This is a genomic window from Streptomyces sp. CC224B, assembly GCF_030010595.1.
Classification (GTDB): domain Bacteria; phylum Actinomycetota; class Actinomycetes; order Streptomycetales; family Streptomycetaceae; genus Streptomyces; species Streptomyces longispororuber.
The window spans coordinates 1-48,176 of record NZ_JASCXL010000072.1 but is presented as its reverse complement, the minus strand read 5'-3'; the positions used below and the strand labels follow the sequence as shown (position 1 = coordinate 48,176).

Genomic DNA, 48,176 nt, shown 5'->3' with positions numbered 1-48,176 from the left:
GGGGGGGGGGTGGGGGCCCGGGGGGGGGGGGCGGGGGGGGGGCCCCCCGCCCCCCGGGGCCCCCCCCCGGGGGCGCCCCCCCCCCCCGGGGGGGGGCCCCCCGGCCGCGGCACGTCAGCGCACGGGGTGCGGGCCAGCGCTCACGGAGTGCGGACCAGCGGCGGGGTGTGCACCAGCGGCGAACCGGTCAGCTCCCAGGTGAGGTCGCCCTTGCCGTCGCCTTCGATGTCGTAGGTCACCGTGGCGTCGGTCGACCACCAGAAGTTGGCGTCGTACCACACCACCGCGGTCGGGTAGCACATCTCCGGATAGCGCGGCTGCGCGGCCGAGTTGAGGGCCTGGGTGAAGTCACACGTGACGGAGTCGACCACGGTGTCCCGGCCGTCCTCGGACGCCCGCTTCTCCACCCGGGTCTGCACCTTGAACTTCGAGAAGGTGATGTCCGGGTCCTCTATGAGCCAGTCGGTCGAGGCGAACCCCTGCACGGTGTCCTCGTCCACGGTGCGCCCGCCGCACAGCTTCACGTCGATCCGGTTCGTACCGGCCCCGGTGAGCGTCTTGGTGTTCTGGTCCTTGCCGGTACAGGGAACCGCCGCCGCCTGCGCGGGAGTGGTACCTGACAGCAGCACACAGCCGGCTGCGACGGCTCCGGCCGCGATGAGCGACCCCAAACGATGCCTCATGGATCCGGCGTCCTTCCAGACGTGGCCGGGCGCCGCGGCGCCCGGTGCGTGACGATGAACTTGACTGGTGCTGCTGGGTCGTGGCCGCCGCGGACGTCGCCGAGGGCCGGTCGTGCGTGTGCCTACGCGGCCGAACGCTGCCTGCGCTCCAAGGACTTGGCCGCACTGCGCCGCTTCCTGCTCCGTACGTCCACCGGGGCGCCGGCGCCCTCCCCGGGGGCCGCCTGCCAGGCGCGTACGCGGGCGGCGACCCGGGCCAGGTGCTTGTCGCCGGGCGGCACCGCGAGGTAGAAGAGCGACTCGTCCGCCTTGCGGTCGTCGCCGCCCCAGCGGACCACCCCGTCCAGTTCGGCGAGGATGTCCCGCACGACGACGAGCTGCTCGGGGAAGAAGCCGTTGCGCGCGCCGGACGGGTACCACAGGGGCCTGATCTGCACCGCGGTCCCGGAGGCCTGGTTCGACTCCGCGAGTCCCTTGCGCACCGTGTGCGGGTGCCGCCAGCCGACCACGTCCCCCCTGCGGAGTTCGTCGATCTCGTAGTGGAAGCGGCGGACGACGTGGACGAGGATCGTCTCGGCGTCACCCATGCGCACCTGGATGCCGTCCAAGGGGGTCCCGGGGACGGGGCGGGTGTGGATGTGCCCGCGGTCGTCCGCGACCTTCTCCATGTCCCATCCGTTCTTCGACGGGACGCCGGTGGAGATGCGCGCCGTGCGCTCCCGCGCCTCCTGCTGGGCCTGCCGCACGGCCCTGCGCAGGGCCTCGGGGTCCGTGGCCCGCCCCGCGCCGTGGGCGGTGGGGGAGACGAGCTGGGTGCCGATGGCCGTCCCCGCGGTGATCAGTACGGCGCGACGCAGCACAGTGCGCCGGTTCACATGTCTGGACACGGATGTCTCTCCCTGCTGTGGGCGATCGCGAACCCGGTGAGGACGACGGCGCACACCGTCAGGAACAGCGCCGAGGGGTTGACGTAGGCCGGAATGACCGCCTCGACCGTCCGTCCGTCGCGGGTGCGGCACCCGAAGTGAAGTGGAATGTATGAAGGTTCGTAGCCGGTGAAGCGCGCTGTCCCCGTCGCCTTCGCGCACGCCCTGGACTGCGCCGCGTCGTCGAGGAGGAAGAGGTGGAGTACGCCCCAGGTGTACACGCCGGCCGCGGCGGCCCAGGCCCACCCGGCGGCGGACCTCACGTACGCGGACTTCATGTACGCGGACTGCGTCTGCGACTGCGACTGCGACCGCGGTGGCGACTGCGTCCGCGCCCGGACGAGCTGCCGGATCGCGTACACGACCAGGGCGGGGACGATGACGAGACCGCTGCCGACGAGGAGCAGCACCGCGGCTCCGTCGTGGCCCGCGTACGGCTCTGCTCCTGGCATGGCGCAGTCCTTCGGCGCTAGAAGTTGCGGGAGATGGAGTTGTATTTCTCCATGATGTAGTAGAGGCCCATCCGCTTCTTCGCCTCGGTGAACGCGGGCTCGGAGGGGCCCTGGTAGCGGCGCAGCACTTCGTAGATCTCGCCGTCCTTGTAGTCCAGGGCGGGCCGGCGCAGGGCCTTGGAGTCGTCGTCGCCGCCCGGTTTCCCGTCGATGTCCCAGTTGTGGATCATGGCGACGCTGCGGAGGGCGAAGGTCTCGCTGTCGTGCGAGTGCTTCCAGATGTCGTACTTGTCCTGGTCGCTGGAGACGTCGCGGACCTTCTCGCCCGTCACGTACCCCTTCTTCAGGCAGTGGTTCCAGGCGCCGATGAGGGTGACGGCCCGCTGCTTGGCGATGCCGGTGGAGGTGTCCTTGATGTATTTGCCCGTCGTGTTGAAGGCGGCGATGACGGACGTCCAGGCCGCCTCGTCCACCGGGTCGATGTGCCGCATCTCCCAGTAGGTGGTGGTCTGGATGAGCGCCTTGCGCATGTTGTAGCGGTTCGACAGCTCCGTGATCACGTCGTCGTGGTCGACCACGCTGGACTGGAAGCACTTCCAGTGCTGGTAGCTCCTGGTGCCGCCGTTCAGCGGGAATCCGAGGGATTCCATGTACTTCCCGACGTCCTTCTCCATCGCCGTGATGACGCCGGAGTTGAGGCGGGTGTCGTCCTTCGTGCCGCGCGGGGTGTCGAAGGAGCCCTGTCCGGTGTCGCGTCCCGAGGCGATGTTGTGGTCGATGTTGATCGAGCCGTCGCCGGAGCCGATGGTGCGGGTGACGATCTGGTCGTAGGCCCAGTTCTCGGGGAGCGGGTAGCCGAAGTTCCCGGAGAAGCCGGACGACATGTCGGACACGAACGACGCGGTGGCGTGGCCGGCCTCCGACACGCGGGTGCAGACGTTCCGGGGGCCGTACACACCGATCCCGAACCGGTTCCCGTCGTCCTGGACCGCGTCGACGATGCCCTTGAAGTGGGGCAGGACGTTGCTGGTGACCTCGTGGTCGAGGGCGTCGAAGTCCACGGCGAAGAAGATGCGGGTGCCGGTCTTGAAGCCGTGGTCCAGGGCGGCGTTGATCGCCGCCTGGGCCGCGGCACGGCCGAGCGGATAGTTGAACCCGTCGGCATCGCGGCCGAACGTCTGGTAGATCGGGAAGCAGCGCAGCCCGTGGTCGGCGATCGTCTTCAGCTCGCCGGGCTGGATGGCCTTGTGCTTCAGGTCTCCACTGGGGGTGGGGTCCACGTTGGTCAGATAGCGGCCCAGGTACTTGATGCCCGCGTCCTTCAGCGTCTTGGCGCGGGCCGGGGTGATCAGCGTGACGCCGTCGCACGCTTCGCCCCGGCGGTCCTGGTCGCCGTAGGAGACGAGGAGGGAGGCCCAGGTCGAGTAGTCGCCCTTGCCGGTGACGGGAAGCTTGACGAACGACTGGAACGACCGCACCGCGTCGGAGATGGCGGAGGTGAAGGTGCTGCTGAACGGGGCCGGGCGCTGGTTGAGGACCATGCCGGCGGTGAAGAGCTGCACCCAGGTGCCGGTGTCGCCCACGGACAGGGTGTGCTGTCTCAGCCCGGCCTGCGTGCCGGGGCCGAACACCCCGTTGGCCTGCCCGTCCGTCATGCCGGAGGTGAACTGGACGGCGTAGATCATGGACTTGGCGACGTCGCGGGAGTGGTTCCCGTCGCACGGGATGATGAAGAAGTCGGTGCGGTTGGCGAACTTCCCGTTCAGCCACTGCTGCACCGCGCGGACCTTGTCCGAGCCGTTGTTCACGGTGACATAGGCGTCCATGTTCAGCAGGGCCTTGAACACCTTCGGCGTCAGATAGGAGCCGGGGAAGGCCGAGGCCACGCCCATGTCCTTCTTCACCTGGACGATCGAGTCCTGCACGCGGTCGTTGTACTTGCCGTCGAGGCCGCCGCCGTCGTACCCCTTGCAGTACAACGCGGCCTGGATGATGCGCGCGAAGTTGGCGTTCGGGACCGTGCCGTCGTTGAGGCTCGGGTATTTGGAGGTGAGGGTGGACAGGGTGCCCGGGCCGAAGTTGTTGGAGAGGGGCGTGATGCCCAGCTCGTACTGGAGCGCCCGGGTGAGGGCGAACATGGTCGGCCAGCCCGTCACACCGTTCACCGGTACCCGGTCGATGCCCAGCTTGCCTTCGTAGGCGGTGTTCACGAACGTCTGGGCCTGCCGGACCATTTCGTCGGCCATGAGGTTACGTGTCTCCTTCAGAGATCGTGTACGTCGACAGGGCAGGCCGGAGGCCGCCGGTCAGGGTGGGGCCACGGGCAACGGGCGGGCGCTCCAACGGCCTTCGGCGGAAGCGGGCCCGGCTCGCGCGCGGCCGCGCACGTGGCGGTGTGCGCGGCGCGCGCGGACATCGGTCTCCTTCGGGGGAGACCGGCGGTCTACCCGCAGGGGTAGACGTACTCGGACTTGTAGTTGATGTACGGGGTGCTGCTGGAGGTGCTCGCCATCTTGGCCGTGACCGGGGCGCACGAGAAGCTCGATACGCGCACCGGGCCGGCGTAGTCGGTGAAGTTGCCGGAGTCGGTGTCACAGCTTCCGCCGCCGACCTTGCACACCTTCAGATACATGTACTGCTTGCTTCCGACGTTGTTGTCGAGGATCAGGCAGCCGTTGCTGCCCTTCTCATAGGCGAACAACGTCCCCAGGCGCTCGTCGGGGTGGTCCCCCACCGGCAGAGGGACGGCCTTGCGCAGCGTGTAACCGGCCCCGCACACGGTCGCGGCGGCCTCGACCGCCTGGCGGTCGGCCTGGGCGACGGCCGCCGTCGTCCGGTCGGCGTACCGGGAAACGCGCACCTCGGGCGCGTCCGACGCGATCGCGTACGGCGCGGCCGCTACGGCCGACACCATGGTCGTGGCCATGACAGCCACTCGTGTGAAGCGTGACGATAGAGGCATGCAGAACTACCACTTTCTTCTCGAAAGGTCCCCACAGTCGTTCCTCGCCGCAGCTCGCGGCGGCCATGCTTCGCTCTTGCTAAGTGCCGGATCACCGTAGGCAGGGTCTGGACCTTTCGCTGCCGTAAATTACGGCGGCTGGGCGGCTGTTGGCTTGAAGAGCACGGCAAACGGAACGGCGTCGCCATGGAGATGAATCCGTGGAGGTCTGCGTAAAGATTGTGTGTACGTGCGGAAACAGAAGAGTGAATGGTGGCGTCCGCTTACGCCGCGAATGGCTGGTTCACGCACCGGTGCCGGGCCCGGTTTGCTCCTTCGGGGCCCGGCCGGTGCGGTGGGCCGATGCGACAGACCGACGCGGCAAGCCGACGCGGCGGCGGCCCCGCCGGGGGGCCGCCGCCGCGTGGAGGTCCGTCAGTAGGGCAGCCGGTCCATGATCCAGGTGCAGAGTTCCTCGGTGATGCGGGTGTGGCCCTCGTTGCGGGAGGCGCACCGGAAGTCGTCGAGCTCGGACTCCTCGGGGGAGAGGGAGTCGATGCCGACGTACAGGTTGTCGTCGGAGTCGAGGTCGCGGACGGCGACCGCGCTCACGGCGGGCACGAAGCTGTGGGACGGGATGGGCGCCGCGGACCGGAAGCCGAGGAGCGGGGGCAGCGCGTTGAAGCGGTTCGCGAGGATCTCGAAGCTGTTCAGGGTGCCGCCGGGGGCGCCGTCGATACCGGGCAGGCCGGAGGTGTGGACCTCCTTGGCGGGCGGCGGGGTCACCACGCGCAGGTTGGCGACGAGCTGCCGGTCGCCGGGTGACTGCGTGAACAGCTTGCTGCCGAGTACGGACAGGCCCTTGCCCTCGAAGGCGAGCTCGCCCGGCCGCACACCGTTGCCGGTGCCGTCGGCGACGCCGTTGGCGACGCCGATGAGGCGGGGGATGCGCGGCCAGTCGCCGACCTGCTGGAGCGCGCTGAGGAACTCGGTGCGCAGCTTGCTCGTCGCGGGCTGGTCCTGCCACTCGGCGATGTGCTGCCACAGGAGCTGCTGCGCCGCCGGGCTGTTCATCTGGTCGGAGAAGGCGCTGTTGAGCTTGCGGATGTAGTGCGCGAAGGACTGCAGCGCGATGGGGATCCAGGCGCCGCGGTGCGGGCTGTCGTACGAGACGTACAGGGCGGTCTGGTGGTCGATGCGCCGGCTCTCCATGCGGGCGAGCGCGTAGCGGGTGACGAGCCCGCCCATGCTGAAGCCGCCGACGGTCAGGCGCGCGTCGCCCAGGCGTGAGGCGACGGCCCGCATGACGGCGGCCTCCACCGCGTCCGCGTTGTCCAGGATCGAGGCGCTGCGCTCGTTGAAGCCCACCAGGATCACGTCCCGGCCGCGCTGCCGCAGGGCGGTGAGGAACGCGTAGTCGCGGCGGTCGAGGTAGTCCCAGGAGTCGTTCAGGCTGCTGGGGCCGGAGTTGAAGCCGTCCGCCAGGATCACGGGATGGGTCAGGCAGCTGCTTCCCTCGCTGTAGTACACCCAGGCCGTGCCCAGGGGCAGCGGCCACACCTCGCTGGGCTCGGGCGCGGCGGTGGTGACGGGCTCCACGGGGCCCGAGCCGAGCGTGAGCGGGGGCGCCGCCCGCAGCGCTTCCCGGACCTGCTCCTCGCTCGGCGGCTTCTCTTCGGACATGGGGTCCCCTCCCTGGACGATTCCGTACGCACGCCATGGCCATGACGTGCAGTGACATCATCGATACGGGGAGTGAGGGTGGGAAGTCGTGATTCGCGCCAATCACGTCACGTCCGAAGAAATTCGCACATGACCGGAAAGGTGCTCTTGCGTCAAGCGCCCTGGTTCGCCGCCGTGAGGGCCGCGCGCAGATGGCCGTTCGACTCGGCGAGCAGCCGGGCCGCGGTGGGGCCGTCGACCTGGCCGAGAATCGTGAGGATCGCGTGCTTCACCTCGCCGTCCGTGGTAGCGAGGGCGCGCTCGATCTCGTCGTCGGGGGCGCCCGTCGCCAGGGCGACGATGTGGCGGGAGCGGGCCCGCAGCTTCTCGTTGGAGGCGCGGACGTCGACCATGAGGTTCCCGTACGTCTTGCCCAGGCGGATCATCGTGATCGTCGAGATCATGTTGAGGACGAGCTTCTGCGCCGTGCCCGCCTTCAGGCGGGTGGAGCCGGTGAGGAGTTCGGGGCCGACGACGACCTCGATGCCGTGCTCGGCGGCCGCCGCCAGCGCGCTGTCCGCGTTGCAGGACAGGCCGATCGTCAGGGCCAGGCGGGCGCGGGCGTACTCGACCGCGCCGATCGCGTACGGGGTGCGGCCCGACGCCGAGACGCCCACCACCGTGTCGTCGGGGGTGAGGGCCAGCGCCTCCAGGTCCTCGGCGGCCAGCGCCGCGCTGTCCTCGGCGCCCTCGACGGCCGTGACCAGGGCCGGGGGGCCGCCCGCGATCAGGCCGATCACGTCGCCGGGGCCGGTGTTGAACGTCGGCGGGCACTCGGACGCGTCGAGCACGCCGAGGCGCCCGGCCGTGCCCGCGCCCGCGTAGACCAGGCGGCCGCCCCGGGCCATGCGCTCGGCGGTGGCGTCGATGGCGGCGGCGATGCGGGGGAGCTGCGCGGCGACGGCGGTCGGCACGGAGGCGTCCTCGCCGTTCATGATCCGCGCGATCTCCAGGGTGGGCAGCCGGTCGATCTCGGCGAGCTCGGGCCGGAAGGCCTCGGTGGTGAGGGCGGCGAGCTGCGCCCGCAGGTCGTGGTGGCCGTCGGAGGTGGAGGTCATGGGAACAGCGGCTCTCTCGGGATGGAAGGGGTGGACGGGGGCTCGGCCCCGCCCGCGTCCGGCGTTCGCGGGCGGGCGGGCGTGAAGCGGGGCGCGGGCGGGGCTCAGCCGTTGCGGTGCCGGTGCGCCAGGGCCTCGTACGACGCGGCGAGGGCGGGCGCCGCCGTCTCATACGTCCGCTGCGCCACCCCCACGAACAGGCAGTCCACGACGAGCAGTTGGCTCGTCCGGGACGACATCGCGGCGGGCCGCAGCTCGCTCTCGCGGGCCGTGGACGTGGTCAGTATGTGGTCGGCGTAGGCGGAGACCAGGCCGTCGGGGCGCCCGGTCACGGCGATCGTCGTGGCGCCGTGCTCGAAGGCCACCCGCAGCGGCTCGATCACGTCGCCGGTCGAACCGGAGTGGGTGATCGCGATCGCCACGTCCTTGGCCCGGAGCGTCACGGCGTTCGTGACCGCCAGGTGCGGGTCGGAGTGCGCGTGCGCCACGTGGCCGATGCGCAGCAGCTTCTGCGCCAGGTCCTGGGCGACCAGGCCGGAGGCGGCCACGCCGTAGATCTCCGTACGGCGCGCGGCGGCCAGCGCGGCGACGGCCGCCCCGAGCTGCACGGTGTCGAGCCCGGCGGCCGTGTCGGCGAGGGTCTGCTGCTCGTCGTACGCCAGCTTGGCGACGACGTCCGCGATCGGGTCGTCCACGGCGATGTCCGCCGTCACGGCGGGCGCCCGGCCCGACTGCTGCTGGGCGGCCAGGCCCGCGAGGGCGAGCCGCAGGTCGCGGTAGCCCGGGTAGCCGAGCAGACGGGCCGTGCGCACGACCGTCGCCTCGCTGGTGCCGGTGAGCTCGGCGAGGCCGGTGACCGTGAGGGCGGCGCAGCCCGCCGGGTCGCCCGCGACCGCCTCGGCGACGCGCTGCATGGACCGCGTCATCGACGGCGCCAGCGTGCGCACCTTGGCCGCGAGGGCGGCGGGGGCGGGCGGGGCGCCTCCCGCGAAAATTTCCTTCACGTCAGAGGTCACCTCTGGAAGGTATTTTCAGCCGGGCGGCGGGGTCAAGGGTGGTGCGGGGCCTTCGCCCCGCCGCCACGGGCGCTCTCCGGCGGCCGGTCCGTGACGTACGGGGCGACAATGGCTGCATGGACACGATTGACCCTCTGGAGCAGGCGTTGCACGCGGCCCGGGCCCTGGTCCTCGCCGACCTCGCCGCGCGCGAGGTCGCGCGGGCCGACGTCGTCTCCTTCGTCGAGGAGGCCGTGGCGCACCGCCGCTGGTGGGTCGAGCAGTGGCCCGAGGGCGCCGCGTACGTCGCCGGGCTCGTCGCGCAGGACGTACAGGACAAGATCCTGGAGCGGTACGGGCGGTGGCCGCTGTGCCCGGTGTGCGGGTCGGGCGAGCCGCACGCCCTGGACGTCGAGCCCGAGCTGGGGCCCGACCCGCACTGGGTGTGCGGCAAGGCCGGCGTCGTCGTGGCGCCGGTGGGCGGCCTGACGTGACGCTCTACATCGACCCGCCCACCTGGCCGGGGCACGGGCGGCTCTGGTCCCACCTGGTCAGCGACGTCTCGTACGAGGAGCTGCACGCCTTCGCCGCGTGCATCGGGGCGCCCGCGCGGGCCTTCGACCGCGACCACTACGACGTGCCGGCGGAGCGGTACGCGGACGCGGTGGGGGCGGGGGCTGTGGAGGTGGGGTCGCGGGAGTTGGTGCGGAGGCTTACGGCGGCGGGGTTGCGGCGGCGGAAGGGGCGCGGGGCTTAGCCTCGCGGGTGCGCCCCAGGCCCGCCCCTTCCCGAAACCAGGGGCTGCCGCCCCTGGACCCCGCTGATCGGCCTTCGGCCTCGTCCTCAAACGCCGGACGGGCTGGAAACCTTCGCCTGCCTCTCGTATGACCGCTGAGGGCCGCGGTCCGCGGCCCGAGTGAAGCCGGACCTGGTGAGGACCGCCTCCGAGGCCGTGTTGCCCTCGTCGACCACCGCGCGCAGGCCCGTGACGCCGGGGAGGGTGAGGGCCCAGGACGACAGGGTGCGCAGGGCCTCGGTGGCGTAGCCCTCGCCGCGGGCCGCCGGGACCAGGTCGTAGCCGACCTCCGCCCAGCCCTCCTCGTCGGGGGCGCCATGGAAGCCCATGGCGCCGATCGCCCGCTGGTCGGCGGAGCGCACCACCGCGTACGAACCCCACTCGGGGCGGTGCGTGCCCGCCTCGTACGCCTTCGCGACGTGGCCGGCGCCCACCCGCGTACCGTCGCAGGGGCCGCCCTCGATCCAGTCGAAGCCGCCGGTGCCGCCCGCCGCCAGGTCCGCCGCCGCGGGCGGCGCGATCTCCAGCAGCTCGACGCGCTCCGCGGCCAGATGGACCTGGTTGTGCCAGCGCCAGCGCTCCAGGCGGGCCCGGCCCGGCAGCGTGCCCCGGCCGGTCGCCCACAGCAGGGTCTCCCAGTGCGAGGCGCCGTCCCGCGCGGGCGGCACGTGCGGGAACTGCCAGGCCAGCAGCGCCTCGCACAGGTGCCGCGGCGGCTCGTACGCCACGTCGAAGGCCCGCAGCACGTCGTACGTGTGCAGCAGCAGCTCCACGATGCCCATGGCCGCGAAGCCGCGCGCGTCCGCGCTGCCGTGCGGGAACGGGTGGTAGCCCCGCGCCCCGCGCGGCACGGTCCGCACCACCGCCGCCAGCAGGCCGCCCGACGCCTCGACGGCGTGCACCGCCGCCAGCGGACCCGTCCCCGCCTCCAGGCGGATGTCGATCGGGACGTACGTGTCCTTCGCCCGGCCCGTGAGCTGCGCCGCGTACGCGGTGAAGTCGCTGACCACGTGCTCCGCCGTCGTCAGGCAGCTCCACTCCAGGCCGCCCGCCGGGACCGTCCAGTCGTACTCCTCCGTCGCCACCGCGCGCAGCGCCCGTCCCGCGTGCGCCACCGCCTCGTCGATCTCGTCGCCACCCATGCTCAGCATGGGCCGAGGCTACGTCAGCAGGGTCAGCTCGGCCGACAGGTTTTCCCGGGCCGGGGCCTCCCAGAGCGCGGTGCCGTGCGGCGTGCGGAACAGGCGGGGCAGGGCGAGGAGTTGGCGCAGCACGTCGGCGCGGCCGGGGCGGAAGACGTCGTCGGGGACGAAGGCGTACTCCTCGCGGACCGCCGCGGCGTAGGCCGCGTACGCGTCCGGGGGCGCGGCGAGGATCGCCAGGTCGGCGTCGCACAAAACCTCGCCGTTGCGGTCGCCGTCGGCGGGGTCGTGGGTGACGGTCAGGCGCACCAGGCGGGCCACCTCCGCCGTGGCCTCGGCGGTCAGGCCCGCCTCGGGGAGGGCGCGCTCGGCGAGGCGGGCGCTGCGCTCCTCGTTCTCGGAGCGGTCCGGGGCGTAGACGGCGTCGTGGAACCAGGCCGCCAGCCGTACCAAGTGCGGGGTGTCCGCGTGCTGTTCGAGGGTGTCGATGTGGTCGAGGACGGTGGTGAGGTGGGTGAGGGTGTGGTAGCGGCGGTGGGGTTCTGACCAGCGGGTGAGGAGGTTGTCGGCGTAGGGGGTGGGGTCGGGGGCGGCGGTTGTGTGCGCGGTTGCGCCCTCGGTCGTGCCTTCGCCTTCGCGGCGGGCGGCTTCGCCTTCGCGGCGGGTGCCCTCGCCTTCGCGGCGGGCGGCTTGGAGGGTGGTGGTCCAGCGGGTGCGGAGGTCGGGGTGGAGGGGGGTGTGGGGCTGGGGCTGGGGCATGGGGTGACCCTATGCGGGGGCCTCGCGGGTGCGCCCCAGCCCCACCCCTTCCCGAAACCGGTGGCTGCCGCCCCCGGGCCCCCGCCCTTCTCGTCTGGGGCTCCGCCCCTTTCCCCCTTTCTTTGGCGCTCCGCGCCTCGTCCTCAATCGCCGGACGGGCTGGAATGCCCCCGTCTCGCCGTCGTCGGCGGTCCGCCCGGGAACATCCGCCGCGGAGCGGTGGACCACCGGCAGCCGAAAGCGGTGGGACGCGGGACGGATCCAGCCCGTCCGGCGTTTGAGGACGAGGCCGCTAGGCCGATGGAAGGGTGGGTGGGTGGGGAGCGCTCCGGTAGGCGACGGCGGGGGGAGGCGTTGCCAAAGTCGGGGGTGGGCCGGTTGGGTGGCGGGTATGACGAGTGATGCTGCTACGCCCGGCAGGGCGTACGACCCCGCGCGGCCCGGGCGGCTCCTCCGTACCGAACGGGACGCCCTCATCCCCCTCCTGCGCGCCGCCGAGGACGGCGCGTTCGCGGCGGACACCTGCTGCCCGGGGTGGACGGTGCGCGACGTGCTCGCCCACTGTTCCGCCGCGCTGACGCGCGTGATCGAGAACCGGTTCGAGGATGGCGCGTTCACGGCGGCGGGCAACGACCGGGACATCGCCGAACGGGCCGACTGGCCCGTCTCCCGCATCGTGGACGAGCTGGAGCGGGGCATGACCGACGCGGGTGCCGCCATCACGGCCGCCGAGGGGCTGTTCGACGGTGTGGCGCTCGGTGAGTGGGTGCACGCCGGCGACGTACGGGACGCGTGGGGGCTGCCCGGCGCGTACGGCGGCGCGGGCCTGGCGGACGCGCTGCCGCTGCTCGCGGAGTTCAGCAGGCAGTGCGCGGCGCTGCCCCTGCACGCCGACGTCGACGGCCTGGACGAGCCGCTGATCCTCGGCGTCGGCGACGGCAGCCGCCCGCCCGCGCGGTACATCGGGGACGCCCCGACGCTGGTCCGGCTGTACGCGGGCCGCCCGCTGGGAGACGCGGACTTCGAGCTCGCGGGCGCGGCGGAGGGCGAGCTGAACCTCTTCGGCTGAGCGCGGGCCGGGCGCGGGCCGGAGGCGGACCGGGCGCGGGCCAGGTGTGGGCCAGGTGTGGGCCCGGGGGGTCAGTGCGCGTGGCCGTCCGTTTCGGTGTGGTCGCCGGAGGCGGGGTGCCCGGCCCCGGTCGCCCGTACGGTGAACGCCGCCGTGCGGACCTCGCCCTCGTGGCGGAAGTCCAGGAACAGCCGGTACGTGCCCGCGCTCGGCGCCGTCGCCGTGAAGCGCACCTCGGGGCCGGGCTCCGTCCCGCCGTCGCCGGGCTCGCCGGACGGGTGGACGTGGAGGTAGGCGAGGTCCCCGGCGCGCAGGGCGACCAGGTGGCCGTACGCGCCCAGGTACGGCTGGAGGTCGGTGACGGGCCGGCCGTCGCGCGTCATGCGCAGCCGCAGCTCGCCCGGGGTCCCGGGCGTCAGCGCGCCGTCGAGGCGCACCTCGTAGCCGTCCGGGAGCTTCGCCGTGGAGGCGGGCCGGGGCGGGGCCGCGGGGGCGTACTCCCCGGTGACCGCCAGGTCCGCGCCCAGCGTCACCTTCTCCTGCGCCCGCTCGGGGCGGAAGTCCGCGAAGACGCGGTAGTCCCCGGCCTTCGGCAGCGTCGCCGGGACCGACCAGGTGCCGTCGGCGGCGCGGGCGGGGTGCAGATGGCGGTACGTCGTCAGGTCGCGTGAGGCGACGATCAGGTGCAGGTCCTTGCCGTGGTCCCGCGTGTACGCCGTGACGGCGCGGCCCGTGCCGGACTTCACGATGCGGAAGCGCAGGTCGGTGCGGTCGCCCGCGGTGGCGCGCGGGGTCCGCAGGTCCAGCTCGTAGCCGCTGGACGCGATCTGGAGGCCGCCGGGGGTGTCGTCCCGGTGGTCACCCCCGTCCTTCCTCTCGTCCGCCCTCGGGTTCTCCGCCCTGTCCCCGGTGTGGGCCGTGTCGCTGTGCGCCGGCGGTGTGTCCACGGCGTCGACGCTCGTGCCCACCGCGTACGCGGTGCCGAACGTCGCCGCGACGGCCGCGGCGAAGGCGGTGATCTTCAGTCCGGTGTTCATGGCGTCGGTGCTCCTCGGGGAGGGGGTGCGGGACGGGGTGGGCGCGATCCGTCGGCGGATCCCACTGGCATTGAGGGTACCCCCTGGGGGTATTTGGTCAAGCGGGATCCGAAGAGGGATCTTCGAGCGGATCTGCGCTTGCTCCTGATACCCCCTGGGGGTATAAAGGATCGTGTGAACGGCACGCCATCGCGAGGAGCGGAAGACATGTCCACCATCACCGAGGTCGAACTCTCCATCGGCGGCATGACCTGTGCCTCGTGTGCGGCGCGCATCGAGAAGAAGCTGAACCGCATGGACGGCGTCGAGGCGACCGTCAACTACGCCACCGAGAAGGCGAAGGTGAGCTTCGACGGGGACGGCGTCGCCGTCGCCGACCTGATCGCCACCGTGGAGGCCACCGGGTACACCGCGCAGGAACCCGCTCCACCCCGTACCGGGCCCGACGATCCGGGGGCCGCGGACGGCGGCGGGGACGGGGGCGACGACGAGCTGCGGCCGCTGCGGCAGCGGCTGGTCACCGCCGTGCTGCTGTCCGTGCCGGTCATCGCCATGGCGATGGTCCCGGCGCTCCAGTTCGAGTACTGGCAGTGGCTGTCCCTGACCCTGGCCGCGCCCGTGGTGACGTACGCCGCCTGGCCGTTCCACAGGGCGGCGGTCACGAACGCGCGGCACGGCGCGGCCACCATGGACACGCTGATCTCCGTCGGCACGTCGGCGGCGTTCCTGTGGTCGCTGTGGGCGCTGTTCTTCGGCTCGGCGGGCGAGCCGGGCATGACGCACGCCTTCGAGCTGACCGTCGAGCGCACCGACGGCGCAGGGAACATCTACCTGGAGGCCGCGGCCGGGGTCACCGCGTTCATCCTCGCCGGGCGGTACTTCGAGGCCCGGTCGAAGCGGAAGGCCGGGGCCGCGCTGCGGGCGCTCCTCGAGCTGGGCGCCAAGGACGTCACCGTCGTACGGGACGGCGCTGAAAAGAACGTTCTAGTCAGTGAGTTGGTCGTCGGCGACCTCTTCGTCGTCCGGCCCGGCGAGAAGATCGCCACCGACGGGCGCGTGGTCGAGGGCGCCTCCGCCGTCGACGCCTCCATGCTCACCGGCGAGTCCGTACCCGTGGAGGTCCGCCAGGGCGACACCGTCACCGGCGCGACCCTCAACGCCGGCGGGCGGCTCGTCGTCGAGGCCACCCGCGTCGGCGCCGACACCCAGCTCGCCCGCATGGCCAAGCTCGTCGAGGACGCCCAGAACGGCAAGGCCGCCGCCCAGCGCCTCGCCGACCGCGTCTCCGGCATCTTCGTACCCGTCGTCATCGCGCTCGCCGTCGCCACGCTCGGCTTCTGGCTCGGCAACGGCGCGGGGCTCACCGCCGCGTTCACCGCCGCCGTCGCCGTACTGATCATCGCCTGCCCCTGTGCGCTCGGCCTCGCCACCCCGACCGCCCTCATGGTCGGCACCGGGCGCGGCGCCCAGCTCGGCATCCTCATCAAGGGCCCGGAAGTCCTGGAGTCCACCCACCGCGTCGACACCGTCGTCCTGGACAAGACCGGCACCGTGACCACCGGCAGGATGACCCTGCTGGCCACACACACCGCCGAGGGCACGGACAAGGCCGACGTCCTGCGGCTCGCGGGCGCCCTGGAGCACGCCTCCGAACACCCCATCGCCCAGGCCGTCGCCTCCGGGGCCGCCGCCGAGGCGGGCCCGCTGCCCACGCCGGAGGACTTCGCGAACGTCGCCGGGCTCGGCGTCCAGGGCGTCGTCGAGGGGCACGCGGTGCTCGTCGGCCGCGAGCAACTGCTCGCCGACTGGGCCATGGAGCTCCCCGCCGGGCTCAAGCGGGCCAAGGAGGACGCCGAGGCGGCGGGCCGTACCGCCGTCGCCGTCGCCTGGGACGGCGAGGCGCGGGCCATCCTCGAGGTCGCCGACGCCGTGAAGGAGACCAGCGCCGAGGCCGTCCGCCGGCTGCGCGCCCTCGGCCTCACGCCGATGCTGCTGACCGGCGACAACCGCGCCGTCGCCGAGTCCGTCGCCGCCGAGGTCGGCATCGCGCCCGAGCACGTCGTCGCCGAGGTCCTGCCGCAGGACAAGGTCGACGTCGTCAAGCGGCTCCAGGCGGAGGGCCGCTCGGTGGCCATGGTCGGCGACGGCGTCAACGACGCGGCCGCCCTCGCCCAGGCCGACCTGGGGCTCGCGATGGGCACGGGCACCGACGCCGCCATCGAGGCCGGCGACCTCACGCTGGTCCGCGGCGACCTGCGCGCCGCCGCCGACGCGATCCGCCTCTCCCGCAGGACCCTCGGCACCATCAAGTCCAACCTGTTCTGGGCCTTCGCCTACAACGTGGCCGCGCTGCCGCTCGCCGCCGCCGGACTGCTCAACCCGATGATCGCGGGCGCCGCCATGGCCTTCTCCTCGGTCTTCGTGGTCGGCAACAGCCTGCGGCTGCGCGGTTTCCAGCCACTGAGCTGACGCGTCCCGGCCCGCATGGCCTGATCACCCCGGTGCGCGCCCCCGGTCGGCGGGCGCGCGCCGGGGTGGTCCGCGCGTACTCTGGTAATTGGACTAGACCTGTGTTTCTGTGGTCGCCGCCGAGGTGAACGTCGCCGCCGGTACGCCCCCACAGGCCCGAAGGAAGGCACCCATGAGCAAGCGCGCACTCCTGGAGGTGATCGCCCTCGACGCCGAGGACGCCGTCGCGGCCCAGGCCGGAGGGGCGGACCGCCTCGAACTGGTCACCGACATGGCCGCCGACGGCCTCACGCCGTCCCGCGCGGACTTCGCCGCGATCCGCGCCGCCGTGGACATCCCGCTGCGCGTGATGCTGCGCCTCGCCGACGGCTTCGCCGCGGGCGACGTCGCCGAGCTGGTACGCCGGGCGCGGGAGCTGCGGGCCGAGGGCGCCGACGAGTTCGTGCTCGGCTTCCTCGACGAGACGGGCGCGGCCGACATGGGTGCCGTCGAGGCCGTCGTCGACGCGCTCGACGGGTGCCGCTGGACCTTCCACCGGGCCATCGACCGGGCCGCCGACCGCGACGCCCTGCGCAAGCAGCTCGCGGACCTGCCCGGCCTCGACACGTACCTCACGGCGGGGGCCGCGGGCGGGGTCGACGAGGGGCTGCCCACGCTGGTCGCCGAGGCCGCGCGGGGCGGGGAGCCGGGGTACGGGCCCACCGTGCTTGTGGGCGGGGGGCTGCGGCTCGAGCATCTGCCGCGGCTGCGGGGGGCCGGCCTCAGGGCCTTCCACATCGGCGGGGCCGCTCGGCCCCAGGGCTGGGGCGGGCCGCTCTCAACCGAAGCAGTGGCCACCTGGCGCACCGCCCTGGACACCCACTAGGCCTTGCCTCCCGCCCACCCGCCCGCCCGTTCCTGCCCTGGAGTCCGGTGCGGGTAGGGCCTCTTTCCCACCCGCCCGTGCCTGCCCTGGAGTCCGGTGCGGATAGGGCCTCTTTCCCACCCCCCCGCCCGTTCCTGCCCTGGGGGCTGGTGCGGGTATGGGCGCCTCGGCGGGGCGGTGGCGATGGCGCTCGGGCCTGGTGTCCCGAAGACCTTTCCCACCCACCCGCCCGTTCCTGCCCTGGGGGCTGGTGCGGGTATGGGCGCCTCGGCGGGGCGGTGGCGATGGCGCTCGGGCTTGGTGTCCTGGAGACCTATCCCGCCCGCCCGCCCGTGTCTGCCCTGGAGTCCGGTGCGGGTGGGGCCTTCTTGGCGGGGCGGTGGTGATGGCGCTCGGGCTTGGTGTCCCGGAGGCCTTTCCCACCCGCCCGCCCGTGTCTGCCCTGGGGGCTGGTGCGGGTGGGGCCTTCTTGGTGGGGCGGTGGTGATGGCGCTCGGGCTTGGTGTCCCGAAGACCTTTCCTACCCGCCCGCCCGTTCCTGCCCTGTCGGTGAGGTGCGGGCAGGGGCTCTCCCGTTCGGATGGTGTTGGGCTTGGAGCTGGTGGTCCCTGGACCTTTCCACCTGCTCGCCCGTTCTGTCTTGGGGGTTGGGGGGGCAGGTGCGGGTGGGGTTTCCTTGCGAACCCTTCCCCCGCCCGCCCGTTGGGGTGGCGAGGGGGGCGAACTTCGGGTTGATGGGTTGATGGCCTGGAGACTTTGCCGTTTGCCTGCGGGCGACTGCTTTGTGGCGGGGGCGGGGGAGGGCTTGCCCAGTGGGGCGGTTTCTCCCACCCGCCCGCCTGTTTTCGCCTGGGGGTGTCGCTGGGGAGTTACGGGTGGGTGGGTGGGAAAGGAGTCGCCAAGGCGGTGGCTGGGGTGTGGTGGGGGGTCGCGCGTCGAGGGATGGGCTGCGGCTTGGGGTGGGGCTGTACGGGCGGGTGGGTGGGAAAGGTTTCGCCGGAGCGGCGCTCAGCCATTGCGCACGGCCAGAGCCAAGCCGCCCCACCCCGGCGAGGGGCCGTCACGGGCGGGTGGGGGGAAAGCCCCCGCCCCGCGCGGCCGCGGCCGCGGCCCCGGTTCACCGCAGAGGCTCCGGCAGCGGTGCCGAGTGCAGGACGGTGAGGCCGGACACCGCCCGGGTCAGGGCCACGTACAGGCGGCGCAGCCCGGTGCGCTCATCGGGCTCGCCCCCCACCACGGCAGCAGGCTCGTCCAGTACCACGTAGTCGTACTCGAGCCCCTTGGCCAACGAGGCCGGCACCAGCGTGAGCCGGACGTCGGGGGTGGTCTCCTCGCCCGGGGCGAGGTACGCGACGCCCGCCGCGTCCAGCGCCGCCGCCAGCACCGGCACCCGCGCGTCCGCCGCGATGAGCCCGACCGACCCCTCCCGCCGCAGCGACGCGGCGCACGCGTCGAGCACCGCCGCGACCAAGGCCTCCGCCCCGCCCCCGCCGCCCCCGCCGGCCCCGCCGGCTTCGCGCACCACCAGCGCCCCGGGCGACTGCCGCACCGACTCCACCGCCGTCAGACCGGGCGCGATCGCCGGCAGCAGCCGGGACGCGTACGCGATGACCTCGCGCGGCACGCGGAAACCCGCGGTCAGCTCCTCCACCGCCGCGTCCGCCTTGCCCAGGTGGCCGAGCGCCTCGGCCCAGCTCCGGGTCGCCCAGGGCGTGGTGCCCTGGGCGAGGTCGCCGAGGACGGTGACCGAGCCGGTCGTGCAGCGGCGGCCCACCGCGCGGTACTGCATGGGCGACAGGTCCTGCGCCTCGTCGAGGACCACGTGGCCGAGGGAGTGGGTGCGGGCCACCAGGTCCGCGGCCTCGTCGACCAGCACGGCGTCCGCCGCGGACCACTTGGCGCTCTTCGCCGTCCGCGGGGGCTTCGCCCACAGGATCGCCTTCTGCTCCTCCTCCGTGAGGACACCCGCCGCGTGCGCGGCGAGGAACTCCGCGTCGGACAGCAGCCGGTGCACCAGCTTCGCCGGGTCCACCGGCGGCCAGATCGCCTTGACGGCCGCCTTCACCGCCGGGTTGCGGGCCACCGCGTCCTGCACACGGTCGTCGGGGGCCTCCCCGGCCTGCTCCATCCGCACGAGCACGGCGTGCGCGATCCGCTGCGGCAGCGCCTCGCGCGCGGCCCCGTACCGCATGTCGCGGTCCAGCAACTCCCGTACGATCTCCTCCACTTCGTACGACGGTACGCGCCAGCGCCGCGAGCCCCGTACGACCACGACGCCCTCGGTGGGCGGCGTGACGTGCGAGCGGACGGCGCGCCGCAGCACCTCGGCCATGCGGGCGTCGCCCTTGACGACGGCGGCCGCGGTGTCGTCCGCGCCCCGCACCTCCACGTGCGCGACGAGGTCGTCGACCGTCGCCTGCTTCACCTCCAGCTCGCCGAGGGCGGGCAGCACCTGCTCGATGTAGTGGAGGAAGGAACGGTTCGGCCCGATGACGAGCGTCCCGGTGCGGGCGAGCCGCTCGCGGTGGGCGTAGAGGAGGTACGCGACGCGGTGCAGGCCGACCGCCGTCTTGCCGGTGCCCGGGCCGCCCTGCACGCACACCGACCCGGCGAGCCCGCTGCGGACGATCTCGTCCTGCTCCGGCTGGATCGTCGCCACGATGTCCCGCATCGGGCCCACGCGCGGCCGTTCGATCTCCTGCTGGAGCAGCTTGCTGACCTGCTCGGCCTCGGCCGGGTCGGTGAGGTGCTCGTCCTCGTACGCGGTGAGGTCGCCGCCCGTGTACCCGAAGCGGCGGCGCAGCGCGACGTCCATCGGGTCCTTCTTGGAGGCCCGGTAGAAGGGCTGCGAGACGGGCGCGCGCCAGTCGACGACCATGGGGTCGCCCGCGGCGTCGTGCACGTGCCGCCGCCCGATGTAGAACGTCTCGCCGTCCGCGCCCTCGGCCTCCTCCGCGCCCGGCGCGTACAGGTAGTCGAGGCGGCCGAAGAACAGCGGCGTGTGCGCGAGGTCCGCCAGGGCCTTGATCCGCTCGTCGATCTGTCCGCGCAGGACCTCGGCGTTGACCCAGTTCGCGGTGACGTCCTTGATGTCCAGGGCCTCGACGTCCTCGCGCATGGCGCGCAGCGCGGCGCGGGACGCGGTGAGGTGGGCCCGCTCGCGGGCGAGGGGGTCGGCGGGTGCGGCGTTCACGGGGCTGCCTCCGGTGCGGGACGTACGCGGTGCGTGGCTGAGGGCCGCCGGTTTCCGACCGGACGGCGGCGCTCCGTGGGAGGGAGGCGGGGAAGGAGGCATCCTAGTGAGCACCCCGTGGCGGCACCAACGAATTTCCCCCCGGCCCTTCCCGGGCCCAGGGCCCGGGCCGCCCGATCCCCCGCTTCCTCCCGAGGTAAACCCCGACATATCCCTGAGACGCCCCTCAGGGGCGCGCTCCATCCGAAGGTGTAGGGCGCGCCGGTCTGGAGTCGTACCGGGGGAGCGGGTGGTTGGACCCGCAGGCCGATGTGCGGGACGGGGTGGAGGACGACGATGGAGACATGAGCAGCGCAGTCATCACCCCCGCGTCCCTGTCCGCCACGTCCGGCGCGTCCCGCCACGCCGACGGCACGCCGGCCGCCACCGAGGCCCACCGCCCGCACCGCGTCGGCGACGCCCTGCGCGCGGCGAAGGTCTTCATGGGCGCGGTCATCGGCGTCGTCGTCCTCGGGGAGTACGCGGAGGAGGCAGGAGTCCACCGCCGCTGACCCCTCCCCCCGAACCAAGACCTTCGGCCCCCCCGCACCGGGCCACGACCCCACCACCGAACAAGCCACGCCCACCCCGGCTCCACAGGGCCACAGCCCCACCGACCGAGCCGCGTTCAACCCGGCGCCCGCGCCGAGCCGCACGCAGCCCACCGAGCGAGCCGCGCCCGCCTCGGCCGCACCGGGCCACAGTCCCGCCGAGCAAGCCGTGCCCACCCGGGCCGTACCGGGCCGCAGCCCGAGCGAGCAAGGCGTGCCCGCCCCGGCCGCACCGGCCCGCAGTCCCGCCTACCGAGCCGCGCCCACCCGGCCCCTCGCCCCGCCAGCCCAACCCCACCCGACCACAGCCCTAGCCCGCGCCGAGCCCCACCCCCGCCGGACCGAGCCCCCCGTCGAGCCCCGCCCCCGCCAGGGCCGAGCCCCGCACGTCCCGGCCCGGCAGGGCCCCCGCTCCGCTAGGGTCGCGCCGTGTCCTCACGGCAAGTGACCGTCGGCACGCCCGCCGTAGTGGGCGCCTGGCTCCTTCTCGCCCTCTCCTGCACCGCCCTCGCGGCCCTGTGCGCCGTGCGCGGCCTGCCCATGGCAGACGCCGTCGTGTATCGCGCCGAGGGAGCGGCCGTCGCCGAAGGCCGCGACCTGTACGGCTTCACGGTCACCGAGTGGGACCTGCCCGCCACGTACCCGCCCTTCGCCGCGCTCCTGTTCGTGCCGGCGGCCTGGCTGCCGCTGCCCGTCCTGAAGGCGGCGTTCCTCGTCGGCAACACCGCCCTCCTCGCCCTGCTGACCCGGCTGTCCCTCACCTGTGCGGGCCTGCCCCGGCGGCCCGGGGCCGTGCCCGCCGCGACCGCCCTGTTCCTGTGGCTCGAACCGGTCTTCCAGACGGTCCTGTTCGGACAGGTCAACCTCGCCCTCGCCTGCCTGGTCCTGTGGGACCTGACCCGGCCCGACGGCGCTCCGGGCAAGGGCGCCGCCCTCGGCGTGGCCGCCGGGATCAAGCTCACCCCCGCGCTCCTCATCGCCTACCTCGTCCTGGCCCGCCGCCAGCGCGAGGCGGCCACGGCCACGGCGGCGCTCGCGGGCACGGTGCTCGTCGGCGCGCTCGCCCTGCCCGCCGCCAGCGTCGACTTCTTCACCCGCCGCCTGTACGAGACCGAGCGCGTCGGCAAGGCGTGGATCGTCGACAACCAGTCCCTCCAGGGCCTCGCCGCCCGCGTCCTGCACACTCCCGACCCCGGCCCGGCCTGGCTCCTGCCCGCCGCGGCCGTCGCGGCGGCCGGGCTGTGGCTCGCGGCCCGCGCGGCCACCCCGGCCCGCGCGGTCCTCCTCGCCGCGGGCACGGCCCTGCTCGTCTCACCGATCAGCTGGTCCCACCACTGGGTGTGGTGCGTGCCGCTGCTCGCGGTACTGGCCGCGGAGCGCCGGTACCGCCTCGCGGCGGCGGTGGCGGCCCTGTTCACGGCCCGCACCCTGTGGCTCGTCCCGCACCAGGGCGACCGCGACCTCCACCTGCCCTGGTGGCACCAGCCACTGGCGGCGCCGTACCCGCTCCTCGGCCTCCTGCTCCTGCTCACGGCGGCGGCCGCGGGACCTGCCTCCGGCCTCAGACCTCGTACGCGGGCAGCAGCGAGAGCCGCGGCAGGCTCACGTGGCGCGGGCGGGTGACGGCGAAGGCGATCAGCTCGGCGACGTCCGTGCCCGTGGGCAGCGGGCCGAGGGCGGCGACGGCCTCCTGGACGGCGCTGGTGAGCGCGGGGTCGCCGAGGTGGTCGCGGAGCTCGGTGTCGACGGCGCCGGGCTCGACGGCGGTGACCCGTACGTCCTTCGGGGCCAGCTCCGCGCGGAGGTTGCGCAGCAGGTGGCTCACGGCCGCCTTGGACGCGGCGTAGCCGCCGAAGCCGGGCAGGACGGTGTCCGCGGCGGCGGAGGAGATCGTGACCAGGTCGGCGTGGCCCCGCTCGGCGGCCGCCGCGACCAGGTCGGGGACGAACGCCTCGATGACGGCGAAGGCTCCGCCGACGTTCACGTCGATCATGCGCCGCCAGGTGTCGCCGCCCCGGCCGAGGTGGTCCGGCAGGGCGAGGCCCGCGTTGTTGACGAGGAGGTCGGCCCGGCCGAACTCGGCGCGTACCCGCTCGGCGGCGGCCGTGACCGCGGCCGGGTCCGTCACGTCCGCCGGGACGGCGAGCGCGGTGCCGCCCGCGGCCTCGATCCCGGCGACGTGCCCGGCGAGGCGGTCGGCGCGGCGGGCGAGCAGGGCGACCCGGGCACCCCGCGCGGCCAGCAGCCGGGCGGTGGCCTCCCCGATGCCACTGGAGGCGCCGGTGACGACGGCGACGCGGCCCGCGAGCGGCAGGACGGTGGAGTCGGAGCTGGTGGTGGCAATGGTCATCGGTGTCTCCCGGAGTCGGCGCGGGCTGTCCCGCGGTCGGTACGCGTCCGACTCTGCGCCGCCCGGCCACCCGTACCCAGGGCTCGGCCCGACCCTGGGTCTGCGAGAACCAGGCTGACCGGGGCTCCGGCCGAGGGGCCGGACCGGCCGGGGCGGCGTCGCGGAGAATGAGCCCATGGACTTCCGCGCCGAACTCGCCAGTTTCCTGAAGACGCGCCGGGCCCGGCTGCGCCCGGAGGACCTGGGCGTGCGCCCCTTCGGCGGGCGCCGCCGCGTGCCCGGGCTGCGCCGGGAGGAGCTGGCCGAGCTCGCCGGGGTCAGCATGGACTACTACACGCGCCTGGAACAGGGCCGGACGCAGAACGTCTCGGACGGCGTCCTCGACGCCGTCGCCCGCGTGCTGCGGCTCGACGCCACCGAGCGCGCCCACCTCGGCAACCTGGTACGCGCCCTGCGCCACTCCTCCGGCCCCGGCCCCGGCGCCCGGCCGGGACCGGACCCCCGGCCGGTCCGCGAGGGCGTCCGCGTCCTGCTGCGCGCCCTCGACGGCGTACCGGCGTACGTCCTCGGCCCCCGGCTCGACGTCCTCGCCGCCAACGCCCTGGCGCGGGCCCTGTTCGGCGACATGGACGCGGGGCCCGCCGACCGCCGCAACGTGGCCTGGCGGATCTTCCTCGACCCGGGCGCGCGCGAGCTGTACGCCGACTGGGAGGAGGCCGCGCGCGACACCGTCGTGGCGCTGCGCCTGGACCTGGGCCGCCACGCCTGCGACGACCGGCTCTGCGGGCTCCTCGGCGAACTCTCCGTCCGCAGCGAGGACTTCCGCCGCCTGTGGGCCGAGCACCAGGTGCGCGAGACCACCCACGGCACGCTGCGGCTGCGCCACCCCCGCGCCGGCACCCTCCTCCTCCACCGCGAGGAACTCCAGGTGGCAGGCGCCCCCGGCCAGACCCTGGTCACCTACGCCGCGGACCCCGGCTCCCCGACGGCGGACGCCCTCACCCTCCTGACGATGACGCACACCGACCGGACCGCTCCCAGCCCGTCCGGCGTCTGAGGACGAGGCGCGGAGCGCCGAAAGAAGCGGGGGAGAGGGGCGCAGCCCCCTGTACAGCCCCGCTCACTCCGCGAGCAGCGAATCCGCGTCGATGATGCGGTAGGCGTACCCCTGCTCCGCCAGGAACCGCTGGCGGTGGGCCGCGAAGTCCTGGTCGATGGTGTCGCGCGCGACCACGGAGTAGAAGTGCGCCTGGTGGCCGTCGGCCTTGGGGCGCAGCACGCGGCCGAGCCGCTGGGCCTCCTCCTGCCGGGACCCGAAGGTGCCGGACACCTGGATGGCGACGGTCGCCTCGGGCAGGTCGATGGAGAAGTTCGCGACCTTGGAGACGACGAGGACGGAGATCTCGCCCTCGCGGAACGCGTCGAAGAGCTTCTCGCGCTGCGCGTTCGACGTCTCGCCCTTGATCACGGGCGCGTCCAGGTGCTCGCCGAGCTCGTCGAGCTGGTCGATGTACTGGCCGATGACGAGGATCTGCTGGCCCGCGAACTTCCGCACGATCGCCTCGGTGACCTTCCGCTTGGTCGCCGTCGTCGCGCAGAAGCGGTACTTCTCCTCGGCCTCGGCGGTGGCGTACGCGAGCCGCTCGCTGTCGGTGAGGTCGACGCGCACCTCCACGCAGTCGGCGGGCGCGATGTAGCCCTGCGCCTCGATCTCCTTCCACGGGGCGTCGAAGCGCTTGGGCCCGATGAGCGAGAACACGTCGGACTCGCGGCCGTCCTCGCGGACCAGGGTGGCGGTCAGGCCGAGGCGGCGGCGCGCCTGGAGGTCGGCGGTGAACTTGAAGACGGGCGCGGGCAGCAGGTGCACCTCGTCGTAGAGGATGAGGCCCCAGTCCCGGGAGTCGAACAGCTCCAGGTGCGGGTAGATCCCCTTCCGCCGCGTCGTCAGGACCTGGTACGTGGCGATGGTGACCGGCCGGATCTCCTTCTTCGTGCCGCTGTACTCGCCGATCTCGTCCTCGGTCAGGGACGTCCGCCTGACCAGCTCGTGCTTCCACTGCCGGGCCGAGACGGTGTTGGTGACCAGGATGAGCGTGGTCGCCTTGGCCTCGGCCATGGCACCGGCGCCGACGAGGGTCTTGCCCGCGCCGCAGGGCAGTACGACGACGCCGCTGCCGCCGTGCCAGAAGTTCTCCACGGCCTGCCGCTGGTAGGGGCGCAGCGCCCAGCCGTCCTCGGCCAGGTCGATCGCGTGGGCCTCGCCGTCGACGTACCCGGCGAGGTCCTCGGCGGGCCAGCCCAGCTTCAGCAGCGTCTGCTTGATCTGGCCGCGCTCGGAGGGGTGCACGGCCACGGTGTCCGGGTCGATCCGGGCGCCCACCAGGGGCTGGACCTTCTTCGACCGGAGGATCTCCTCAAGGACCGGCCGGTCGGTGCTGGTGAGCACGAGCCCGTGCACCGGGTGCTTGCTGAGGGTGAGCCGCCCGTACCGGGCCATCGTCTCGGCCACGTCGACGAGCAGCGCGTGCGGCACCGGGTAGCGGGAGAACTCCACCAGGGCGTCCACGACCTGCTCCGCGTCGTGCCCCGCCGCCCGCGCGTTCCACAGCCCGAGCGGCGTCACCCGGTACGTGTGGATGTGCTCGGGGGCGCGCTCCAGCTCGGCGAACGAGGCGATGGCGCGCCGGCAGGCGTCGGCCTGCTCGTGGTCGACCTCCAACAGGAGGGTCTTGTCCGACTGGACGATGAGGGGTCCGTTCACGTCTTCGGGGCCCTTTCGCAGGAGGTCCGGCCGGTCGGCCGTCGCAGGCGCGGCCGGTCGGCCGCTGGTGATCGGCCGCTCGGCCAACTCTCCAGTGTGCCGCATGGCGCCCCGGTGGCGGGACGCCATGATCGGCCGGGCCGGGCTCAGCCCGCCACGGCGGCGAGGTGCGCGGCGAGGAGCTCGTGGCCCTCGGGCCCGGGGTGGAGGCCGTCGACGAGCAGGTCGGGGCGGTCGCGGAGGGGCTCCGTCTGCCTCCTTGTCGGGGTCCGCGTCTGCCTCCGCTGCCGGAGCCCGCGTCCGCCCCCCCCGGCCGGGGCCCGTCCCCCCGGTGCTGGCGCCCCCGTCCGCCCCGGCGCCGATGTCGTGTCCGGTCCGCTGCCAGGGGCCATGTCCGCCCCGGCGCCGAGCACCCCTCCGTGCCGGGCACCCCGCACCGCCGGCACCCCGCGGAGCGCCCGGTGAGGGCCACGCCAGGGTCGTGGGGCCCTGGACCCGGGGCGGGGACCGGCTACCGTTGCCAGGATGAGCACCCCCGATGCGCCTCGTTCCCTGGCGGAAGCCCTTCGGGCGAGTGACGACGCGAGGCTCGTCGCGCTGCTGCGGGCCCGGCCCGACCTCGTCAGCCCCGTGCCGAACGACCTGACGCAGCTCGCCACGCGCGCCGGCACCCGGGCCTCGGTCGTACGGGCCCTGGAGCGGCTGGACCGGTTCGCGCAGCAGGTCGCGGAGGCCCTGGCGGTGGCGTCGGACCCGGCGCCCTACGAGGAGCTGGCCGGGCTGCTCGCCGAGGCGCCGCGCGCGGCGCTCGACCGGGCCCTCGCCACCCTGCGCGAACAGGCCCTCGTCTGGGGCCCCGACGACCGGCTGCGGCTGGTGCGCACCGCCCGCGAACTGCTCGCCCCGGCCCCGCAGCGGCCCTCGCCGACGGGGCTCGGGCCGACCGTCGCCGAGGCCACCGCGGGCATGTCGCCGGGGCGGGTGCAGAGCCTCGTCACGGCCGCGGGCCTGCCCTCCACGCACGACGCGGTGTCGGCCGTGGAGTCGCTGACCGCGCTGTTCACCGACGCGCGGCGGATGTCCGCGCTGCTCGACGGGGCGCCCGCCGAGTCCGTGGAGGTGCTGTCCCGCCTGGTGTGGGGGCCGCCCTACGGCCAGGTCACCGCCGACCCGGCGCCGCACCTGCGCTGGCTGCTCGACCGGGGCCTGCTCCTCCCGACCGCCCCGGGCACGGTCGTGCTGCCCCGGGAGGCCGCCCTGCACCTGCGCGGCGGGCGCGCCCACCGCGACCTGGAGCCGACGCCGCCGGAGGTGGCGGTCGCCCGCGAGCACCGCCCCCAGGTGGTGGACGCGACCGCCGCGGGACAGGCGTACACCGCGCTGGCCACCGTCGAGGAGCTGCTGAAGGACTGGGACGAGGGCGGCCCCGCCGTGCTGCGCGCCGGCGGCCTGAGCGTACGGGACCTGAAGCGGACCGCCACCGCCCTGGACGTGCCGGAGCCGCAGGCCGCGTTCTGGGTCGAACTGGCCTACGTGGCCGGGCTCCTCGCCGCCGACGGCGAGCCCGACGAGCGGTACGCCGCCACGCCCGCCTACGACTCCTGGCTGGAGCTGCCCGCCCCCGAGCGCTGGGCGCGCCTCGCCTCCGCCTGGCTGGCCTCCACCCGGACGCCCGGCCTGGTCGGCGGCCGCGACGCGAAGGACCGCACCCTGTCCGCGCTCGGGCCCGGCCTGGACCGCTCGGCCGCGCCCGAGGTGCGGCACCGCGTGCTGGCCCTCCTGGGCGCGCTGCCCGACGGCGCCGCCGCCGAGCCCGAGTCGGTCCTGGCCCGGCTGCGCTGGGAGCGGCCCCCCGGCCGGGGCGCCTCCGACCTGCGCGCCCAGCTCGCCCGGTGGGCCCTGGCGGAGGCGGAGTCGCTCGGCGTCACGGGCCGCGGAGCCCTCGCGTCCCACGGCCGGGTCCTGCTCGGCGACACCTCCGCCCAGGCCCCGCTCCGCGGCGGCTCCGCCCCCGCCCACCCGGCCACCCCCCTCGGGCACCCGGACGGCGAAGCCCCCGCCGAACGCGCCACGCGCGCCGAACGCGCCACCGCCGTCCACGAGGCCGCCCGCCTCCTCGCCCCCCTCCTGCCCGAACCCCTCGACCACGTCCTCCTCCAGGCCGACCTCACCGCCGTGGCCCCCGGCCCGCTGAGGCGGCCCCTCGCGGACGCCCTCGCCGTGCTCGCCGACGTCGAGTCCAAGGGCGGCGCCACTGTCTACCGGTTCACGCCGGGCTCGGTGCGGCGCGCGCTCGACGCCGGGCAGAGCGCGTCCGACCTGCACGCCTTCCTCGCCGCGCACTCCCGTACGCCCGTCCCGCAGCCGCTCACGTACCTCATCGACGACGTGGCCCGCCGCCACGGCCACCTGCGCGTCGGCGCCGCCTCCGCGTACGTGCGCTGCGACGACGAGGGCGTGCTCGACGAGATCCTCGCCGACAAGCGGGCCCAGGGGCTGCGGCTGCGGCGCCTCGCGGGCACCGTGCTCGCCGCGCAGGCCGAACCGGCCGCGCTCCTCGACGGGCTGCGCGCCATGGGCTTCGCGCCCGCCGCCGAGAGCGCCGAGGGCGACGTCCTCGTCACCCGCGCGCACAGCCACCGCACCCCGCCGCGCACCCCGCCCGAGCCGGTGCCCGACGGGCCGCCGCTGCCCGACGACCGGCTCGGCGCGTACACGGCCGCCGCCGTGCGCGCCATCCGCGCCGGCGACCTCGCCTCCACCGCGCCGCGCAAGCCCGTCCACGCCACGGCGCCCGGCGACCTGCCGCGCACCACGTCCGCCGACACCCTCGCCACCATGCAGGCCGCCGTCCTCACCGGGGAGGCCGTCTGGATCGGCTACGTCAACGCCGACGGCGCCGCCAGCCAGCGCGTCATCGCCCCCATCCGGGTCGAGGGCGGGTTCGTCACGGCGTACGACCACACGGCCGACGAGGTGCGGACGTACCCGCTGCACCGCGTCACGGGGGTCGCCGAGCTCGCCGACGGCTGACGGCCGGCCCCGCTGACGGTACGTCACCGGCCGTTCGCGGGGACGCGGTACCGTCGGTGTCCGGGCCCACCTCAACACCGCAGCCCCGGAGGGTACTTCGTGGGGATCGAGAGCGACCAGCTCGTCTTCGACTACTTGAGCCGCGTCGGCGACCTCGCCCAGCAGCGCCAGCTGTCGTCCGCCGCCCGGATGCGGCTCGTCGCCGACCTGCGCGGCGAGATCGACCGCCGCCGCGCCAAGGGCGCCGACAGCCCCGCCGCCGTCCGCCGCATCCTGGACCGCATCGGCACCCCGGAAGAGCTGGTCAGCGCCGCGGCGGACCCCTCGGGCGAGCCCGTGGCGCCCGCCCCGCCCGCCGCCGCCCCGCCCGAGCCGAAGCGCCCCCGCCTCGCCGTGCCCCGGCCCCGGCTCGCCGTGCCGCGCCTCGCGGTGCCCCGCCCGCGCAAGGCCTCCGGGACGACCGGCCCGGCCGCGCCCACGGGGCCCGCCGAACCGGTACGGCCCGCCCCCGAGCCGCGACCCGCCCCGCCCCACCTCGCGGGCACCGACGAACTGGGCGACGGCGGCGCCGACCTGCGGCCCGACTGGTGGCGGGTGGAGCGCGTCCCGCTGGAGGGCGCGGACGCCGTGCCCGGGTTCGTGGGCGGCGTGGAGATCCCGGAGATGCTGAGGCGGCCGCCGCGCGACGGCGACGGCGAGGAGGCCGAGCAGCGGAAGGGGATCGCCGGGGCGCAAGGGGCGGCGCCCGTCGCGGACCCGGAGGGCGTCAGGACCCTCGGCGCCACCGACCCGCACCGGCCCGGCCCGCGGCCGTCCCTCACGAAGGGCCTCCTGAACGCGAGGAAGAACCGGGCCCCCGCGCCCGGCAGTGCCGCCGCCCCCGGTGCCGCCGCACCCGGCCAGGACCCCGCCGTGGAAGCCGCCCCCGCCGTGGCCGGCGCCCTCGCCGGTGTCCGCTCCCTGACCAACCCCGTCCTGCTCCTCGCCGCCCTCGCGCTCGTCGTGGGCGCCGTGATCGGCAACTGGTTCGCGCTCGGCGGCGGCTGGGTCGTGGCCTGGTTCTCGCGCAAGCTCAGCTCCGCCGAGAAGAAGGCCGCGGTGATCGCGCTGCCCGCGCTGGCCGTGGCGGGCGGCGTCGGCTGGCTGTGGGGGCGCGCGCAGGGCAAGTGGGGCGAGCCCATCGCCAAGGGGGAGATGAACGCCGCGATCGAGGTGACCTGGCCGTGGATCGTGCGGATCGCCGCCGTCGCCTCCGCCCTGTTCCTCGTGTGGCGCTCGCAGCGGACCCGGCCGGAGTAGCACGCACGGACGCGCGGCGGAGTGACCCGCCCGTGCGCGGCGGACGGGCCGCCCACGCCCGGCGGACGGCCCGGCCCGTACGAGGACGGACGGGCTGGCCCACACGACGGCGGGCTGGCCCACACGATGACGCGCGGGCCCGCCCACGCCCGGCGGGCGAGGCCCGCCCACGTGCCACGGACAGGCCTCGCCCACGCGCCACGGGCAGGCCCGCCCACACGCCACGGGCGGGCCCGTGCCGCTACTTCTTCTTCTTCGTCAGCAGCGTCCGCATCTCGTCCAGGATCTTGTCGGCCGCCGTGTAGCCGATGCCCTGGATCCACAGCTCGTCGTCGACGGCGTGGACGTTGCCGGACTTGACGGCCTTCATGTTCTTCCACAGGCCGCTGTTCACGGTCTGCGTCTGCTTGGCCTTCTTCGGATCGCCGTACGTGGACCGGAAGATGACGTCGGTGTCGGCGAGGTCGATCTTCTCGGGGCTCACGTCGTACGAGAAGCCGTCCTTGGCCTTCTTCGCGATGGGCGCCCGGCCGAGACCCACGTCCTTCAGGAGGGTGGCGATGTACGACTGCTCGCCGTAGATGCGGATGTCGGCGCCCTCGATGAAGCGCACCACGTTGACCTCGGTGGCCTTGGCCTTCGCGGGGCCGCCGACCGCTGTGGTGACCTCCTTGACGTGCGCGTCGTAGGCGGCGACGGCCTTCTTCGCCTCCGCCTTCCTGCCGAGCGCGTCGGCGTGCACCTGGAAGTTCTCCTTCCAGGGGTAGCCGGTGGTCTCCGTCATGACGGTCGGCGCGATCTTCTTCAGCGCGTCGTACTTCGCCCCGTGGCGGACCTTGGAGGTGAGGATGAGGTCCGGCTTCAGCCCGGCGATGACCTCCAGGTTGGGGTTCATCATCTCGCCGACGTCCTTGACGCCCTTGAGCTCGCCCTCGGGCAGATAGGAGGGGAAGCCGCCGGCGGCGTCGGCGTGGGTGGCGCCGACCGGCTTCACGCCGAGCGTGAGCGCGGAGTCCAGCTCGGCGGTGTCGAGCACCACGACCCGCTTCGGCGCCACGGGCACCTTCACGTCGCCCATGGCGGTCCTCACCACGTGCGTGCGGCCCGCGCCGGACTTCTCGCCGTCGTCGGACGAGCCGCACGCGGCCAGGGCGGGCAGGGCGAGGACGCCGGTCAGGGCGAGCGCGCCGGCGGTACGGGCGCGGCGGGGGGAAGCGGTCATGAGGGGGGCCTTTCGTCGAGGGAAGCGTCGTGGGGGGCGTGATGGGGGGTGTCGAGGGGGGTCTCGCGGGGGGTGCCGGGGGCGGGCTCGCGCTCCGCGGGGGCCTGCCAGGGCGCGGCGGGCACCACCAGCGGGGACCCCGTCACCGGGTCGGGGACGACCACGCACTCCAGGCCGAAGACGTCCCGCACGAGCTCCGCGGTGACGACGTCCGCGGGGGCGCCCTCCGCGACCACCCGGCCCTGCTTCATGGCAACGAGGTGGTCGGCGTACCGGGCGGCCTGGTTGAGGTCGTGCAGGACGAGGGCGACCGTGCGGCCCCGGTCGTGGTTCAACTGGCGTACCAGGTCAAGGACCTCGACCTGGTGCGCGATGTCCAGGTAGGTGGTCGGCTCGTCGAGGAGGAGCAGCTCCGTCTCCTGCGCGAGCGCCATGGCGATCCACACGCGCTGCCGCTGCCCGCCGGACAGCTCGTCCACGGACCGCTCGGCCAGCGCGGTCACGTCGGTGCGCTCCATGGCCTCGGTGACGGCCCGCTCGTCGGCGTCCGACCACTGCTGCCACCACCGCTGGTGCGGCTGGCGGCCGCGCGCCACCAGGTCCGCGACCGTGATGGCCTCGGGCGCGACCGGCGTCTGCGGCAGCAGCCCGATGCGCTGGGCGATGCGCCGCGTCGGCAGCTTCGCGAGCTCCTCGCCGTCGAGGAGGACGGCGCCGCCCCTGGGCTTGAGGAGCCGTCCGAGCGCGCGCAGCGTCGTGGACTTGCCGCAGGCGTTGGGGCCGACGACGACGGTGACCCGGCCGTCGGGGATCGCGAGGTCGAGGGCGTGCACGACCGTACGGTCCTCGTAGGCGAGGGTCAGCTCGCGCGCGCTCAGGCGGGCGCCGGTCTCGGCGGGGGCGGTCACGCGGTGCCTCCATTGCGGACGGTACGGCTGCGGACGATGAGCCAGATCAGGTACGGCGCGCCGATGGCGGCCGTGAGGACGCCCACCGGCAGCTCGGTCGGCGAGAACAGCCGCCGGGCCAGCAGGTCGGCGAGGACGACGACGAGCGCGCCGAGCAGCGCGGAGCCGGCCAGCGGGATCTGCGCGGTACGGGTGAGGCGCCGGGCGATCTGCGGGGCGAGCAGCGCCACGAAGTCGACGGGCCCGGCGGCGCCGGTCGCCACGGACGCGAGGACCACGCCGAGCAGCACGAGCCCGGTGCGCACCCGGCCGAGCCGGACGCCGAGCGCGGTCGCCGTGTCGTCGTCCATGGACACCGTGCGCTGGGCGCGGGCCGCCCAGGCCACGCCCGGGAGCAGCACCAGCAGCGTCAGGGCGAGGGGTTGGGCCTCGGGCCAGCCGCGGCCGTTGAGGGAGCCGGTCATCCAGATCTGCGCCTGCTGCGCGACGAGGTAGTCGCCCTTCGTCATGAAGAGCGTCGTCACCGACCGCAGGGCGATCGCGAAGCCGATGCCGATCAGCACGAAACGGGTGGCGTGCAGGCCGCCGCGCCACGCGAAGGCGTACACGAGCAGCGTGGCGAGGACACCGCCCGCCACGGACACGTACGGCAGCACCGTGTACGAGGTGAGGCCGAAGGTCATCGCGGCGACCGTGACGGCGCTCGCGCCCTGGCTGATCCCGATGATGTCCGGGCTGGCGAGGGGGTTGCGGGCGACGGTCTGGATGAGCGCGCCCGCGACGCCGAAGGCGGCGCCGACGAGGAGGCCGACGACCATGCGGGGTTCGCGGAGCGTGCCCACGATGAGCTCGTCGGGGGAGGGGTGCCCGAGGACGACCTTCAGGGCCTCGGCGGGCCGGACGAAGGTCTCGCCGACGCAGAGGGAGGCCAGGCAGGCGGCGGCCAGGAGGACCGCGAGGGCGGCGGCCACCGCCGTGGCCCTGCGGTGGACGAGGAAGGCGGCCTTCCCCAGGCGCAGGACGGCGTATCCGGCGGGGCGCACGCGGTGCGGGGCGGCCGGGGCCCCGCCCGGCTGTCCGGCCCGGCGGGACGACGGCCCGGAACGGGAGTCGACGCTCACGCCGCCACCGCCTTCCTGCGGACCAGGGTGACCAGGAACGGGACGCCGATCAGGGCGGTCATCACGCCCGCCGGGACCTCGCTCGGCGGGAAGACGATCCGGCCGGCCGTGTCGGAGGCGAGGAGCATCACCGGGCCCAGGACGGCGGCCAGCGGCAGCACCCAGCGGTGGTCACTGCCGACCAGGGCGCGGGCGATGTGCGGGACCGCGAGGCCGGTGAAGGCGATGGGGCCCGCGGCGGCGACGCCCGCGCCGGTGAGGAGGGTCGCGCCGAGGCCGCCGACGACGCGGACGAGGGCGACGTTCTGGCCCAGGCCCTTGGCGACGTCCTCGCCGAGCGCGAGGGCGTCGAGGCCCCGGGCCACGGCGAGGACGAGGACGAGCCCGGCGAGCAGGAACGGCCAGGTCTGGTGCACGATCGCGGCGTCGCGGCCGGAGAGCGCGCCGACCTGCCAGAAGCGGAACTCGTCGAGCGCGGACGCCTTGGTGGTGAGGACGCCCGTGGTGACGGAGACGAGCAGGGCGTTGATCGCGGCGCCGCCGAGGGCGAGCTTGACGGGGGTGGCGCCGCCCCGGCCGCCGGCGGCGATCGCGTAGACGGCGACGGCCGCGAGGCCCGCGCCCGCGAAGGCGTACCAGACGTAGCCGGTGAGGGTGTGCGTGCCCGCGTACGCGATCGCGAAGACCACGCCGACGGATGCGCCCTGGCTGATGCCGAGGATGCCGGGGTCGGCGATGGGGTTGCGGGTGATGCCCTGCAGGGCGGTGCCCGCGACGGCGAGCGCGGCGCCGACCATGACGCCGAGCACAGTGCGCGGCACCCGCATCTCCCGGACCACTTCGGCCGCGTCGCTGTGCCCGCCGTTCAGCAGGGCGTCGAGGACGGCGGACGGCGCGACGGCGCGGGCGCCGACGGCGAGGCTGAACAGGACGGCGAGCAGCAGGGCCACGACGGCCGCCGTCATCACGACGGCGCGTCTGGCGGTCACACGCATCGGCTGGCTCGTTTCGGAGGTCGAGGTCGAGGTCGAGGTCGATCGAGGTCGAGATCGGGGTCGAAGTCGGGGTCGGGGTCGGGGTCGAAGTCGGGGTCGGAGCGGGCGCCCGGCCCCGGGGCCTTGGGGAAGGCTCCGGGAGAGGGTTGGTAAGGCTTGGCTAAGAAGCATAAGGGCGACTCGCGGTCCCGCCCCGGCCTCCGGCACCCCCGGGCCTCGGGCGCCCCGGGCCCCGGCACCCCGCTTCCCGGCCCCTCGGCACAATGGGCGCCATGACCTCTCGGACTGCACCGGCCGCGCGGACGGCCGGGGGCCGTGGCCCGCTCACCGTCGGCTTCGACCTCGACATGACCCTGATCGACTCACGGCCCGGTATTCGCGCCTGCTACGTGGCGCTGTCCGAGCGGACCGGCAGGTACGTGGACGCGGACCTCGCGGTCACGCGCCTCGGGCCGCCCCTGGAGCAGGAGTTGGCCCACTGGTTCCCGGCCGACGAGATCGCGGCGACCGCGCGTCTCTACCGTGAGATGTATCCCACACACGCGATCGCCGCGACGCCCGCGCTCGCCGGGGCGCGGGAGGCCGTGGCCGCGGTGCGCGCGGCGGGCGGCCGCGCGATCGTCGTCACGGCCAAGTACGAGCCGAACGCCCGGCTCCACGTCGACCACCTGGGCATCCCCGCGGACGCCGTGGTCGGCGACCTGTGGGCGGAGCGGAAGGCGCAGGCCCTGCGCGCGCACGGGGCGTCGGTGTACGTCGGCGACCACACCGGGGACGTACGCGGGGCGCGTACGGCGGGGGCGCTGTCCGTAGCGGTGGCCACGGGGCCGTGCGACGCAGGTGAACTGCGCGCGGCGGGCGCCGACGTCGTACTCGACGATCTGAGCCAGTTCCCGGACTGGCTCGCCGCTCACGTGGCCGAAGTGCCCGACGTGGAGCGTGCCTGACGCCTCTGGGCGGCGATTCCGCGCAGCACGCCCGCGGCGGCCACGAGGAAACCCACTCCCATCAGCATGCACACGGCGTAGGCGACGGACGGGAAGGGATCGCCGCCCAGGAACAGCGGGGCGACCGTGACCAGCGTGGCCACGGCACCGACGAAGAAAACGATCGCGCCAATCCGTACGAGGCCGTCGCCCGGTCCGGTGGAATTCGCTTGGGTTTTGTCACGCACCGCACCAGGGTAGTTCCCAGCGCGTAGGAAGAAACCGGGGACGTCTTGTCACCGGCCCCGGGACCAATAGTCTTGGTGCCGGCGGGTCGCGCGACCCGCTGTAGTGCTGTCCAGAGCCGTTTTCGCCCGGGGACCACGCCTGCGGCGGTGCGGCTACCGATACGACGACTAGTACGAGGACGAGGACTTCACGTGCCTACCGGCAAGGTCAAGTGGTTCAACAGCGAGAAGGGCTTCGGCTTTCTCTCCCGCGACGACGGCGGTGACGTCTTCGTGCATTCCTCCGTACTGCCCCAAGGCGTCGACACACTCAAGCCCGGTCAGCGCGTGGAATTCGGTGTGGTCGCGGGGCAGCGCGGGGACCAGGCACTCTCGGTGACACTTCTCGACCCGACCCCGTCCGTCGCGGCGGCGCAGCGCCGCAAACCGGACGAACTGGCGTCCATCGTCCAGGACCTCACCACCCTCCTGGAGAACATCACCCCCATGCTGGAGAAGGGCCGCTACCCCGACAAGGCCTCCGGCGCGAAGATCGCAGGCCTCCTCCGAGCGGTCGCGGACCAGCTCGACGTGTGACCGGGACTCCGCCCCGGACCCCGTACCGCGCTGGCGGCCTCGTCCTCACACGCCGGACGGGCTGGACCGAGCCGCTTCCCGCCGCCGTCCACCGACGGTGATCCACCGCTCCGCGGCGGATGTTCCCCGCCCTCCCGCCCCCTCCCGGGGGCGCGAGGGCGGAGGTGTTCCAGCCCGTCCGGCGTTTGAGGACGAGGCGCGGAGCGCCAATGCGGGGGAGAGGGGCGGAGCCCCAGACGAGGCGGGGGGCCGGGGGCGGGCAGCCACCGGTTTCGGGAAGGGGTGGGTCTGGGGCGCCCCGCGTGGGAAGCGGCCGTCACGGGAAGGCGAGGGCTTTCGGGGCCAGGGCCGGGACCAGGCCCTCCGCCGCGGCGCGGGTGAGCAACCCGCGCACGGCCGCGTACCCGTCCTCCCCCAGCTCCGCCGTGAACTCGTTGACGTACAACCCGATGTGCTGATCCGCCACGGCGGGATCCATCTCCTGCGCGTGCGCCAGCACATAGGGGCGCGACGCCTCGGGGTCGTCCCACGCCGCGCGCACGGACGCCCGCGCCGCATCGGCGAGCCCCCGCAACACGTCGTCCCCCAGCGCCCGCTTCGCGATGATCGCGCCGAGCGGGATCGGCAGCCCCGTCGTGGCCTCCCAGTGCTCGCCCATGTCGGCGAGCCGGTGCAGCCCGTAGTTCCGGTACGTGAAGCGCGCCTCGTGGATGACGAGCCCCGCGTCGACCTCCCCGTCCCGTACGGCGGGCATGATCCGGTCGAAGGGCAGGACGACGATCTCGCCGACGCCGCCGTCCGCCAGGACGTCCGCCGCCCACAGCCGGAACAGCAGGTACGCCGTCGACTTCTCGCTCGGCACGGCGACGGTCTTCCCGCTCAGATCGACCCCCGGCTCCCGGGTGAGCACCAGCGGCCCGCAGCCCCGCCCGAGCGCCCCGCCGCACGGCAGCAGCGCGTACTCGTCGAGGACGTACGGCAGCACGGCGTACGACACCTTGAGCACGTCGAACTCGCCGCGCTCGGCCATGGCGTTGGTGACGTCGATGTCCGCGAACGTCACGTCGAGCGCGGGCGCGCCCGGCACGCGGCCGTGCGCCCAGGCGTCGAAGACGAAGGTGTCGTTGGGGCAGGGGGAGTACGCGATGCGCAGGGGCTCGGAGGTCTCAGTCATGCCTGTTCCAACTCTCCAGTACGGGCGTGAACTTCCCGAACGCCTCGGTGAGCGCGGCCAGCGCGTCGGCGATGCGCCAGGCGGCGCGGTCCCGGGGGCCCACCACGTTCGACACGGCGCGGACCTCGGCCACCGGTATCCCGAGCGCGGCGGCGGCCTCGGCGACGCCGAAGCCCTCCATCGCCTCCGCGAGGGCCCGCGGATGGCGGGCGCGCAGCGCGGCGGCGCTCTCGGCGCTGCCGGTCACGGTCGACACGGTCAGGACGGTGCCCGTCGCGGCCCCCGAGGCGGCCGCCAGCTCCCGCACCAGCGCGGCCGGCGGCTCGTGGGTGACGCGCCCGAAGCCGAGCGCGGTGACCGGCACGAACCCGTCCGGCGTCTCGGCGCCCAGGTCGGCGGCCGTGACGGCGTCCGCGACGACGAGCGAGCCGAGCGGGGCGCCCGGCGGGAACCCGCCGCCGATCCCCGCGGAGATGACGAGCTCGTACGGCGTCCTGGCCGCGGCGGCGGTCGCGAGGAGGCGCGCGGTGCCCGCGGCGGCGGCAGCGGGGCCCACGCCGACGGCGACGACGTCCACCGTCCCGGCCCCGGCCCCGGTCCCGGCCCCGTTCCCGGCTCCGGGCAGGCCGGAGGCCACCGCGTCCCGTTCGGCGGGGACCGCGGTGGCCACCAGGATGCGTGGGGCGTGCCCGGGCCCGGTCAGGCGTCCTTGTCCTTCTTCAGCTTGAACGACCACAGGCCGGTGGCCTTCGGCTCGCCGCTGTCGCTCTTGCCGCCCTCCAGCAGGCTGACGGTCGTGGCGGAGCCGCCACCGCCGTACTGCTGGTTGAAGAACACGCTGCCCGGGATGACGACGTACGTCTTCTTGCTGGCCTCGGTCAGCGGCTGACCGTTCATCAGCAGCGTCCAGCCCTTGTCGGCGATCTCCGGGTCGACGCCGAAGCGGACCTTCTCGTCCGGATCGACCGTGATGGACTTGATGTCCTTCTTGTCCTTCAGGCAGTCCTGCACGGTGGACGGCGCGAGCTCCTTGCCGTCCTTGTAGCAGGTGGCCTCGGAGTGCACGGACTCGCTGCCGACCGTCACGGTGGCCAGCGGCGTCGGCTTGTCGCAGGCCGACAGGACGAGCAGTCCGGCGGAGACGGCGCCGAGGGTGGCGACGGCGCGGCGGCTGCGCGCTGAGCGGGGTACCAGGGAGGTCATGCCGGAAGGCTATCTCCTGGCCCCTGGGCCTTGGGCGGCGGCCACCCCGGCGCGGCTCCCGCCCACCCGCCGGGCGGGCGGGATCCGTCCCGCGTCCCGCCGTCGCCGGCTGACGGCGCGTTTCCCCACCCACCCGCCCTTCCATCGGCCTGGCGGCCTCGTCCTCAAACGCCGGACGGGCTGGATCGGTCCGCCTCTCGCCGTTGTCGGCTGCCGGTGATCCACCGCTCCGCGGCGGATGTTCCCAGGGCGGACGGCCGACGACGGCGCGTCGAGGAGATTCCAGCCCGTCCGGCGTTTGAGGACGAGGCGCGGAGCGCTGTACAGGGGGGTGGGGCAGCCGACGGCGGTGAGTCGAGGGGATTTCAGCCCGTCCGGCGTTTGAGGACGAGGCGCGGAGCGCTGATTTTGGGGGGAGAGGGGCGGAGCCCCAGACGAGGAGGGCGGGGGGTCGGGGGCGGCAGCCTCCGGGGCGGGGAGGGGTGGGGCTGGGGCGTTCCGCGCGGGCTAGGCCAGGACGCGGCGGCCCCCACCGCGCCGAGCCGCGCCGAGAAGGCCCCGCACGGTCGGCACCCACCCCGCCGCCACGATCGCCGCCCCCACCGACAGCCCCAGCGTCCCGTTCAACGGCAGCGCGATGCCGATGCCGCCCCCCACCACCCACGCCATCTGCAACAGCGTCTCCGCCCGCGCGAACGCCGACGTCCGCACCTCCTCCGGCACGTCCCGCTGGATCAGCGCGTCGAGCGACAGCTTCGACAGGGCCTGCGCGAACCCCGCCACCGCCGCGAGGCAGGCGATGCCCACGGGGCTGAAGAGCAGGGCCGCGCACACCGCCACCCCGAGCACCACCGCCACCACCGTCACGATGATCAACTCGGGGGCGCGCGCCTTGAGCCACGCCCCGGCGGCCGTACCGAGCGCGTTGCCCGCGCCCGCCGCGACACCGACTATGCCCAGCGACACCGCCGCGCTCTGCCCGCCGAGCGGATGCTCGCGCAGCAGGAAGGCCAGGAAGAAGATCAGGAAGCCGCTGAGGCCGCGCTGCGCCGCGTTGACGGCGAGGCCGTGCGTCACGGCCGGGCCGACGGTGCGCAGCCCGAGCCGGCGCCGGCGCGCCGAGTCCTTGCGGTCCCGGGCCCGCGCCAGGTGCAGATGCGCCTCGTCCGCCGCGAGCAGCGCCTTGCTCTCGCCCTTGGCCGAGTCCACCTTGGGCGGCAGCGTGAACGACAGCACCGTACCGGCGACGAACAGGACGAACGCCCCGTACAGCGGCCAGCGCGGCCCGAGCGCCTGCAGCCCCGCCCCGGCCGGCGCGGCCACCCCCGTCGCGAGGAGCCCGCTCAGCGTCACCCGGGAGTTCGCCTTCACCAGGGAGAAGGCGGGTGGCAGCAGCCGGGGCACGACGGCGCTGCGGACCACGCCGTACGCCTTCGAGGAGACGAGGACGCCGAGCGCCGCCGGGTACAGCTCCATGCCGCCGGTGACCACGGCGCCGGAGAGGATCAGCGCGAGGAGCGCCCGCGCCAGCATCGCGGCCGCCATCGCGGCACGCCGGCCGTGCGGCAGCCGGTCCAGGAGCGGGCCGATGACGGGCGCCAGCAGCGTGAACGGCGCCATGGTGATCGCCAGGTACAGCGCCACCCGGCCGCGGGCCTCGTCCGTGGGCACCGAGAAGAACACCGTGGACGCCAGCGCGACGGTGATCATCACGTCGCCGGCGCCGTTGACGGCGTGCAGCTCGATCAGCTTGCCGAGGCCGGACTCGCCCGCCCCGTTGGCGTGCGTGGCCTTGCGGATGCCGCGGGCGGTGCCGGTGAACGGCAGCCGCAGGGCGCGGGCCAGCGCACGGGCGGCCCGTGCCGCCCGGCTGGGCGGGGCGAGCCCGTGCGATGACGACGACCTCAGGCCAGTCACCCAGTCATAGTGCCCCCAACCGGCCCGGAGTACGTGCACCGACCGGGGATTCCCTCGCGGGGCGCAGACCCCGTCACGGCGACGGGCACGGCCCGAGTGCGGGCGCCGGTGTGGGCCCAGGGGCCAGGAACAGGTAGCGTGCGTAACGCGCCTGCGGCGGAAGTTCTCGGCCGCGCGCCTCGGGCCATCGCGCAGAATGGATGGTGTAGGCGCGCCCGCGACGTCGGGCGCGGACGTTGACGCGGCCCTCTGGTCCGCTCCGTCCGTGCCCCCGCGTAAGGGGTGGCGCACTTGTGAGACGGCGTAGGAGAGAAGCGATACCTGTGAGCGCAGCGACAACGCGAAGCCGCACCCCGCGCACCCCGCGCACCCCCGACCGCCTCTGCGCCGAGGCCGTCGGGTTCGCCCGGGCCGCGGCCGAGGAGGCCGCCGCTCCGGGGGTGGTCGGCGAGCATGTCGAGGTCGTCGTGGAGGGCGACCGCGTCGTCACGCATCTCTTCGAGTGCAAGGAGCCGGGGTACCGCGGCTGGCGCTGGGCGGTGACCGTGGCCCGCGCCTCCCGCGCGAAGGTCGTCACGCTCGACGAGACGGTGCTGCTGCCCGGTCCCGACGCGCTCCTCGCCCCCGAGTGGGTGCCGTGGAGCGAGCGGTTGCGCCCCGGCGACATGGGCCCCGGCGACCTGCTGCCCACGGACGCGGAGGACCTGCGCCTGGAGCCCGGCTACTCCGGCGACGACGCGCCGCCGCCGAACTCCATCCTCTCCGACGAGCTGGCCGAGCGTGTCGAGGCCGAGGACGCCGAGGTCACCGGGGGCAGCCCCGCCGATCTCGCGGCCGCGCCCGCCCGCGGCTCCCTCACGGCCCTCGCCGAGGAGCTCGGCATGCGCCGCGCGCGGGTGCTCTCCCGCTACGGCCTGCACTCCGCCGCCGACCGCTGGGACGAGGCGTACGGCGCGAAGACCCCGATGGCGCAGGCCGCGCCCGCGCCCTGCGTGAGCTGCGGCTTCCTGATGCCGATCGGCGGCTCGCTGGGGCAGGCGTTCGGTGTGTGCGCGAACGAGTTCGGGCCCGCGGACGGGCACGTGGTCTCCCTGTCGTACGGCTGCGGGGGGCACTCCGAAGCCGCCGTCATGCCGAAGCCGCCGCGGCCGGCTCCGCCGGTCCTGGACGAGACGAAGATCGACGAACTCCCGCTGCGGCCCGCCCCCGACTCGGGCTCGGTGCCGCCCGCGGGGGCGGGGGAGGACCTGGGCCACTCCTAGCCTCCACGGTTCTCGCGGTTGCACCGGGGCGCGGCCCCGGCGGCCGCCTGCCGCTGCGCGGAGCTGGGCTTCGCCCGCCCGGGCGCCTGTGGATCGGTGGTGCTGCGGGGGAGGTCCCTGGGCGCTGGGGTGTCGCCGGTGCGGCCCGGTTGCCGCTTCGGCTGCGCTGCGCGCGGGGATGTTTCCCACCCGCCCGCCCGTTCCTGGGTGGTGCTGCGGGGGAGGTCCCTGGGCGCTGGGGTGTCACCGGGCGCGGCCGGGTTGCCGCTTCGGCTGCGCTGCGTGGTTTCCCACCCACCCGCCCGTTCCTGGGTGGTGATGCGGCTTGGCCTGGGATTTGCCTGCTGTGCATGGTGCGGCGGGGGAAGGTTTCCGGGGGTTGAGGCTGTCGCTGGGTGCGGCCCGGTTGCCGCTTCCGCCGCGCTGCGCGCGGGATGTTTCCCACCCACCCACCCGAAACTCGGCAGTCGAAAGGCTCGGCTCTGGAGCCCACCCCGTCGCGCACGGCAGTACCCCGTCTGGGGGGCACTGGGGTGTCACGGGCAGGTCGCCGCGCGGTAGCGCGGGAGAAGCCACGTCCGGGCCGGTGCGGTGGGAAGGCGGTGCGTAGGTCCCGTCCAGGGGCACTGAGCGCCACGGGCGGGTGGGCGGGCGATTCGCCGCGCGGAGCGCGGTGGAACCACCCACCGGGGGTGCGGTGGGTTGACGGTGGTGCGTGTGGTCCTGTCTGGCGGCGCTGGGGTGCCATGGGCGGGCGGGTGGGCACCATGCCGCGCGGAGCGCGGTGGAACCACCCACCGGGGGTGCGGGTGGGTTGACGGCGGTGCGTGTGGTCCCGTCTGGCGGCGCTGGGGTGCCATGGGCGGGCGGGTGGGCACCATGCCGCGCGGAGCGCGGCGGAACTACCCACTGAGGGTGCGGTGGGTTGACGGCGGTGCGTGCGGTCCTGTCTGAGGGCGCTGGGGTGGCACGGGCGGGTGGGTGGGCACTTTGCCGCGCGCAGCGCGGTGGTACCACCCACGGGGGGTGCGGTGGGGTGGCGGCGGTGCGCGAGGTCCCGTTCGGGGGCACCGGGGTGGCACGGGTGGGCGGGTGGGCGAGTCGCCGCGCGCAGCGCGGCGGAAGCCACCCACGAGCCGGTGCCGTCGGACGGCGGTGCGCAGGCCCTCGCCCCAGTCGCCAGGGCTGCACGGATGGGCAGGGTGGCACGGCAACGCGCAGGCCCCAGCCCGGGCACCGGGGCCGCACGGGCGGGTGGGTGGGCACGGCGGCAGCGCGGCCGAAGCCACCCACCTGCCCGCACCCGGGGCCGACAACCCGAGGCGGTACCGTCCGCCCCCACCCCCGAGGCGCCCCAGGCCAAGCCAGGGCCCACTCTGGCAGAGGTACGGTTCGCCCCCGACCCCGCGGCACCCCGAGGCGCAAGCCAGGGCCCACCCCGGCAGCGGTACCGTTCGCCCCCGCCCCCCGAGGCGCTCCGGGGTCAAGCCCTGGCCCACCCTGGCAGAGGTACGGTTCGGCCCGATCCCGAGGCGCGAGCAAAGGCCACCCTGGCAGAGGGCGCCCCGCCGGCAGCGGTACCGTTCGGCCTCGGCCCCAGGGCGCCTCAAGGGCCAGGCAGGGCCCACCCCTGCAGAGGGCGCCCCGCCGGCACAGGTACCGTTCGCCCCCGGACGACAAGGCAGCCGGGCCACAGGCAAGGCCCCCAGCAGAGGGCGCCCCCGCCGGAGAAGGGCAGAGGGCGCCGCCGTCAGAGAAAGGCGTAGACACCGTGAGCAAGACCGTGCGGCCGGCCACCGAGGGCACCGACCCGTTCGGCACCTCCCGTCTGCGCCGTTCGGTGCTGGAGGCGTGGGCGGCGAGCCCGGCCCGGTTCCGGGAGGACGCCAACGCCGAGGAGGACCTGGCGCTGGGCGGCTACCGCGACCGCCTGGTCGTGGAGCTCGCGCAGAACGCCTCGGACGCCGCCGCCCGCGCGGGCGTGGCGGGGCGGCTCGCCCTCACCCTCCAGGACGGCGTCCTCGCGGCGGCGAACACCGGCGCCCCGCTGGACGCGACGGGCGTGGAGTCCCTGGCCACGCTGCGGGCGTCCGCGAAGCGGCAGAGTACCGACGAGGACACGGCCCGGCGGACCACCGGCCGCTTCGGCGTCGGCTTCGCCGCCGTGCTCGCCGTGTCCGACGAGCCCGCCGTCGTGGGACGTACGGGCGGCGTCCGCTGGTCCCTGCGGGAGGCGCGCGAACTGGCGGCGGAGACGGCCCGGTTCAGCCCCGGCCTCGGCGACGAGCTGCGCCGCCGCGACGGCCACGTACCGCTGCTGCGGCTGCCGCTGGCCGCGGAGGGCTCCGCTCCGGAGGGGTACGACACGGTCGTCATCCTGCCGCTGCGGGACGCGGCCGCGGAGGACCTCGTCACGCGCCTGCTCGACGCCGTCGACGACGCGCTGCTGCTCGCCCTGCCCGGCCTCGACGAGGTGTCCGTGCGCACCCCGGACGGCACCACCCGGGTGCTGCGCCGGTCGGCCGAGGGCGCGGACACCGTCGTGGCGGACACCCGGGACGGCACCACGCGCTGGCGCACCGTCACCCACGCGGGCGAGCTGGAGGCGAAGCTGCTCACCGGCCGGCCGGTGGAGGAGCGGCTGCGGCCGTACTGGCAGGTCACGTGGGCGGTGCCGGTGGGCGCCGACGGCGCGCCCGGGGCGCCGCGCACCAGCCCCGTGCTGCACGCGCCCACGCCCAGCGACGAGCCGCTCGGCGTACCGGCCCTGCTCATCGGCACGTTCCCGCTGGACACCAGCCGCCGCCACACCGCGCCGGGGCCGCTCACGGACTTCCTGGTGGAGCGCGCGGCGGACGCGTACACCGAACTCCTCGCCGGGTGGCGGCCGGTGACGGAGGGCGTCATCGACCTCGTGCCGGGGCCGCTCGGCCGCGGCGAGCTGGACGGGGCGCTGCGCCAGGCGATCCTGGACCGGCTGCCGCGGACCGCGTTCCTGCCGCCCGCCGCCGCGCCCGCGCGGGAGGGAGCAGAGGAGTGGGCCGAGGACACGCTCCCCGAGGCGCTGCGCCCGCGGGACGCGGAGGTCGTGGAGGGCGCGGGCGCGGACACCGTACGGGTGCTGGCCGAGGTCCTGCCGAGCCTGCTGCCCGCCGGTCTGGAGCGCCGCGGCGAGCTGCGGGCGCTCGGCGTGGCCCGGGTGCCGCTGACCGAGGCGGTGGACCGGCTGGCCGGTCTGGAGCGGGAGCCGTCCTGGTGGCGGCGGCTGTACGACACCCTCGCGGGTGTCGACCCGGACCGCCTCTCGGGCCTGCCCGTGCCGCTGGCGAACGGGCGTACGACGATCGGCCCCCGCCAGGTCCTGCTGCCCGCGCCGGACATGGGCCCCGCGCCCGAGGTGCTGGCCCGGCTCGGCCTGAAGGTCGCCCACGCGGACGCCGCCCACCCGCTCCTCGAGAAGCTCGGGGCGCTGCCCGCCACGCCGCGCGCGGTGCTGACGACGCCCCAGGTGCGGGCCGCGGTCGCCGCGTCGCTGGACGACGACACCTGGGACGAGGACGCGGTGGACGCCGACGAGCTGGCGGAGCTCGTCCTCACCCTCGTACGCGACGCCGACCTCGCGCCCGGCGACGAGCCGTGGCTCGGCGCGCTCGCGCTGCCCGACGAGGACGGCGAACTCGCGCCCGCCGGCGAACTGGTGCTGCCCGGCAGCGCGTTCGCCCAGGTCATGCGGGAGGGCGAGCTGGCCTTCGTGGACGCGGAGACGGCCGGGCGGTGGGGCGAGCAGCCGCTGGCCGCGTGCGGGGTGCTCGCCACCTTCGCCCTGGTCCGCGCCACGGACGTCGTCCTCGACCCGGACGAACTGGAGCCGCGCGACGGGGACTTCGCCGAGCCCGACGACGCCGGGCTGCTCGACGCCGTCGACGTGTGGTGCGAGGACGTGCTCGACCGGCTGCCGGAGGCGCCGGTGCCGCCGGTGGCGACGGAGCTCGTCGCGGTCCGCGACCTCGACCTCGTCGACGACGACCAGTGGCCGCGCGCGCTGGCGCTGCTGTCCCGGCCGCCGCTGCGGGACGCGCTCACCCAGCCCGTACGGGTCCTGCTGCCGGACGGTACGACGGAGAGCGTGCGGCCGTACACCGCGTGGTGGCTGCGCGGCCACCCGGTCCTGGACGGCCGCCGTCCGGCGGGGCTGCGGGCGGCCGGGTCGGATCCGCTCCTGGAGGGCCTGTACGACGCGGCGGACGCGACCGGCTTCGACGACGAGCAGGTCCTGCGGGCCCTCGGCGTCCGGACGTCCGTGGAGGCGCTGCTCGCGGAGCCGGGCGGCGCGGCGGAGCTCCTCGACCGGCTCGCGGACCCGGAGCGGACGGTCTCCGCGGCCCGGCTGCACGCCCTGTACGGGGCGCTCGCGGACCTCGACCCGGAGCGGGTGACGCTGCCGGACGAGCTGCGGGCCGTCGTGGACGGCGAGGTCGTGGTCGTCGACGCCGCCGACGCGGTGGTCGCGGACGCGCCGGACCTGCTGCCCTTCGCGGCCGGCCTGCCCCTGCTGCCGGTGGCGCCGTCGCGCGCCGGGGACCTCGCCGACCTCCTCCAGGTGCGCCGCCTCAGCGACCGCGTCCGCGCGGAGGTCGACCCGGGCGCGGGTGTGGAGCACGAGGTCCCCGAGTCCGTGCGGGTCCTGCTCGGCCCCGCGACCCCGGCGACGTACCGCGAACACGAGGAGCTGGTCGTCGACGGCGTGGACCTGGAGTGGCGGCGCACCCCCGACGGCACGGTGCACGCCGCGACGCTGGAGGGTGTCGCGGCGGGCCTGGCCTGGGCGACCCGCCAGTGGCCCCGGCGCTTCGAGGTGGCGGCGCTTTTGGAGGACCCGTCGCGGACGGAGGAACTGGCGCGGGACCGCTGGTTCGACTAGCGCCGGGCCTGGTTGTTTCACGGTGCGTACAACCATTGGCCACAGGTGAGGGTCTGAGTTGCCGGGTCAACAGACTCCTCGATCGATCGGGCCCCGCGTGCCGGCTACGCACCGCGGGCCCCTTCTCCACCTGGGGAAACACATGCGCATCCGTGCCACTGTGGCCGCCGTCTCCGGCGCCCTCGCCCTGTCCGCGTTCGCGGTGCCCGCCGCGCAGGCGGACGGGGGCGAGGGCGGAACGCGGATCACGGACGTCACCGTCAACGGTGGCCAGGACATCGTGGTCGGCACGTCCGGGAAGAAGAAGGTCACCATCGAGCTGACCGCGACGAACCCGGCCGGTGTCTCCAAGGCCAAGGCCATGCTGTGGCACGGCACGGACTTCAGCCGGACCGGCATCGACGGCTCCATGGTGCCGAGCGCCGAGTACGGCGACTGCACGGCGGTCGACGACACCACCTCGACCTGCACGTTCACCGTCTACGCGGACCCGGACGACAACATCTACCGCAACGCCCTCGCGGGTGCGTGGAAGGTCTGGGCGGCCGCTTACGACCAGGACGGCGAGCGGACCGTCGAGGAGGCGTACAAGACCGTCCAGGTCAAGCGCGCCGCCAAGCTGACGGTCAACGCGTCCCCGGAGCCGGTCAAGAAGGGCAGGACCCTCACGGTCGCGGGCGCCCTGACGCGGGCCAACTGGGACACCCACACGTACGCGGGCTACACCAAGCAGTCCGTGAAGCTCCAGTTCAAGAAGAAGGGCGCGAGCGCCTACAGCACCGTGAAGACGGTGACGTCCGACGCCAAGGGCAACCTGAAGACCACCGTGAAGGCCTCGGCCGACGGCACCTTCCGGTACGTCTTCGGCGGGACCTCGACGACCCCGGCCGTCACCTCCGCGGGCGACGCGGTCGACGTGCGCTGACCCCTTTCCCGTCCGGCGGACCGACCCGGTCCGCCGCTCTCCCGGGCCGCGCGGCGGCACCCGCCGCCGACGCGAGGCCCGCACCCCAATGCTGAGGAACCACCCATGCGCATGCGCACCACCGCGGCCGCCGTCTCCGGCGCCCTCGCCCTCTCCGCCCTCGCCGTCCCGGCCGCCCAGGCCTTCGACTCGCACCAGGGCCGCACCAAGATCACGAAGGTCGTCGTCAACGGCGGTAAGGACCTCGTGGTCGGCACCTCCAGGACGAAGTTCGTGATCACCGTCACGGGCACCGACCCGAAGGGCATCAAGGAGGGCATCGCCCTCGTCTGGCACGGCAAGAAGTACGACCCCGCCCACATCGACGGCCTCATCGCCCCGCAGGACGAGCCCACGTGCGTCAAGGTCGACGCGACCACCGGCACCTGCAAGGTCGTCGTCGAGGCCGACCCGCGCGGGTTCCGCAACAGCACCGCGGGCACGTGGAAGGTCCTGGCCGGCCTGCTCGCCAAGGGCGGCGCCGAGGACCACGTGGTCACGGACAAGTACAAGACCGTCAAGGTCAAGCGCGCCGCCAGGCTGACGGTCAACGCGTCCCCGGAGCCGGTGAAGAAGGGCAAGGCCCTCACGGTCGCGGG

38 protein-coding genes and 1 pseudogene are annotated in these 48,176 nt (G+C 74.6%); 16 read left to right on the top strand and 23 right to left on the bottom strand.

Going from position 1 to position 48,176, the window contains the following annotated elements; translation table 11 throughout:
* Positions 1-140: 140 nt before the first annotated feature.
* From QK440_RS26540 to QK440_RS26505, 8 genes are all read right to left on the bottom strand, one after another.
* Positions 141-683 carry a hypothetical protein gene (locus QK440_RS26540; protein WP_282795736.1) on the bottom strand — a complete coding sequence of 181 codons (543 nt, stop codon included), beginning with the start codon at positions 681-683 and terminating at the stop codon, positions 141-143.
* Between the two features lie 122 nt (positions 684-805).
* Positions 806-1,570 (bottom strand): hypothetical protein, encoded by a 765-nt coding sequence (locus tag QK440_RS26535; protein ID WP_282795735.1) that lies wholly within the window; start codon positions 1,568-1,570, stop codon positions 806-808.
* Complete coding sequence (locus QK440_RS26530; protein ID WP_282795734.1) at positions 1,555-2,061, bottom strand: hypothetical protein; 507 nt, start codon at positions 2,059-2,061, stop codon at positions 1,555-1,557. The genes QK440_RS26535 and QK440_RS26530 overlap by 16 nt, the downstream gene beginning before the upstream one ends.
* Positions 2,062-2,078: 17 nt before the next feature.
* Positions 2,079-4,307, bottom strand: a complete 2,229-nt coding sequence (locus tag QK440_RS26525; RefSeq protein WP_282795733.1) for a glycoside hydrolase domain-containing protein — start codon at positions 4,305-4,307, stop codon at positions 2,079-2,081.
* A gap of 197 nt (positions 4,308-4,504) precedes the next feature.
* Positions 4,505-4,987, bottom strand: coding sequence for a hypothetical protein (locus QK440_RS26520; protein WP_282795732.1), 483 nt, complete (start codon positions 4,985-4,987; stop codon positions 4,505-4,507).
* Positions 4,988-5,437: 450 nt separating this feature from the next.
* Positions 5,438-6,685 carry a hypothetical protein gene (locus tag QK440_RS26515; RefSeq protein WP_282795731.1) on the bottom strand — a complete coding sequence of 416 codons (1,248 nt, stop codon included), beginning with the start codon at positions 6,683-6,685 and terminating at the stop codon, positions 5,438-5,440.
* Positions 6,686-6,837: 152 nt separating this feature from the next.
* Positions 6,838-7,782, bottom strand: a complete 945-nt coding sequence (gene murQ / locus QK440_RS26510; protein ID WP_282795730.1) for an N-acetylmuramic acid 6-phosphate etherase — start codon at positions 7,780-7,782, stop codon at positions 6,838-6,840.
* 104 nt (positions 7,783-7,886) lie between these two features.
* Positions 7,887-8,798, bottom strand: coding sequence for a MurR/RpiR family transcriptional regulator (locus QK440_RS26505; RefSeq protein ID WP_282795729.1), 912 nt, complete (start codon positions 8,796-8,798; stop codon positions 7,887-7,889).
* A gap of 116 nt (positions 8,799-8,914) precedes the next feature.
* Between QK440_RS26505 and QK440_RS26500 the strand changes: the two genes are divergently transcribed.
* Both QK440_RS26500 and QK440_RS26495 read left to right on the top strand, forming a co-directional pair.
* Positions 8,915-9,271, top strand: coding sequence for a hypothetical protein (locus tag QK440_RS26500; RefSeq protein ID WP_282795728.1), 357 nt, complete (start codon positions 8,915-8,917; stop codon positions 9,269-9,271).
* The gene (locus QK440_RS26495; protein WP_282795727.1) at positions 9,268-9,534 is read left to right on the top strand and encodes a DUF4031 domain-containing protein; all 267 of its coding nucleotides are present in this window, start codon (positions 9,268-9,270) and stop codon (positions 9,532-9,534) included. The genes QK440_RS26500 and QK440_RS26495 overlap by 4 nt, the downstream gene beginning before the upstream one ends.
* A gap of 86 nt (positions 9,535-9,620) precedes the next feature.
* Here the strand turns inward: QK440_RS26495 and QK440_RS26490 are convergent, their stop codons facing one another.
* Positions 9,621-10,724 (bottom strand): GNAT family N-acetyltransferase, encoded by a 1,104-nt coding sequence (locus tag QK440_RS26490; RefSeq protein WP_282795726.1) that lies wholly within the window; start codon positions 10,722-10,724, stop codon positions 9,621-9,623.
* 9 nt (positions 10,725-10,733) lie between these two features.
* Positions 10,734-11,474, bottom strand: coding sequence for a hypothetical protein (locus QK440_RS26485; RefSeq protein WP_282795725.1), 741 nt, complete (start codon positions 11,472-11,474; stop codon positions 10,734-10,736).
* A 391-nt stretch (positions 11,475-11,865) separates the two neighbouring features.
* Here QK440_RS26485 and QK440_RS26480 point away from each other — a divergent pair, with 391 nt between their 5' ends.
* The gene (locus QK440_RS26480; RefSeq protein ID WP_282795724.1) at positions 11,866-12,543 is read left to right on the top strand and encodes a maleylpyruvate isomerase family mycothiol-dependent enzyme; all 678 of its coding nucleotides are present in this window, start codon (positions 11,866-11,868) and stop codon (positions 12,541-12,543) included.
* Between the two features lie 71 nt (positions 12,544-12,614).
* Here QK440_RS26480 and QK440_RS26475 read toward each other — a convergent pair whose 3' ends face one another.
* Positions 12,615-13,580 carry a hypothetical protein gene (locus QK440_RS26475; RefSeq protein WP_282795723.1) on the bottom strand — a complete coding sequence of 322 codons (966 nt, stop codon included), beginning with the start codon at positions 13,578-13,580 and terminating at the stop codon, positions 12,615-12,617.
* A gap of 207 nt (positions 13,581-13,787) precedes the next feature.
* On the opposite strand from QK440_RS26475, the gene QK440_RS26470 reads away from it, so the two are divergent.
* Both QK440_RS26470 and QK440_RS26465 read left to right on the top strand, forming a co-directional pair.
* A complete protein-coding gene (locus tag QK440_RS26470; protein WP_282795722.1) occupies positions 13,788-16,049 on the top strand; it encodes a heavy metal translocating P-type ATPase in 2,262 nt (753 codons plus the stop codon).
* Between the two features lie 172 nt (positions 16,050-16,221).
* On the top strand, positions 16,222-16,914 hold the full coding sequence (locus QK440_RS26465) for a copper homeostasis protein CutC (protein WP_282795721.1): 693 nt from the start codon (positions 16,222-16,224) through the stop codon (positions 16,912-16,914).
* A gap of 1,117 nt (positions 16,915-18,031) precedes the next feature.
* On the opposite strand, the gene QK440_RS26460 is transcribed toward QK440_RS26465, so the two are convergent.
* Entirely contained in the window at positions 18,032-20,032 is a 2,001-nt protein-coding gene (locus tag QK440_RS26460; RefSeq protein ID WP_282795739.1) for an AAA family ATPase, read from the bottom strand.
* A gap of 419 nt (positions 20,033-20,451) precedes the next feature.
* On the opposite strand from QK440_RS26460, the gene QK440_RS26455 reads away from it, so the two are divergent.
* Positions 20,452-20,658, top strand: coding sequence for a hypothetical protein (locus QK440_RS26455; RefSeq protein WP_282795720.1), 207 nt, complete (start codon positions 20,452-20,454; stop codon positions 20,656-20,658).
* A 579-nt stretch (positions 20,659-21,237) separates the two neighbouring features.
* Positions 21,238-22,320 (top strand): glycosyltransferase 87 family protein, encoded by a 1,083-nt coding sequence (locus QK440_RS26450; protein WP_349239321.1) that lies wholly within the window; start codon positions 21,238-21,240, stop codon positions 22,318-22,320.
* Here QK440_RS26450 and QK440_RS26445 read toward each other — a convergent pair.
* Positions 22,259-23,047, bottom strand: a complete 789-nt coding sequence (locus QK440_RS26445) for an SDR family oxidoreductase (RefSeq protein ID WP_282795718.1) — start codon at positions 23,045-23,047, stop codon at positions 22,259-22,261. The two genes, QK440_RS26450 and QK440_RS26445, sit on opposite strands and share 62 nt — an antisense overlap.
* A 175-nt stretch (positions 23,048-23,222) precedes the next feature.
* On the opposite strand from QK440_RS26445, the gene QK440_RS26440 reads away from it, so the two are divergent.
* Positions 23,223-24,104, top strand: coding sequence for a helix-turn-helix transcriptional regulator (locus QK440_RS26440; protein ID WP_282795717.1), 882 nt, complete (start codon positions 23,223-23,225; stop codon positions 24,102-24,104).
* Between the two features lie 63 nt (positions 24,105-24,167).
* Here QK440_RS26440 and QK440_RS26435 read toward each other — a convergent pair whose 3' ends face one another.
* The gene (locus tag QK440_RS26435; protein WP_282795716.1) at positions 24,168-25,808 is read right to left on the bottom strand and encodes a DNA repair helicase XPB; all 1,641 of its coding nucleotides are present in this window, start codon (positions 25,806-25,808) and stop codon (positions 24,168-24,170) included.
* A gap of 525 nt (positions 25,809-26,333) precedes the next feature.
* Here QK440_RS26435 and QK440_RS26430 point away from each other — a divergent pair.
* Complete coding sequence (locus QK440_RS26430; protein WP_282795715.1) at positions 26,334-28,841, top strand: helicase-associated domain-containing protein; 2,508 nt, start codon at positions 26,334-26,336, stop codon at positions 28,839-28,841.
* Between the two features lie 99 nt (positions 28,842-28,940).
* Positions 28,941-30,140 (top strand): hypothetical protein, encoded by a 1,200-nt coding sequence (locus QK440_RS26425; protein ID WP_282795714.1) that lies wholly within the window; start codon positions 28,941-28,943, stop codon positions 30,138-30,140.
* 241 nt (positions 30,141-30,381) lie between these two features.
* Here the strand turns inward: QK440_RS26425 and QK440_RS26420 are convergent, their stop codons facing one another.
* The 4 genes from QK440_RS26420 to QK440_RS26405 all read right to left on the bottom strand — a co-directional run bounded on the left by QK440_RS26420 (position 30,382) and on the right by QK440_RS26405 (position 34,386).
* Positions 30,382-31,362 carry an iron-siderophore ABC transporter substrate-binding protein gene (locus QK440_RS26420; protein WP_282795713.1) on the bottom strand — a complete coding sequence of 327 codons (981 nt, stop codon included), beginning with the start codon at positions 31,360-31,362 and terminating at the stop codon, positions 30,382-30,384.
* A complete protein-coding gene (locus QK440_RS26415; RefSeq protein WP_282795712.1) occupies positions 31,359-32,270 on the bottom strand; it encodes an ABC transporter ATP-binding protein in 912 nt (303 codons plus the stop codon). Before QK440_RS26415 ends, QK440_RS26420 begins: the two co-directional genes overlap by 4 nt.
* Positions 32,267-33,313: an iron ABC transporter permease gene (locus tag QK440_RS26410; protein WP_282795738.1), complete on the bottom strand. Its 1,047-nt coding sequence runs from the start codon at positions 33,311-33,313 to the stop codon at positions 32,267-32,269. Before QK440_RS26410 ends, QK440_RS26415 begins: the two co-directional genes overlap by 4 nt.
* Positions 33,314-33,387: 74 nt before the next feature.
* Positions 33,388-34,386 (bottom strand): iron ABC transporter permease, encoded by a 999-nt coding sequence (locus tag QK440_RS26405; RefSeq protein WP_282795711.1) that lies wholly within the window; start codon positions 34,384-34,386, stop codon positions 33,388-33,390.
* A 272-nt stretch (positions 34,387-34,658) separates the two neighbouring features.
* On the opposite strand from QK440_RS26405, the gene QK440_RS26400 reads away from it, so the two are divergent.
* The gene (locus QK440_RS26400; RefSeq protein ID WP_282795710.1) at positions 34,659-35,333 is read left to right on the top strand and encodes a haloacid dehalogenase-like hydrolase; all 675 of its coding nucleotides are present in this window, start codon (positions 34,659-34,661) and stop codon (positions 35,331-35,333) included.
* Here QK440_RS26400 and QK440_RS26395 read toward each other — a convergent pair.
* Positions 35,297-35,560 (bottom strand): hypothetical protein, encoded by a 264-nt coding sequence (locus QK440_RS26395; protein ID WP_190140490.1) that lies wholly within the window; start codon positions 35,558-35,560, stop codon positions 35,297-35,299. The genes QK440_RS26400 and QK440_RS26395 overlap by 37 nt on opposite strands.
* Before the next feature lie 192 nt (positions 35,561-35,752).
* Between QK440_RS26395 and QK440_RS26390 the strand changes: the two genes are divergently transcribed.
* Positions 35,753-36,136 carry a cold-shock protein gene (locus tag QK440_RS26390; RefSeq protein WP_190140489.1) on the top strand — a complete coding sequence of 128 codons (384 nt, stop codon included), beginning with the start codon at positions 35,753-35,755 and terminating at the stop codon, positions 36,134-36,136.
* A 316-nt stretch (positions 36,137-36,452) separates the two neighbouring features.
* On the opposite strand, the gene QK440_RS26385 is transcribed toward QK440_RS26390, so the two are convergent.
* The 4 genes from QK440_RS26385 to QK440_RS26370 form a co-directional block, all read right to left on the bottom strand.
* Positions 36,453-37,310, bottom strand: a complete 858-nt coding sequence (locus QK440_RS26385) for a 1,4-dihydroxy-6-naphthoate synthase (protein ID WP_282795709.1) — start codon at positions 37,308-37,310, stop codon at positions 36,453-36,455.
* Positions 37,303-38,046, bottom strand: a complete 744-nt coding sequence (locus QK440_RS26380; protein ID WP_282795708.1) for a futalosine hydrolase — start codon at positions 38,044-38,046, stop codon at positions 37,303-37,305. The genes QK440_RS26385 and QK440_RS26380 overlap by 8 nt, the downstream gene beginning before the upstream one ends.
* The gene (locus QK440_RS26375) at positions 38,010-38,513 is read right to left on the bottom strand and encodes a DUF2771 domain-containing protein (protein ID WP_282795707.1); all 504 of its coding nucleotides are present in this window, start codon (positions 38,511-38,513) and stop codon (positions 38,010-38,012) included. The genes QK440_RS26380 and QK440_RS26375 overlap by 37 nt, the downstream gene beginning before the upstream one ends.
* A 507-nt stretch (positions 38,514-39,020) precedes the next feature.
* A complete protein-coding gene (locus tag QK440_RS26370; RefSeq protein ID WP_282795737.1) occupies positions 39,021-40,421 on the bottom strand; it encodes an MFS transporter in 1,401 nt (466 codons plus the stop codon).
* A gap of 332 nt (positions 40,422-40,753) precedes the next feature.
* On the opposite strand from QK440_RS26370, the gene QK440_RS26365 reads away from it, so the two are divergent.
* The 4 genes and pseudogenes from QK440_RS26365 to QK440_RS26350 form a co-directional block, all read left to right on the top strand.
* Complete coding sequence (locus tag QK440_RS26365) at positions 40,754-41,692, top strand: DUF3027 domain-containing protein (protein ID WP_282795706.1); 939 nt, start codon at positions 40,754-40,756, stop codon at positions 41,690-41,692.
* A 1,771-nt stretch (positions 41,693-43,463) separates the two neighbouring features.
* Positions 43,464-46,613 carry a molecular chaperone Hsp90 gene (locus tag QK440_RS26360; RefSeq protein ID WP_282795705.1) on the top strand — a complete coding sequence of 1,050 codons (3,150 nt, stop codon included), beginning with the start codon at positions 43,464-43,466 and terminating at the stop codon, positions 46,611-46,613.
* A 142-nt stretch (positions 46,614-46,755) separates the two neighbouring features.
* A complete protein-coding gene (locus QK440_RS26355; protein WP_282795704.1) occupies positions 46,756-47,538 on the top strand; it encodes a DUF5707 domain-containing protein in 783 nt (260 codons plus the stop codon).
* 105 nt (positions 47,539-47,643) lie between these two features.
* Positions 47,644-48,176: pseudogene (locus QK440_RS26350) on the top strand (calcium-binding protein); the annotation flags it as partial.

Excerpts from the sequence above, each read along its gene's own strand:
- QK440_RS26540 (WP_282795736.1), bottom strand. The coding sequence starts at position 683 with ATGAGGCATCGTTTGGGGTCGCTCATCGCGGCCGGAGCCGTCGCAGCC.
- QK440_RS26400 (WP_282795710.1), top strand. The coding sequence starts at position 34,659 with ATGACCTCTCGGACTGCACCGGCCGCGCGGACGGCCGGGGGCCGTGGC.
- QK440_RS26470 (WP_282795722.1), top strand. The coding sequence starts at position 13,788 with ATGTCCACCATCACCGAGGTCGAACTCTCCATCGGCGGCATGACCTGT.
- QK440_RS26445 (WP_282795718.1), bottom strand. The coding sequence starts at position 23,047 with ATGACCATTGCCACCACCAGCTCCGACTCCACCGTCCTGCCGCTCGCG.
- QK440_RS26525 (WP_282795733.1), bottom strand. The coding sequence starts at position 4,307 with ATGGCCGACGAAATGGTCCGGCAGGCCCAGACGTTCGTGAACACCGCC.
- QK440_RS26515 (WP_282795731.1), bottom strand. The coding sequence starts at position 6,685 with ATGTCCGAAGAGAAGCCGCCGAGCGAGGAGCAGGTCCGGGAAGCGCTG.
- QK440_RS26485 (WP_282795725.1), bottom strand. The coding sequence starts at position 11,474 with ATGCCCCAGCCCCAGCCCCACACCCCCCTCCACCCCGACCTCCGCACC.
- QK440_RS26455 (WP_282795720.1), top strand. The coding sequence starts at position 20,452 with ATGAGCAGCGCAGTCATCACCCCCGCGTCCCTGTCCGCCACGTCCGGC.
- QK440_RS26530 (WP_282795734.1), bottom strand. The coding sequence starts at position 2,061 with ATGCCAGGAGCAGAGCCGTACGCGGGCCACGACGGAGCCGCGGTGCTG.
- QK440_RS26490 (WP_282795726.1), bottom strand. The coding sequence starts at position 10,724 with ATGCTGAGCATGGGTGGCGACGAGATCGACGAGGCGGTGGCGCACGCG.
- QK440_RS26480 (WP_282795724.1), top strand. The coding sequence starts at position 11,866 with ATGACGAGTGATGCTGCTACGCCCGGCAGGGCGTACGACCCCGCGCGG.
- QK440_RS26460 (WP_282795739.1), bottom strand. The coding sequence starts at position 20,032 with ATGCGCGAGGACGTCGAGGCCCTGGACATCAAGGACGTCACCGCGAAC.
- QK440_RS26355 (WP_282795704.1), top strand. The coding sequence starts at position 46,756 with ATGCGCATCCGTGCCACTGTGGCCGCCGTCTCCGGCGCCCTCGCCCTG.
- QK440_RS26440 (WP_282795717.1), top strand. The coding sequence starts at position 23,223 with ATGGACTTCCGCGCCGAACTCGCCAGTTTCCTGAAGACGCGCCGGGCC.
- QK440_RS26450 (WP_349239321.1), top strand. The coding sequence starts at position 21,238 with ATGGCAGACGCCGTCGTGTATCGCGCCGAGGGAGCGGCCGTCGCCGAA.
- QK440_RS26475 (WP_282795723.1), bottom strand. The coding sequence starts at position 13,580 with ATGAACACCGGACTGAAGATCACCGCCTTCGCCGCGGCCGTCGCGGCG.
- murQ (WP_282795730.1), bottom strand. The coding sequence starts at position 7,782 with ATGACCTCCACCTCCGACGGCCACCACGACCTGCGGGCGCAGCTCGCC.
- QK440_RS26465 (WP_282795721.1), top strand. The coding sequence starts at position 16,222 with ATGAGCAAGCGCGCACTCCTGGAGGTGATCGCCCTCGACGCCGAGGAC.
- QK440_RS26405 (WP_282795711.1), bottom strand. The coding sequence starts at position 34,386 with ATGCGTGTGACCGCCAGACGCGCCGTCGTGATGACGGCGGCCGTCGTG.
- QK440_RS26520 (WP_282795732.1), bottom strand. The coding sequence starts at position 4,987 with ATGGCCACGACCATGGTGTCGGCCGTAGCGGCCGCGCCGTACGCGATC.
- QK440_RS26385 (WP_282795709.1), bottom strand. The coding sequence starts at position 37,310 with ATGACTGAGACCTCCGAGCCCCTGCGCATCGCGTACTCCCCCTGCCCC.
- QK440_RS26375 (WP_282795707.1), bottom strand. The coding sequence starts at position 38,513 with ATGACCTCCCTGGTACCCCGCTCAGCGCGCAGCCGCCGCGCCGTCGCC.
- QK440_RS26430 (WP_282795715.1), top strand. The coding sequence starts at position 26,334 with ATGAGCACCCCCGATGCGCCTCGTTCCCTGGCGGAAGCCCTTCGGGCG.
- QK440_RS26420 (WP_282795713.1), bottom strand. The coding sequence starts at position 31,362 with ATGACCGCTTCCCCCCGCCGCGCCCGTACCGCCGGCGCGCTCGCCCTG.
- QK440_RS26500 (WP_282795728.1), top strand. The coding sequence starts at position 8,915 with ATGGACACGATTGACCCTCTGGAGCAGGCGTTGCACGCGGCCCGGGCC.